This is a genomic window from Cystobacter fuscus (assembly GCF_002305875.1).
GTDB classification, from domain to species: Bacteria; Myxococcota; Myxococcia; order Myxococcales; family Myxococcaceae; genus Cystobacter; species Cystobacter fuscus_A.
Genome location: NZ_CP022098.1, coordinates 11,682,712 through 11,737,161, shown reverse-complemented (window position 1 = coordinate 11,737,161; position 54,450 = coordinate 11,682,712). Strand labels below are relative to the sequence as shown.

Below are 54,450 nucleotides of genomic sequence, written 5' to 3'. Positions count from 1 at the left end.
AGCGCCGCTGCGTCGCCGGATCCGGCTCCACCGGCATCTTCTCGAGCAGCTTCTCGTACAGTGCCTTGTCGCCCTCGCGCGCCACCATGCCCACCGCCACGTCGAGCAGGTTGGGCTCCAGCGCGCTCGTGTCCCCGTTGAGCGCCCGCTCCACCCGGGGCCGCGCCTCGGCGAGCGCCTTGCGGCTGCGCGCCACGCCGCCAATGGCCCGCACCAGCGCCGCGCGCCGCAGCTTCACCTGGTCCGTCTCTCCCGGCGCCGGCTCCCACCCGAGCTTCTCGAGCCCCGCGCCGAGCAGCTTCTCCACCCAGCGGCGGAAGCGCTCCTGGTCCTCGCCGTCCACCAGCCGGTTCTCCACGTACGCGAGCCGGCCCACCAGCTCGTCCAGCACCGCGTCGTCCTCCTCGTGGCCGAAGCGGCCCGCCAGGTCCAGGAACGCCGCCAGCGTCGCCTGGCCGCTGCGCGCCAGCGCCCACTGGTCCGCGAGCAACGAGATGCGCTCGCTGGGCTCCAGCGCGTCCACGCTCGCCGACAGCCGCTCCAGCGCCCGCGCGTCGTACTGCACCCGGTAGAAGCCCGTGGAGCTCGCGTTGGCGACGAGCCACTTCACCTCGCCCGTGCCCTCCAGCTTCACCTCGGCGTGGGACTCGCGCAGCAGCACCCGCTGCTCGCGCACCCCGCCCGCGTCCGCGTAGCGCAGCACCATGGGCACCGGCCAGTGCTCGTTGCTCTTCACCCCGGGCTCCGAGTAGTAGCGCTGCTGGGCCAGCTTCACCGTGCGGCCCTCCAGCGACACGCTCACCAGCGGGTAGCCGTTCTGTCCAATCCACGCGTTGGCCAGCTCCAGCACCGGCTGCGACGAGGCGTTGGCGAGCGCCCGCCACAGGTCATCCGCCACCGCGTTGGAGCGCGCGTGCTTGCGCATGTACTGGCGCATGCCCTCGCGGAAGGCGTCCTCGCCGAGGAAGCCCTCGATCATCCGCAGCACCGCGCCGCCCTTCTCGTAGGTGATGAGGTCGAAGCTCTCACCGGCCTCGTGCGCGTTGCGCACCTCCCCGCGGATGGGGTGCGTGGAGCGCAGCGCGTCCAGGTGCAGCGCCGCCGCCTTGCCCGCGTCGAAGTCCAGCCACACCCGCCACTCGGGCTTCCACGAGTCGACGATCTTGTACGCCATCCACGTGGCGAAGGCCTCGTTGAGCCAGAGGTCGTCCCACCACACCATCGTCACCCAGTTGCCGAACCACTGGTGCGCCAGCTCGTGCGTCACCACCTCGGCCACGCGCTTCTGCACCGACAGGGGCGCGGTGGCCGGGTCGAGCAGGAGGGCGATCTCCCGGTAGGTGATGAGGCCCGCGTTCTCCATGGCGCCGGCCTCGAAGTCGGGGATGCCGACCTGGTCCACCTTGCCGAAGGCGTAGGGCAGGCCGAAGTACGCCTGGAGCCGGGGCAGGGCCGCGAGCGCCGCGTCCTGGCCGAAGCGCGTGAGGTGCGCCTTCTCCGGCAGCGCCCAGGTGCGCACCGGAATCCCCTCCACCGTCTCCTCGATGGTGCCCACCAGCGGGCCCACCACGAGCGCCACCAGGTACGAGCTGAGCACCTCCGTCTCCTGGAAGTACAGCTTGCGCACGTGGCCGTCGGACTCCTCGCGCTCGAGCCGGCCGTTGCTCAGCGCCGTGAGCCCCGTGGGCACCTGCACCGTGAGCGCCCAGCGCGCCTTGAAGGCCGGCTCGTCGAAGCACGGGAAGAGCCGCCGCGCATCCGCCGCCTCGAACTGCGTGGCCGCCACCTTGCCCGCCATGTACAGGCCCCGCAGGCCCTCGGTGAAGCGGCCCGTCCACGCCACGTCCAGCGCTCCGGCTCCCGCGGGCAGTTGCTCGGGGAAGCGCAGCACCACCGTCTCGCTCTCCGGCACCACGCGCACGTCGTTGCACACGCAGATGCGGCCATCCTGTGTGCGGAACAGCACCTCGCCAATCTTCAGCGCGATGGCGTGCAGGATGATTTCGTCCGTGGGCTTCTCCAGCTCCAGTTCGATCGTCTGCACGCCCGTGAACGCGCGGGCATCCAGGTCGAGCGTCAGGGTCGCCGCGTACCGGTGCGGGCGAACGGAGAGGGGAAGCCGGAAGTTCTTGTCTTCGGTCAGGTGAGCCATAGGCGCCGGCACTCTACCGGGAGCGCGAGCGCTTGCCGGGCCGGACACGCATGCCTTTTCCCTCGGGCGTCCACCGGGTAACGGCTCCCCGCGCCACTGCCTCCCGGCCCTTCGTTTCCCCTCCCGCCAGGGGGGTGTATGCTAAGGGACTACATTGTTCGAGCCGGGGCGGCGTGAGGTCATCGGCCGCGGCGCGCGAGGGACGACGATGAGACGATGGGGACCCACGGACTACCGCGACATGCCCTGGAAGAACGGGGGCGGCGTCACCCGGGAGCTGCTGAAGCTGCCGCACCCGAGGGCGCCGGAGCGCTTCCTCATGCGCCTGTCGATCGCCACGGTGGCCTCGTCGGGGCCGTTCTCCCTGTTCCCGGGGGTGGATCGGACGCTGCTCTTCCTCGAGGGCGAGGGCATGGCGCTGCGCCGGGAGGGAGCCCCCGAGGTGGTCCTCGAGCGGGGCAGTGCGCCGTTCCGCTTTCCGGGCGAGGTGCCCTTCGAGAGCCGGCTGCTCGGAGGGCCGGTGCGCGACTTCAACCTCATGGTGGACCGGGAGCTCGCCGAGGCCCGGCTCGACGTGGTGGAGCTGGCGGCGGGCGGCGAGCACCCCATCGAGGGGGCGGGGAGCGTGTGGCTGTACGGGCTGGCGGGACGGGCGGAGGTGTCGGGCGAGCCACTGGCCGAGCAGGAGCTGCTCGGCTGGGAGGCTCCTGGGAGTCTCCGGGTGCGTGGGGTGGGAGAAGCCCGCGTGGTGGTCGTTCATCTTACCTCGCGAGGAGGGTGAGCCGCGAGCGGGGCCCTGCCCGCCCGGCTGGGGATGGCTGGCGAGGAGGGGCGGGATTGCGTTAGAGCCCTCGGACCTCATGCCTTCGTCCGACACTCCCGAGCCCAGACCCTCCGTCTTCCGTCATCGTGACTTCCGCCTGTTCCAACTGGCCCGCCTGTGCGCGGTGCTGGCGATGCAGGTCGAGTCGGTGGCCATCGGGTGGCAGGTGTACGAGCTGACGGGCAGCGCGCTGGCGTTGGGCTACACGGGCCTCGCGCAGTTCCTGCCCTTCGTGGCCTTCGCGCTGGTGGGCGGACAGGTGGCGGACCGCGTGGACCGGCGCGCCATCCTCGTGGTGTGCCAGAGCGTCATGTTGCTGTGCAGCCTGCTGCTCCTGTCCTTCACGTTGGGCCACATCCGGGACGTGCGCTTCGTCTACGGCGTGCTGGTGCTCTTCGGGACGGCGCGGGCCTTCTACTCGCCCGCGAGCGCGGCACTCGTGCCCCGCATGGTTCCCGCCGAGGATCTCCCCCGCGCGGTGGCCATCAACTCGACGACGTGGCAGGTGGCCACCATCGCGGGTCCCGCCGTGGGCGGCGTCCTCTACGGCTGGGCGGGCGCCATGGGGGCCTACGTGGGCTCCGCCTCGCTGTGCGCGCTCACCGTGGTGTGGATGCTCCTGTTGAAGGTCCGCACGGGCCGCTCCTCGAGCGAGCCCTTCTCGATGAAGACGCTGCTGGCGGGCTTCCACTTCGTGCGCCGTCAGCGGCTGCTGCTCGGCAGCATCACCCTGGACCTGTTCGCGGTGTTGCTGGGCGGCGCGGTGGCCCTGCTGCCCATCTACGCTCAGGACGTGCTGCACACGGGGCCCTGGGGCCTGGGGTTGTTGCGCAGCGCGCCCGCGGTGGGCGCGGCGGTGGTGGCGCTCCTGCTGGCCTCGCGTCCGCTGGGCGGCCGGGCGGGATGGAAGATGTTCATCGCGGTGGCCATCTTCGGCGTGGCGACGCTCGTCTTCGGCGTGAGCCGCTCGCTGCCCCTGTCCGTGGTGGCCCTGGCGGTGGCGGGGGCGGCGGACATGGTGAGCGTGGTGGTGCGCGGCACGGTCGAGATGCTGGCCACGCCGGACGAGATGCGCGGACGCGTGGGCGCGGTGAACATGATCTGCATCGGCGCCTCCAACGAGCTGGGCGAGTTCCGCGCCGGCTCCTTCGCCGAGCACATGGGCGCGGAGAAGGCGGTGATCTCCGGAGCGGTGGGCACGCTGGTGGTGGTGGTGCTGTGGGCCTGGGGCTTCCCCGAGCTACGGCGGGTGGACCACCTGGAGACGGCGGCGCGCGAGCCCCTGCCGCCCGAGCCCGAGCCCCTGGCGGCGCAGTCGGCTCACTGAGCCGGAGGCCGCGGCGTCTGGGAGGGTGAAGCGGGCTGCTTCGTGGGCTCGCGGCGCAGGCCGTGCCACAGCTCCAGGAAGACGCCGTTGGTCCAGCCGAAGCCGATGACGTTGTGCGCGTAGCCCGCGGTGACCTGCACCTCGGTGGTGCGCTTCACCACGTTGTACTTCTCGCGCAGGTTGCCCTCGCGGTGGAAGTTGTCGGCGACCATGTCGAGGAACTTCCGGGACAGGCGGTCCGCGTCGGCGTCATGGCCATGGCGGCGCAGGCCCTCGACGGCGAGGAGCTGGAGGGGTGCCCAGCCGTAGGGCAGATCCCACTGGGCGGACGTCTCCTGGCGGCTCATCGCGAGTCCCCCGGCCCGCTCGAAGTCCGGGAGGTGGGCGGCCACGGCGCGCGCCTGCTCGGGCGAGGCCAGTCCCGCCCAGAGCGGGTAGAAGGTCGTCGCGTACTCGTAGGTGGAGCGCTGTCGCTTCTCGACGTCGTAGTCGAAGTACATGCCCCGCTCGGCGTCCCACAGGTAGCGGTCCACCAGGGCCCGGCGCTTCGTGGCGCGCTCGCGCCAGGCACGGGCCTCGGCGTCGCGGCCGAGCAGCGTGCTGATGCGCTCCAGGTCCGTCTCCGCCTTGTACAGCAGGCTGTTGAGGTCCACCGCGGCGAAGTGGTGCGTGCGCGCGCTGAAGGGCCCGAAGCGGAAGGAGATGTCGAAGCCGGACTCGCGCATGGCGCGATCGCCCCGGTAGAAGTCCTCGGTGAGGGTGACGGCGCCCTGGGTGGTGCAGGTCGTGGTGCCGGGGTCGCGCTGGCACACCTGGGTGAGGAACACGGGGGCCGTGGCGCTCGGGGAGATGGCGTCCCGGTCCACCTCGCGCAGGAAGGGCCGGCCCTCCTCGGAGTGGCGCGTGAAGTAGCTCACCACGTCGCGGTAGTAGCGGGCCTGGTCCACCGCCAGTTCGGGCACCGGCCCCTCGTTGAAGTCGAAGTAGCGCGACAGGCCCGTGTCGCCCGCCAGGTGCTCCTCCCGCACCCACAGACCATGGTCGCGCACGAGGAAGGGCCAGGCCTCGGTGAGCCAGGCGCGGCCCTCGTCCTCCGGCAGCGCCCGGTGGATCTCCATCACCATGGAGGTGAGGAAGGGCGGCTGGGAGCGGGACAGGTAGTAGGTGCGGTTGGCGTTGAGCAGCGCGCCGTAGTGTTGGATCTCGAAGAAGAAGTTGCGCACCATGCCCTGGGCCAGCTCCCGCCGTCCGTCGCGCAACAGCCCCCGGATGATGAAGTAGCTGTCCCAGCCATACATCTCGTTGAACATGCCGCCGGGCACCACGTAGGGGTGCTCGAGGTAGAGCAGTCCCTGGGTCTCCAACGCGCGCACGTCCACCTGTCCCGCCCCGGTGAGCTCCCTGGGCAGGCGGTGGAGCTCCACCTTCGGACACTTCTGGCGCAGCCGCTGGACGATGGCGGGCTCGGGCAGCTCCCGGGGCAGGTAGAGCACGGCGCGGCCCGCGACCTTGGGGTCCTCGAACACCTCACAGGACTCGAGTGAGCGCGTGAGTGCGTCCCAGGTGCGCGCGATGTAGCCGCGCACGTCGGCATGATTGGCGGAGGGCGCTGGAGCGGGAGCGGGTGCCGCGCTCGCGGTGAGGGCCAGCGTGACGAGCAGCCCCGTCATCCACGGAGCGCTCCTGGAGCGTCGAGCGGCTGCCATCGGTCCTCCCGGGCCCATGCATGACGGGCTGGCCAAGGGGGCAAAGCTCGTCATCCCCGCGCGGGCGCGCAACGGGACGGTGATAGAAGAACGTCCATGCCGCCCCCCGCGCCGCTCGTCTTCCTCCAGGACTCCGCCCTTCCCGAGGCCCACTTCCAGCGCCTGTGGCGGCGGGTGCGCGCGTTGGGCCGCGAGCGGCTACGTCAGACCTACCAGACGACCTTCTGGTTCGACCTGGGCGAGCCCACCAACCTCGTGGAGGAGGCCATCCTCGCGCTGCGCCCGCGCGTGCCGGTGCGCCGGGGGATCGCGGGGGTGGAGTGGTGGTTGTCGCGCATGTACACCACGGACGTGCAGGTGGACTTCCATCAGGACCGCGACGAGAAGCTCGCCTTGAAGGGAGGGCCGCTCGTGCATCCGCGCTTCACCTCGCTGCTCTTCATGAACCGGGTGCGGGGTGGGGCGCTCGCGGTGACGCGGGCGCTTCCGTGCGAGGACAACCCGTCGCTCGCGCCCGACACGGACGAGTTCGATCTGGTGATGCCCCGGCCCAACCGCTTCTCCTGCTTCCGGGGCAATCTCACCCATGGCGTGCTGGACGCCCGCAACCAGATTCCCGACGGGAAGCTGCCGGGGACGTCGCGCCTGCGGGTGACGCTGGTGATGAACTGGTGGCACCAGCGTCCCACGGACTTGCCGACCTTCGCCGAGTCGCGTGCGTACCGCTCGCTCGCGCTGCCCGCCAGGCGTCCGGCGGGAGCGCGGTGAGAGCCGGGTTCTAGAGACCGGTGATGCCCAGCGCGCCCTCGAGGCCGCTGAAGTTCTTCTCCACGACGACGTGGAGGATGGCGTTCTCCAGGCGGATCTCCACGGGCAGGCCGCCGGTGCCGGGAGTCGCATTGGAGATGGTGTTGGCCACGATGAACCAGATGCGCGGCTGGCGCACGGCCTTGAGGAACGTCTCCGAGCTGGGGATGGTGGCTTCCGTGCGCGAGGCGGGTCCGAAGTTGGCCGACAGCAGCTCCTGGGATTTGGCGTAGTACGGGGGCAGGTTGCGCGGGGTGTAGATGATGGGCTGATCCGGCGTGGCGGTGCCCTCGAGGGACAGGCGCGCGGACGCGTTCAGCGTGAAGACGGTCGAGGGGTTGACCACGGTCAGGGTGGCGGTCACTTCCTTCACGAGGACCGCGAGGTCCTGCGTGTCCGCGGGCAGGTCGATGGCCACCTCGGCATAGGTGGGCTCGAAGATGGAGGTGACCGGAACCGTCGTGGAGATGGGATCCGAGTCGATGGCCACCTCGGCGGAGCACGCGGTGACCAGCAGGGAGCAGAGCAGGGCGGGAGCGAGGCGGTTCATTAGAAGGTCAGGGACAGGTCGAAGGCGGGGAGGAAGGGAACGCGGCCCTCGTTGTAGGGCAGCAGGGGCTCGGTGACGTCGACGTACGCGAGGCCGAGGGACACACCGAGCGTCGGGCCGCCGTAGCGCAGACCGAACGCGCCGCGCAGGGGCATGCCCTCGGAGAAGCGCACCCCGAGCTCGCCGACGGCGGACAGGTTGCCGATGATGTTGAACACCACCGCGCCGGTCGCCGTGGTGACGGTGTTCTGGTAGATGTAGTGGCGCACCTCGCCCTGCACCAGGAAGCGCCCGAGCACGATGCCGTAGAGCGCATAGACGCTGGGCCCGCTGAAGTTCACGTCGACGCGCTGGATTTCGGGCACCTGCTCGCTGAGGGCGTTGGACAGCGTCTCCCCGCCGAGGAACCACGTGTAGCGCCCGCCGATGACGAAGCGGTGGATGCCCCACTCGGCGCCCCAGCGCACGCCCACGTTGGCGGCGGTGGCGATGTCCGCCAGCAGCGAGGTGTCCACGGCGATGCCCAGGGCCAGGGGGATCGCGGTGCGCTGCAGGCCGATGGTCAGATGCTTGATGGGCGCGGCCTCATCGCTGGACAACAGGCGCGCGTTGCCGGCGTGGGGGAAGAGGCGCGTGTCCTCCTCCACCTCATCGGCGCGGGCCGCGCTCAGGGGAATGAGCGCGGTGAGCGCCCAGAGCGCGAGCCCGGCTGCCAGCGGGCGGTGCGGGGCGGAGAATACATGTCGAGGTGTCAACCCAACTCACTCCTTGCAGGGATGGGAGGGGATTTATCTACCGCGCCGCTCCTCGCCGTGTCACTTCCAGGTGGAGCCGAGTGGGTGTTCGCCGACAGGGGCGCGCTCGGACCTGGACCCACACGCGAGCACGGCATGGCCATGAACGGGGATGGTGCGGAGAAGTCGCGAGTCCTGGAGCTGTTGCGGCGTCACGGTTGGAACACCACGTCCTTCCAGGTGCTGGAGCCCGGGTACGCGTACTGGTTCGACGGGGACGACGCGTGCGTGGCCTACGTGGACACGGGAAGCGCGTGGGTGGTGGCGGGGGCGCCCATCGCCTCGACGGAGCGGCTCGCCGAGGTGGCCGAGCGCTTCGCGGCGCATGCGGCCACACAGGGCCGGCGGGTGTGTTTCTTCGCCATCGAGACACGGCTGTTACACGCCACGCCGCTGGAGTCCCTGCTCATCGGCGAGCAGCCGGTGTGGGACCCGCGGCGGTGGGAGGAGTGCCTGCGCGACAGCCGCCACCTGCGCGAGCAGCTGCGCCGCGCGAGGGCCAAGGGCGTGCGCGTACGGGCGGTGGACGTGGCGGAGGTGCGTGAGCCCACGAGCCCGGTGCGCGAGGGGATGGAGCGGTTGATGGCTCGCTGGCTGGAGTCGCGGCGGATGGCTCCCATGGGCTTCCTGGTGCAGCTGTCGCCCTTCGATCGGCCCGAGGCGCGGCGCTGCTTCGTGGCGGAGCGGGACGGGGAGGTGGTGGCCTTCCTGTCGGCCATCCCCGTGTACGCGCGCGAGGGCTGGTTCGTGCAGCACCTGCTGCGCGACAAGCGGGCGCCCAATGGCACCGTGGAGTTGTTGGTGGATGGGCTGATGCGCGCCGCGGCGGCCGAGGACCGGAGCTTCCTGACGCTGGGCCTGGCGCCGCTGTCGGGTGAGGTGGCCGGGGTGCTGAGGCTGGCACGCCGGCTGGGCAAGCCCCTCTATGACTTCGAGGGCCTGCGGGCCTTCAAGGCCCGGTTGCGCCCCCATTCGTGGGATCCCGTCTTCCTGGCATGGCCCCGGACGCGGGGTCCCGTGCTCGCGGTGTACGACTCCCTCAAGGCCTTCGCCCAGGGCAGCCTGCTGCGCTTCGGCGCGAGGAGCCTGCTGGAGCATCCCCTGCTGCTCATCTGGCTGACCGCGGTGCTGCTGGTGCCGTGGACGGTGCTGCTCGCGCTGCCCATCACCACCAGCCACTTCCCCTCCTGGCACATCCAGGCCGCCTGGGTGCTCTTCGACGTGGGGCTCACGGTGGCGCTCTTCTCGCTCGTGCGGCGCTGGCGCCGGGGGCTCGCCACCCTGCTGGCCTGGGTCATCACCGGCGACGCGAGCCTCACCCTGCTCGAGGCCCTGCTCTACAACCTGCCGCGCGCCGAGGGCTGGGGCGACTGGCTGGTCATGATCGTGGCGGTGTTGGCTCCGTCGCTGGCGGCGGCCCTGCTCTTCTGGGCGCGCGGACACCGGACACTTCAGGCTCCGTGAGGGGTCTCACGCCCGGCGGGGCGGAGGCTCTTCCTCGGGGGGCAGCGGGGGATGCGTCGGCGTGAGGTAGATGTCCGCGCCCTGGACTCGCGCGACACGGTGGAACTGCACCGCGTATTCCCGGCGGGCGGGCGAGCCCTGTCCGAGCTCGAAGTGGGTGGTCCCCACGTTCTCCACCGTCCCGAGCTTGCGCCCGGTCCCGTCGCGCACCGTCATTCCCTCGTGGATTTCTCCAGGGTCGATCATCCTCCGCTCCTCTCTTGGGTTGTGTGGCATTGCCCAATGAGATGAACACCGCGGAGTCCACCCACCCATGGCGCCTGCCCGTCCGCCTGGTGCTGGAGGGCAGGGGGAGCGGCCTAGCCCGGCTGGCAGACCTGCCGGAGGATATCGAGCGTCTCCAGCGCCTTGCCCGCGCCCATCACCACCGCGGACAGCGGATCCTCGGCGAGGAACACCGGCAGACCCGTCTCCTCGCGCAGGAGCGTGTCGAGGTTCTTGAGCAGCGCGCCACCCCCGGCGAGCACGATGCCGCGGTCGGCGATGTCGCCGGCGAGCTCCGGCGGGGTGCGCTCGAGCGTGAGCTTCACCGCCTCGACGATGCCATTGACGGGCTCGGCGAGCGCGTCACGCACCTCGTCGCTGCTCACCGTGAGCGTGCGCGGCACGCCGGCCACCAGGTCGCGACCCTTGATCTCCATGGTCATGACCTCCTCGGTGGGGTACGCGGTGCCGATGCCCATCTTGATGAGCTCCGCGGTGCGCTCGCCGATGAGCAGGTTGTACTTGCGCTTGACGTACTGGATGATCGCCTCGTCCAGCTTGTCGCCGCCGATGCGCACGCTCTTGGCGAACACGATGCCGGCCAGGCTGATGACGGCCACGTCGGAGGTGCCACCGCCGATGTCGACGATCATGTTGCCGCTGGGCTCGGTGACCGGCAGGCCCGCGCCGATGGCGGCCGCCATGGGCTGCTCGATGAGGTACACCTCGCGGGCGCCGGCGTTGGCGGCGGCCTCGCGCACCGCGCGGCGCTCCACCTCGGTGATGCCCGAGGGAATGCCGATGACGATGCGCGGGGAGACGAGCGACTTGCGGTTGTGCGCCGTCTGGATGAAGTAGCGCAGCATCGCCGCGGTGATCTCGAAGTCGGCGATGACGCCGTCCTTCATCGGGCGGATGGCCACGATATTGCCCGGGGTCCGACCGAGCATCTCCTTGGCCTCCTTGCCCACGGCGAGCACCTTCTTGCCGCCGCGCGCGTCCTGCTGGACGGCCACCACGGAGGGCTCGTTGGACACGATGCCCTGGCCGCGGATGTAGATGAGCGTGTTGGCCGTGCCCAGGTCGATGGCGAGGTCACGCGAGAAGAGAGTGTGGAGCCAGTCGAACATACGGGGGCGGGAACTTTCCGGACTACGTCGTCAATTCCCACGGAACAGTGGGATCGCGCGGCAACCTACTACGCAGCCCCCGTTGCAGAAAGAAAAGGCAACGTCAAGCCCGGGGCCCGGCCGCAGAGCGTCCAACCCCGGAACCTTTTACCCAAGTTTTCCTTATCTGTCGGTTTTTTTACGGATTCACGCAGGCAGGGGCCTCGAGTGCGGGAGGGGCGCCGGGCGCGTGGCGCAGGGCCTCGCGGGTGACGAGCAGGAAGGCCTCGTGCATGGGCTCGAAGAGCAGGGCGGTGGCGTACCAGAAGGGGGCGTAGTCCAGGCGGATGAGTCCCTTCACGCTCCATCCCTTGTCGTCGTAGTCCCAGGGGCAGCGGCCGAGCGCCTTGCGCAGGAGCCAGCCACTGAGGAACTCCGCGCCGAAGATGACGACGGTGTAGGCGAGCGCCCGCAGGGGCCGGGGCAGGAAGCGCAGCCGCTCCTGGAGGGACTCCAGGCTCAGGGCCGTTGAGCCGTAGATGGGGTGCATCCACAGGTAGGTCTTCGCCGTGCCGGTCCGGTCCCCCTTCAGGGCGTTCTCCATGCCGGTGAAGCACACCTCCAGCACCCAACCCGCGCAGCCATAGAGGACGTATCGAGGTAACACGCCCCGAAGTTGGGGATGCGCGTCGTGCCGGGCACTGGGACCGGCGGAACGGGCCGCCGTGAAGCCCGTGGCTCCAGGGGGTGGCTCAGCGCTTGAGGGCGTACTTCCCGATGACGTAGAGCGCCCGCACGCCATCCTTCCAGCCGATCTTCTTGCCCTCCTCGTAGGTGCGCCCGTGGTAGCTGATGGGCACCTCGAAGACGCGCCAGCCGCCGCGAGCCACCTTGGCGGTGATCTCCGGCTCGAAACCGAAGCGGTCCTCCTCCACGGTGACGGAGCGGATGACCTCGGTGCGGAAGGCCTTGTAGCAGGTCTCCATGTCGGTGAGGTTGAGGTTGCTCGTCATGTTGCTCAACGTGGTGAGCATGTTGTTGAGCACCGAGTGCCAGAAGTAGAGGACGCGCCGGGGCGTGCCGGTGAAGCGGCTGCCGAAGACGACGTCCGCCTCGCCATCGATGATGGGCTGGAGCACGCGGGGGATGTCGCGCGGGTCGTACTCGAGGTCCGCGTCCTGCACGATGATGATGTCCCCGGTGGACTCGGCGAAGCCGCGCCGCAGGGCCGCGCCCTTGCCCTGGTTCTTCTCCTGCAGGAACACGCGCACTTCGTTGCGGTTCTTCGGGGTGCCGCCCACGACCGAGAGGCCCTCGGTGGTCAGGCGCTGGAGCAGCTCGCGGCTGCCGTCGCGCGAGCAGTCGTCCACGAGGACGAGTTCCTTCGGGAAGTCCACCGCGGTGATACGGCGGATGATTTCGGCGAGCGTGGAGATCTCGTTGTAGACCGGGATGACGACGGAGACGAGCATGGCGAGTGGCGCTCTAGCCGATTTCCAGGCTCCGCGCGACTCTTACCGAGGATGCCGGCCGCATTGAATTGGGTCAGACCCATCAAGAACGTTTAGACAGAATAAACGGGAAGGACGGACGTCAGGGGCGCGCCACCCCGACGGGGTGGAGTCGCGTTCCTCGAGAGAGCCTCATGCCCCCCCTTCCCCTGGTTTCCAACCCCTCCCTCTTCTCTGGTCGCCGCCTGGGCGCGTTGCCCCTGCTCGGGGCGTTGCTGCTGGCTCCGGGCTGCGCTCCGGAGTCCGTCGAGTCGCCACGACTCCAGCAGGTTGAACAATCCGTCGTCACCCTGCCCATCCGCATCAACGTGGGCGGGGAGGCCTACACGGACTCCACCGGCAAGGTATGGGACGCCGATTGGGGCTTCAGTGGCGGCAGCCCCGTGGTGATGACCCAGCCCATCTCCGGCACCGAGGAGGATCCGCTCTACCAGAGCGCGCGGACGAACGGCCAGTTCAGCTACACCCTTCCGGTGCCCGGGCCCGGCGTCTACCGCGTCGACCTCCACTTCGCCGACGAGCTGGGGCCCGGCTTCCACACTTTCGACATCTCCGCCGAGGAAGGCATGTACGTCGAAGGCTTCGACCTCGGAAAGGAGGCGGGGACCTTCAACGCGTACACGGTCAGCCTCGATGTGATGGTCGATGACGATCAGCTGGTCCTGGGGTTCGGCTATCCCGACGGGTACGCCACCCTCTCCGCCCTCGAGGTGAAGCGCTCGTCCTGGCAGGCCCTGGGGGGACTGCTGGCGGGCGGCACGCGCCCCTCCTCGCCTCGGGAGCCCGTGATGGCCGTGGACTCCCTGAGCCGTCCCACGGTCGCCTGGGTCGAGAATGTCTACCCGGAGAGCGGGTCGGGTTTCGTCACCACCCAGCTCCTCGTGCGGCGTTGGAGCGGCAGCCAGTGGCTCCCGGTGGGGGGAGGGCTCGGCTCGCCGGAGGCCGGAGACGTGACATCGCCCTCGCTGGTGCTGGATGCGAGTGGAAGGCCCCTGGTGGCCTTCATGCAGTCGTACGCGGACTCCATCTCCGTTGTCCGGTGGAATGGCACGCTCTGGCAGGAGATGCCCCCTGTGATCGTGCCGGACAGGGAGGTGCCCCAGGGCGTCTCGCTGGCCCTCACCCCCTCCGGCTACCCCGTGGTGGCCATCGCGATGAAGAGCTACTTCAGTTGGTCGAGCTACGACACCCAGCCCCGCGTCTACGTCTACCAATGGAACGGGTTGGCCTGGACACAGCTGGGAGCCGCCATGGAGTCCGGGACCGGGTTGGGAGCCGCGCGCAATCCCTCTCTGGCCATCGACCGGTACGGCCGTGCCGTCGTCGCGTGGGACGCGTACGATGATTCCAATCCCTACCTCTCGCGCGGCACCGTCCATGTCTTCCGCTACGAGGCCGGCCAGTGGGTGCGTCTGGGCGGCGTCTTGAACCACACCCCGGAGAACGAATACGCGGTCGCCGAGAACCCCTCGCTGGTGGTCGACCCTATCGAGGGCACTCCATCCGTGGCCTGGATCGATGAGTCGCGGGTGAGCGTCGAACGCAGGATCTTCGTGGCCCGCTGGTCCGCCGCCAACGGGGCATGGAGTCAGCTCACGGACAATGGGCTCGATGGTTGGTCACGCTCCTCGACGGAGGCGTACGGACCGGCACTCGCGGCGGGGCGGGACGGGAGCCTCGTGGCAACCTGGAATGAGCGCGCGCGATACCTTACCAGTACCCCGCATTTCCTCCGCAAGTGGAGTGGGGGGCAGTGGTCGGCCATCGCCTCGAATCCCCACGCCATGATGTCGAGCAACTACTACGTGGACTCCGCGCTCGCCCTGGATGCCAGCAACCAGCCCCTGTTGATGTCGCCGATCAGCACCTGGTCGCCCTGGCGGGAAGGCTTCTACGTGCGCCAGTTCGTCCCGTAGAGTCGCGGGACTTTCTCGTCAGTCCATGGAGGGTGGAAGATGGACCCGAGCGACTTCGAATCCCGGATGCGTGAGGGCGAGTTCTTCCACTCCCTGCGGCTGTTGCGTGGGGCGTGGTGCGTGCTGCGAGTGGATGGCCGGGGGTTCTCGCGCTTCACGGAGACGCACTACGACAAGCCCTTCGACGTCCGGATGCACGAGCAGATGGTGCGCACGGCCTCGGCGTTGATGGAGGAGTTGCAGGGCCTCTACGCCTATACGGAGAGCGATGAGATCTCCATCCTCTTCCGGCCGGAGTGGTCGCTCTACGACCGGGAGGTGGAGAAGCTGGTGTCGCTCAGCGCGGGCCTGGCCAGCGCCACCTTCACGCACGCGGCGGGGGTGCCGGCCGTGTTCGACAGCCGGGTGTGGCTGGGCGTGAACGAGGACGCGGTGCTGGACTACTTCCGCTGGCGTCAGTCGGATGCGACCCGGTGCGCGCTCAATGGCTGGTGCTACTGGACGCTGCGCAAGGAGGGCCAGAGCGCGGCACAGGCCTCGCGGGTCCTGCACGGCCAGTCCGTGGGCTTCAAGAACGAGCTGCTCTTCCAGCGCGGCATCAACTTCAACGAGCTGCCGCTCTGGCAGCGGCGTGGCTCGGGCGTGGTGTGGGAGCAGTACGAGAAGGAAGGGGTGAATCCCGTCACCGGCCAGACGGTGCGCTCCACGCGCCGCAGGCTGCGCGTGGACCAGGATCTTCCGATGAAAGAGGCTTACGATGCCTATGTCCGCGAGCGGATGCGCTCCGGGCCCTGACCCCTTCCGAGGTGATGACCATGCGAAAGCAATACTTTGTCGCTCTCCTGCTCTTGTGGGTGAGCCCCGCGCTCCAGGGCTGTTGCTCCCAGGAACCCCGAGATGCCTTGTCCACCGCCCCTGATCGTGAGTGCCAGACAGGCGTGGAGGATGGCATGGACATCGCCGTCTGGAAGTGCGTCGGGCAGGAGCACGTCGTCGCACATCGGAGATCGAGCGCGTTCCTGGGTTGTTCAGCGCTCGAGGTGGAGCGGGTCCCCTGCGGCCAGCTCACCCCCTTCGAGCAGGAGCGCGAGGGGGACGCCTGCCTGAACGCGAACGATGTTCATGCTCCCTGAGTCCCCGGGACTGGTCTCTATCCACATAGCTCCACCCCCCAGCGGTATCATGACGGGGGTGGACAGACTCTTGGTACACGGAGGCTTGGGAGCGCTCTCCTACTGTTACTGTAGAGGCAGTTTCCCCTGAGGCGTTGCCGAACTGCCCACCTCGATGATCCGCTTAAGGAACGACTCGCGCTGGGTTGGGTCATCCACGTTGATGACCAGGTCCGCGGCCTTCGAGAGAACTTGGTGAGCTGCGCCGACGGCAGCCATATGCCCGCGTGTCATCACGTAGGCGATGAAGATGGGCTGCTTGTTCATGTTCGCGGTGCGGAAGAGTTCGCGGAACGCGAGGAACTCCTGGCTGATAGCTTGGAGGTCATCTTCCAGGTGCACGCGAGTGCCGACGATCGGCTCCATCAGTAAGAGTTCCTGCCGTCCGTCGACGAACTGCGAGACCTTCGCGGCTGCCTTCGGATGGGTGCGTGGAAGGAAGCTCGGTGCGTACCGTCGCTGGACGAACTGGTCTACCTGCCACTGCTCGAAGAAGCGCTGCCCGACCGTGTCCCGATGCGGACCACGGGGCGCGACCTCTTTAGCGTCCTGGTCACTTGAGGGCTTCTGCGGCAGCAAGTACTTCTCCAGCCACACCCGAGGATTCGTCACCTCGGCGGGGACGCGGAGTTCGTCGCCTAGTCGCGCCAAGGGGCTCACCTCACCCGAGGGCATGTCAAAGCGCGACGGGCTGGCCAGGGCATCCAGGATGGCGTGCATGGCGAAGTAAGATTTGCGGCCCCCAATACACCCAGGCCCAGGAAGCCAGGAGGCGCGCGCGAACTCCACGTGGCCGCCGCTCTCCACGAGCGCACCAATAGTGACCTTCGACCCTGCGAAGGGGTCCGGCACGTATTGTACGAGGCGGAACCGGGCGGTCACTTGATTGCTCCAACGACCTTGATGTAGCGGTCGACCAGGTCGGTTGCTTGCTCCATGCGGTTGGACAGAGCCGAGAACAGTAGGTCGCTTCCCTCCTCCCCGACAAGCATGCAGCTCTGTTTGACGTAATGCTGTAGGAGCGCGGAACCCGCGAGCTCGGTGGCCCGCTTGGCTGCCTTGTAGGCGCCCGCCTCCATCAGCCCTACAGGCAACCCGCGCGCCAGGTTCGGCTTTTCTGGGATGGCGAGACCGGCATCGATGAAGTCTCCTGGAAAGCCAACGAGGGCAGCACCGTTGTCGATGGCCCAGGCAAGCACATCTGGCTCTTCGCCCGTCGAGGTCAGGAGGATGTTCTTCGCGTGCCGGTCGTGGTTGTGTGGATGAGCGCGTCGAGCGTGAGCATGGCGCCAAGCCCATCGATGTTCTGGACGAAGTGGGCGTGCGACCCGTGCCAGTGGACTGGTGACTCAATCGCCGCGCTGAGCCAGCCCACCTCTGCCCCATCGCCCTTGAAGAACGCGCCCTCTGGCTGAGGCACCCCGAGCTCCTTTCCAAGGAGCCAGCCGATAAGTTCGGCGAGCAGCTCCTGCCAGCCCAAATTGACCTTCCGGACCCAAGGGCGGCCGAGCAAGTCCTTGAAGTAGTCGGCGGCGCTGGTGTGCTCCACCTCGACATCAGCGACGTGCATACCGCCGGTGACCGTCTCGATGCACGGTTCAATGTCCAGGTCATCGAGTAGTTCTTTCGGCTCGCTCATCGACCCCGCCAGATGGGACGAGACGATAGCGGTGATGTCCGGGTTGGGCGAGGCTTCTCTGGCTGAACAAGCCGCAGGGCGGACGACGGCTAAGCCCTGGACCATGTCCAGGGGTCTGCTCAGGCGGCCAGCTCCCGCTCGATCCACTCGGTGACCGAGCCATGCGTGGGCTTCCAGCCGAGCTCGGCCCTCGCCTTGTCCGCGCGGACGCGGCTGTTGGAGCCGAGCGCGAACACCGCCAGCTCTCGGCCCCACTTCGCTATCGCCTCGCTGGCCGGCAGGGCTTGCGCCGGTCCAAGACCGAGACGGCGGGCGATCGCGCGGGCGATGTCTTCGAACGAGGCCTCGCCATTCTCGACGTAGTAGAAGCTGCCGGCGGGCGCCTTCTCCAGCGCGAGCAGGTACAGCTCCGCCATGTCGGCGATGTGGACGTTGGACCAGATGTTCAGCCCACGCCCGATGTAGCGGGCGATCCGCGTCTCCTTCGCCTCGCGCACGAGTGGGGGAAGCTGGACGCTCTGGGCGGGCGGGCCCAGCGTGTGGCCGTAGATGAGGCTGTTGCAGAGGATGACTGTGTGGACGCCGGGTGCGGCCTCGAGGATCCGCTTGTTGAGGGCGACGCGGTGCTCCTTGTCCGGCTCGGGCTTCACGGGCGTCTCCTCGGTGAAGGTGCGCTCGGAGGGCTCACCCATCGCCTCGTCACCGACGATGCTGGAGCCACTCGTGTGGAGGAAGCGCTTGCCCGAGCCCGCGAGCCCGGCGAGCAGTGCCTGCACCGCGCCCAGATGATCGCTGTCGGCGGCGTTGATCACCGCGTCGGCCGCCCGCGCCTCCGCCTCCAGCAGCGCCGCGTCGTCCAGTGAGCCCATCACCGGCTCGATGCCCTGGGCGCGCACGCCCTCGGCCTTGTCCGGGTTGCGCACGAGGCCGCGCACCTGATGGCCCTTCTTCACCAGCAAGGCGGCAACGGAACCGCCGATATAGCCGCTTGCTCCCGTCACGAAGATCTTCATGCCGCGCTCCTTTCTTCCGCGTAGGTGAGGTAGTCCGTGTAGCCGTGCGCGTCGCCCCCGTAGTGGAGCGAGCGGTCCGCGGGCCTGAGCGGCCAGCCCTGGCGCAGGCGCTCGACCAGATCGGGATTGGAGATGAAGGGCTCGCCAAAGGCGGCGATGTCGATCAGCCCCGCGTGGATCATCTCCTCCGCGCGCTCGCGGGTCATGCCTCCCGCCAGGATGAGCGTGCCGGAGTAGGCCTCGCGGAACTTCTGGAGGAACCCCGCCGGAATCGCCGCGCTGCCTCGCGATTTCTGGTCCATCAGGTGCACGTAGGCGATGCCACGCGCCGACAGCTCGCGCGCGATGTGCAGGTAGGTCTCCTCGACCTCCGCATAAGCCGGCATGTCGAACAGGCCGCCATAGGGCGACAGGCGGATCGCCGTGCGGGACGCACCGATGCGCGCCACCACGGCATCGACCGTCTCCAGGAGGAAGCGGACGCGGTTCTCCAGCCGCTGCGCGCCGTACTCATCGCCGCGGTCGTTGACCCACGGGTTGAGGAACTGCTCGAAGAGATAGCCATTGGCGCCGTGCAGCTCGACGCCATCGAAGCCGGCGGCGATCGCGTTCCCGGCGGCCTTCACGAAGTCCTGGCTCGTCTCGCGCACCTGCTGGGTGGTCAGGGCGCGGGGCGGAGAGACATCGACGGGGCCGGGCGTACCGTCCGCGCGCAGGCCCCAGGCCTGGGAGTTGTGCGCGGTCCGCGTGGTGGAGCTCACGGGCGAGACGCCACCGGGCTGGATGGACACATGGCTCACCCGGCCGACATGCCAGAGCTGGGTGAAGAGGGTGCCACCCGCCTCATGCACGGCGGTCGTCACCTTGCGCCAGCCGGCCACCTGCTCCGGCTTGTAGAGGCCGGGGATGTAGAGGAAGCCCTCGGCCGCGGGGGAGATCGGCGTGCCTTCCGTGACGATCAATCCGGCGCTCGCGCGCTGGCGGTAATAGAGCGCGTTCGACTCGTTGGGAATCCCGTCCGGACTGCGGGCGCGGGTCATCGGCGCCATCGCGATGCGGTTGGAGAGCGTACGGCCGCCGAGCGCGACCGGTTCGAAGAGTTTGCTCATGACGAAAGTCCAGCGTTGCGGCGGTGGCCCGCCCTTGTGCCGCACAAGATGCAGGTGCACGCCGCGCTTGATAATCCGGCACGGCACCACATGATCTGTGAAGGCGGTTCACAGATGGGAATGTGGAATGGACAATCGTGCGGGTGAGATGCAGGTGTTCGTGCGCGTCGTGGAGGCGGGAAGCTTCTCCGAGGCGGCGCGGCAGATGATGATGACCCCCTCCACCGTCAGCAAGCTCATTGGCCGCATCGAGACACGGCTGGGGGTGCGGCTCATCGAGCGCTCCACGCGCCGTCTCTCCCTCACCAACGAGGGGCAGGTCTACTACGAGCGCAGCACGTCGCTGCTCACCGAACTCGACGACATCGAGAGAGACCTCTCCCACGGGGCGCAACATGCGAGCGGGACGGTGCGGGTCAACGCCTCGGTCGCCTTTGGCGCGCGCGGGGTGGAGCCGCTGTTGCCCGCCTTCTGGGCGGCGCATCCCCATATCCGCGTCGACCTGTCGCTCTCCGATGAGATCGTCGACCTCTATCTCGACCGCACCGACGTGGCCTTTCGCGTGGGCGCACTGGATTCCTCCAGCCTGATCGCGCTCAGGATTGGCACCGCACGGCGCAAGATCGTGGCCTCACCCGCCTATCTCGAGCGGCACGGGGTGCCCCGCACGATCGAGGAGCTCGATCGCCACAACTGCCTGGGCTTCAACTTCCGCCGGTCCGCGCCCGTCTGGCCACTCAGGCAGGGCGGGCGCATCGTCGACCGGATCGTCGGGGGCAGCCTGCTCGCCAACAACGGCGAGACGGTCCGGCGGATGGCCATCGCGGGGGTCGGGCTCGCCCGGCTCGGTGATTACCATGTGGCGGCGGACCTCGCCGCCGGCCGGCTGGTCGAGGTGCTGGCCGGAGATGGCACGGGCGACGCGGAGGAAGTCCACGCGCTCCATCTCGGAGGTCAGCGCGTGCCTCGGCGGGTACGCGCCTTCCTCGACTTCATGGTCCCCCGCCTCCAGGCCTTCATGAAGGTGCGCTGACCAGGGTCACCAGGTGAGGCGTGCTAGGAAGGGCGCATGACCCTCCTCTTCCGCGCCGCGGACCTCATCGCCGAGCGTGTGGCCGACGCCGACGTGGAGTGCTTGCAACCGTTGCTCGAGCAGTGCGAGGACTACCACCAGCTCGTCTATGGTCGGCCCGCCACCGGGGACGAAGCCCGCCGGATGCCCTCCGAGCGTCCTCCGGGCCTGACGCCGGAGCAGCCACACCTGCTGGCCCTGCGCGATGCGCACGGGCGGAGCGTCGGAGTTCTCGAGGGACTGAGGGACTACCCTTCGCCTGGGGAATGGTACCTGGGGTTGCTGTTGCTCGCGCCCGAGGTTCGTGGCCAGGGACGTGGCGAGGCCGTGCTCCGGGCCTATGCGGATTGGGGGCGGGCCGAAGGCGGCCGGCTGCTCAGGCTGGCGGCGGTGGAGCAGAATGAAGCGGGCCGCCGCTTCTGGGCGCGCATGGGCTTCCGGGAGGAGAAATGGGTGGGTCCCCTGGAGCAGGGGCTGCGCATGAACCGGCTGGTGCGCATGACGATGGCGCTGGACTGAGGGTCAGCACGCCCGCGCGGGGTTCCCGCCCACGGTGAAATAGACGGGGAGCACGAAGGTGATGTCCAGGTCCACGCCGGGCACCTCGCTGGAGAGCTTGAGCTCCCAGTAGCAACGGCGCGAGGCATGGAGCGCCGTCGAGTGCTCGGGCCCGCCCTCGGGCAGCTCGAGGGTCAGGGCGAGATCCCTGCCCTCGCGCAGGGCCGCCGCGTCCACGGTGTACGCATGCGAGTGCTCGATGTGGGTCACCAGTTGGGTGCTCCGCTCGTCGCCGGAGCCCGTCGTCTCCGCCCACTCCCGCACGCGTCGCAGCTCGACCTTCACGTCCGACAGGTGGGCGAGGCTCGGCTGGGCCTCCAGGTGCACCTGGCAGTGGGTGCCGAGCTCCAGGGGGACTCCTGGCAGGTGCAGGCGCATCCGGCCCAAGCGCAGCAGGGCGAGGGTGCCGAGCACCGTGGGCCGGAACACATTCATGAAGATGGTGGCGTCGAAGAGGAGCAGGACGAGGGCCAGCAAGGCTCCGGGCAACACATGTCCCTGGCTGAAGGCTTCTCGGTAGATCAGCCAATGCAGGACGGAGAGGAACGCCAGGAGGAAGAGGCTGATGGGCCATGCGACCAGGAACTGGCCCAGCTTCTGGTCGTGCAGCTCGCGCCGCCAGGTCTGCTCCCAGAGCCAGGGCTCATACGGATGCTTCTTGGAGAGCATGAGCCGGAGGCCCCAACGGCTCAGCGAGAAGAGGGCGCACAGGAAGACGAGCACGCCGAGCACCGAGACGGGAGCGCTGGTGCCACGGAACAGCCGGGCGAGGCCTTCGGCGTCCAGGCCCAGGTTGTAGCTCACGGCCAGGGGCAACCACACCGCGGCGCCCGCCCATCGGGGAAAGGGAGCCAGTCGTGCCTCGGTGAGCACCGGGGCGGAGGCTTCCGGTGAGATGGCGGACAGCGGAGGGCTCATGGCGGGCAGCTTAATGTCCGGGCCGGGAAGGGAGCCAGCGCACCCCCCCGCTGAAGAGGGTGGAGGTTCACACTCCCGCCATGAGCCCGCCGTCCACCGTCATCACACAGCCATTCACGTACGAGGCCTCCTCCGACAGCAGCCAGGTGATGGCCCTGCCGCACTCCTCGGGCGCTCCCAATCGCCCCATGGGAATCCTCGCCAGGTAGTACTGCTCCTCCGCCTTCCTCGGGTCTCCCGGAGACAGCTTCTCCATCACTCCCTCCAGCATGGGGGTGCGGTGCGCTCCAGGGCACACCACGTTCACCCGGATGCCCTGCCGCGCGAACTCCATGGCCGCCGTCTTGCTCAGCCCATGCATCCCGTGCTTCGCCGCCGTGTACGCCGATCCCATCGGTGATCCTGTCAGCCCGTTGATGGACGACACGTTGACGATCGCCCCGCCTCCCGCTCGCAACATCTCGGGGATCTCGTACTTCATGCACAGCCACACGCCCTTGAGGTCCACCCCGACGATTCGATCGAACTCCTCCTCCGGCAGCTCCGTCAGCGGCACCAGCATCATGTCCCCCAGCGCCGCGTTGTTCACCGCCACATCCAGCCGCCCCCACTTCTCCACCACCGTGCCCACCATCCGCCGGATGTCCTCGCTCCGCCCCATGTCCGCTGGCACGTAGAACGCCTCCAGCCCTTCCTCCCGCAGGGCCCGCTCCGCCGCCTCGCCCCGCTCCTTGCCCCTGCTCACCAGCGCCACCTTGGCCCCGGCCCGTCCCAGCTCCCTCGCCGTCGCCAGCCCGATCCCCGAGCTTCCCCCCGTCACCAGTGCCACCTTGCCCGTGAGTCCCTTCATCGGAATGCCTCCTCGTTCCTGCTTGGGTGCGCTTCCACCCTAGCCGCCCCACCACCGGCCGCGGCGCATGGCGAGGAGGTAGGGATGGATACGCAACGGAGGCTCAGCGCCCTTGCTCGCGCGCGGGCTCCGGCGCGGGCGCGGTGCGCTGGCGGTTGAGCTCCCAGATGGCGCGCCAGCGCTCCCGGGTGAAGAGCGGCCCGCGCACCACGAGGAGTAGCTTGTCCAGGTACTCGGCGAGCGCGGGATCCTTCATGACGTTGTGCCCGGTGCTCAGCGTCTCCAGATAGCCGTCGGGCACGTCGCGATCGAAGTGGCCGATGCGCCAGTCGCGCCGCGGACGCACCGTGCGCGCGAGCAGTGGATCCGCCAGGGCGTAGATGTCCACGTAATGGAGGGCGGGCCCGGCGCAGAAGCCCTTCATGCCGATGCTGTAGGCCGGGAGCACCGCGCCCTCGGGGTGGCTGGCGCGGTCCGCGCGTCCCTCGTCGCAGAAGTAGTAGGCGGGCCACGGTCGTCCCGGGCGCCAGTGGCGGAGGCCGGCGCCTTCCGCGTAGACGGCGCGCTCGTCGGTGATGCCCTGGGGCTCGCTCTGCCGCGTGTTGTACCAGCGCAGGGGCTTCACGCCCGCCGCCTCGGCCACGGCGGCACCGAGCGGACCGGGCACCTGCGCCAGCACCAGCACGACGAGCGCCTGCCGCACTCCACGGGCGGACAGCGTGGGCCGAGCGAGCAGCCCCAGCATCACCGACGCGTAGAGGGGCGCGGTGAAGAAGCGGCCCGCCATGAAGTCTCCGCCCACGCGCACCACGTAGAGCAGGTACAGGGCGACCCCCACCGCGCCCGCCACCAGCACCGGCCGGCGCGATCGCACCGCCGTCACGCAGCCCGCCAGCAGCGCCACCGAGGTGAGCGGATCATAGCGGGTGGAGATGTCCAGGTAGTGCAGTCCCTGGATCGCGATCTCCCCCGAGGGCACTCCGGTGTTGAGCTTGGCGTAGGCCGTGTTGGGGAAGGGGAAGCCGTAATAGACGAGCGAGAAGACCTCCCACGCGAGGAAGGGCACCTGGCCCAGCACCAGCAGCCCCGCGGTGCGCCAGCTCCGCGCGTGCCACGCCTCCCAGAGCAGCGCCGGCCCCACCACCAGCCCCAGGTCCATCCGGTTGGTGATCAGCAGGGACGCCAGCAGCGACAGCAGCCCCATCCGGTACGAGCCCCCGGCTTCCGGCCGCGCCAACACGAGCAGGAAGGCGCCCAGCAGCAGGTGCGACAGCGGGTTCTCGAGACCGGAGGTGGCGTAGTCCACGAAGGCCCGCGAGCCGGTGAGCGCCAGCACCGCGAGCAGGGCGTGGGTGCGCGAGGGCGCCGCGCGCAGGCACAGGGCGAGCGCCCCCAGGGTCACCGCGACGGAGAGGGCCAGGGTGGTGAAGAACTCCTCGCGCGTGAGGGCGTAGACGGCGGTGACGAGCAGCGTCCACAGCGGGCAGGTGAAGGCTTGTACCCGCTCGGCGATGTTCCAGCGCGGACCGAACCCACGCACCGTGTGGTCCACCGAGCGCAGCAGGATGTAGGCGTCGTCACTGAGCCATGCGTGCCACAGCACCACGCCGAGGAACAGCGCGCAGGTGGCCAGGAGCAGGGAGCGCGGAGGGAGACGGGGCTCCGCCGTGGGCAGTGTGTCGGAGGTCATGGTGGGGGGCTGTCGCGGGCCTCCATAGCACAGACGTGCCGCGCGCTCGCGTGTCATGCCGGGAGGCGATGGGGGCGCGGTGGCTGTGGTAAGTACCCGCGCCCTCCGCCCATGGTCCTCCCGACTTCCTCGCGCAAAGTCCTTCTCGTCCTCCTGGCCCTGGTCGCGCTCGGCCTGAGTCTGCGTCTGCCCTACTACGGTGGACCCAACCTCTACGGGCTACAGGCCCAGAGCTGGTTGGCGGGGCGGCTGGATGTGCCGGGTCCCATGGAGGACCTGAGCCTGTACGGAGACCGCTACTACGTGGCCTTTCCTCCGTTCCCCACCCTGGTGGTGTTGCCGGTGGTGGCGCTCACGGGGCACGAGCACGTGCCCTACCGGGCCGTGGCGCTGGTGCTCGCGGGCTTCGTGGCGTGGCTCGCCTGGCGGGTGCTGCGGCGGTTGGACATCCCCGAGGCGGATCGCCCCTGGCTGGTGGCGGCGCTGCTGGCGGGGACGGCCTTCTGGTTCTGCGTGGTGCAGAGCGAGGGCGTGTGGTTCCTCGCGCACGTGGTGGCGGTGACGTGCTCGCTGCTGGCCCTGGAGGAGGCGCTGGGACCGGCGCGGGGCGCTCGGGCAGGGCTGTGGGCGGGACTGGCCTTCCTGTCGCGCCAGCTGTGCGTCTATTTGATTCCCTTCATCCTGTGGGTGGTGTGGTGGCGTCACGCGGAGGAGGGCCGCCGGCGGCAGGTGCGCGAGGGAGCGTTGGCGGTCGTGCTGGTGGGCGTTTGTGGCGGCGTGTACCTGCTGCTCAATGCCCTGCGCTTCGGCGACCCCTTCAACACGGGCTACGCGGGAATGCCCCTGGAGGATTTCCTGGCCGCGCGTGTGGAGCGCTACGGCCTGTTCCATCCCGCGTACGTGCCCTTCAATTTCTTCCACATGTTCCTGGAGGGGCCCCACTTCAACTTCGGTGGGACAAGGATGCTGGCGCCCGTGGGAATCGATGGCATGGGCACGTCGCTCACCCTGGCCAGTCCCTTCCTCTTCGTGGCGCTGGCGGCGCGGCCGGAGCGCCGCTTCCGGTGGGCGGCCTGGACCATGGTGGGCCTGTGCCTCGTCCACATGCTGAACTACTACAACAACGGCTGGGTGCAGTTGAACGCGCAGCGCTTCAGCCTGGATTTCCTGCCGGTGTTGTGGGTGCTGATGGCGCTGGGCACCCGGCATGTGGAAGCTCGGTGGTGGAAGGCATTGGTGGCCTGGTCCATCGGGCTCAACGTGTTCGTCCTGGCGCTCTTGCCCGTGCTCGGCCGCGCCCTGCGCAAGTTATGAGCGGCCTTCCTCGCCGAGGTTGGCTCAAGGCACGGGACGCTTGTAGCAAGCGAGCAGGTTGCCAATCGTTATATTGGTGGACGTCACGCCCACCAACTCCCATCCCTTTTGTCCCGCCCTGTTCGCGGTTTCATTGACTTCCCTGTCGTTGACATTTCTCTCGCAGAAATACTCCCACTTCTGGAGGGGAGGTGAGGACGGCGCGGGAGTGGGTGCTGGGGTGCCCTGCGCCAGTGCGCGCGAGTCCATCGACATTCCCGCCGCGCATCCCACGATGAAGACAATCAAGAAGAGAAGCATGTTCCGGTTCATACCGGTCTTCTACCATGCATTTTCATGGTCTCCCGCTGGCTCCGCCCTCCATCCTGGCGGGTGAAGCCTGACTCTTCGACGGACTCCGAGTAGACTCCCGAGCCCAGCAGCCCGGCTCCAGCGAAGGGAGCGGAGGAGGCACCATGAAGTGGAACATGCTGTGGCGCGCGGTGCAGAGCGCGAGGGCGGGCCGGATCGGCGATGCGGCGGCCCTGAAAGGCGCGGCGACGGGTGGCAGGGCCTATCCCGAACTCGATGCGAAGCTGGAGAGGCTCGAGGAGCCCTTTCCGTCGATCGACCTCGATGCGCTGCGACGGCTTCCCGAGGGAACCTTCGGGCGTGAGTATGTGCGCTTCATGGATGACCAGGGATTGAAGCCCTTCATCGTCTCGCGGGAAGTGGCGATGGAGTTGGCGAGGACCTCTCGCCTGGAAGTCCGCTACCCCCTGCTTCACGACGCCTTCCATGTGCTGCTCGGCTTCGACACCAGCCTCGTGGGTGAACTCGGCGTCTGGTCCTTCGTGTCCGCCCAGCACTACAGCCCCGATTACGATCGCGCGGCCCGGTGGGGCCGACGGCTCTACCCCCTCGTCCGCCCGGGGCAGGGCGCCGCATTGCGCGAGGCCTCCGCGCGCGGCGAGGCCCTGGCCCGGCGAGCCCGGTGCCTCATCGCCGAGCCTCTGGAGCAGCTCTTCACGCTTTCATTGGCGGAGGCGCGCACCCGCCTGGGCATCGTGCTCGAATAGCGGGTCCGTGATTCAACCGTAGGCGAAGGAGTTGAACATCCTGCGGCGCCTGCTCGCGGAGCACGGACGTGACCCGGTTGCTGACGATAGGAGTCTGCGCTGCCCCGGCAAACTCGACGAGCGTCCACGATGTAGACTTCGCCCTGAAGAGCGATCGCTCTGGCCAGCGGGGGACGTGGCAGTCACGCCTCCCGTTGCAGCGCCAGTGGCTTGACGGCCCCACACCCGCCTTCATAAGTTGCCCGGACAATGCGACTTCCCAGGACGGCTCTGCAACTCATCTGGTTCGTGCTCCTCATGGCGTCGACGGCCCGGGCGGATGGGAGCGAGAAGCCCGTCGTTCGTTCCCTCCTGCTCTCCGAGCACCCGGGCCATACCACCCACCGTGTCTACGTGAAGGCGCAGGTCGTCACCACGCTCCGGTTCGAGAAGGCGGTGGATCCGGACAAGACGAAGATGCTCGGCTGGGAGGGTCGGCTCGAGCCGCTGGCGGTGGTCCGCAACAAGGTCATTGCGAAGTAGGAGCGGAGCCATGATTTCTCCCAAGCTTGTGCGCTCGTGCTGCTCCGTCCTGCTCCTGTCGTTGGCCGGATGTGTGACCCCCGCGGGAGGAGTCTCCCTTCGTCCGGATGGAACTCCAGGGCCGGAGGCGTGCCCGGAAGAGGCGCGCAAGGCGATGAACTATCTGCGCATGTTCGTCGGCGAGGCGACTCTGGTTCAGGTCGACGCGAATCAATCGGCCAGTCCCATCACGCTGTACGATGGGCCCATCGAGAGCATGTTGGAGGACAATCTGGGCCTCTTGGATGCGCCTTCGCGGCTCTATGGACGCGTCTGGACCAGCGGTTCACAGGCTGTCATCCGCTACTACGAGGCCCAGCCGATGAATGGCGGCAACAAGATCCCCGTGTGTGCTGTCGCGCGCCTCGGTCTGGGACAGTTGCGCAAGCGGCCCGACTCCCAGCCGGGAACCGCCGTCCTCGATCACACTCACGCTGGGGTCTTCATCGTGGATTCATTCCGCTAGCCCTCACGCCGCCCGGCGCAGGGCCTCCAGCAGGGCTTCCAGGTCCGCGTCCGTGGTGAGCGGGTTGATGAGCGTGGTGCGCAGCCACACCTTCCCGCCCAGCGTCGTCTGCACGAGGTAGAAGTCCCCGCTCCGCACGAGCGACTCGCGCAGGCGCACCTGGAGCGCATCCAACTCGCCCGGGGGCACCCCCTCCGGCGTGTGCCGGAAGCAGACGATGTTGCAGTCCGGGGATACGGCCAGCTCGAAGTCCCCGGCGGCCTCCAGCCGCTCGGCGAAGCGCCGCGCCAGATCGAAGCTCGCCGTGACGGCGTCCGCGAAAATCCGCGTGCCCAGCACCTTCAGGCACGTGTACAGCTTGAGCGCCATCATCTCCTTGGTGCACTCGAGCGTGCGCATCGCCACGTCGTGCCACGAGCGCGTGTCCTGCCCCGTGAAGAGGTAGCTGGCCTCCTGCGCGAAGGCGTCGAAGGAGCGCTGTCCCTCGCGGAAGAGCACGGCGGTGATGAGCGCCGGCATCATCATCATCTTGTGCGCGTCCCACACCACCGAGTCCGCGCGCTCGATGCCCTTCACCAGGTGGCGATAGCGTGGACTGAGCGCCGTCGACGCCCCATGGGCTCCATCCACGTGGAACCACAGCCCGTGCTTCGCGCAGAAGTCCGCCACGGCCTCGAGTGGATCGAAGGCGCCCGTGGCGGTGGAGCCGGCGCTGGCCACCACGGCGATGGGATGGCGGCCGGCGCGCCGGGCCGTGGCGAGCGCGTCCTCCAGCGCCTCCGGACGCAGGCGGTAGCGCGCGTCCACCGGAACGGGGGTGACGCCCCCGCTGCCCCAGCCCATCACCCGCGTGGCGCGCGCCAGGCAGTAGTGGGCCGTCTCGGGGACGAGCACGGTGAGCGGCGGTCCGGCCGTGGCGCCTCCATTCCACGCATCGAAGCCGGCCTTCGCCTGGCGCGCGGCGAGCAGCGCGGTGAGGTTGCCCGCCGAGCCTCCCGAGGTGAGCACGCCCCTCGCTCCCTTGGGCAGGCCGAGCGTCCCCGCCATCCAGCCGAGCACGTTGTGCTCCATGGCGGTGACGATGGGCCCCATGTCGTACACGGCCATGCCGTTGTTGAGGAACGAGGAGACGAAGTCACACAGGGCGGCCAGGGGCAGGGGCGCCGAGACCTGATGGCCCACGTAGTGGGGATGGTGCAGGTGGTGCGAGCCCTCCACCACGCGGGCGAGCAGGGCCGGGACGTCCCCCGTGGGCTCCTCGGGGAAGTCCGCGGGGAAGTTCGCGATGTGGACCTCGGGCGGTGCCCAGGGCAGCACCGGGCCCTCGCGGCGCGTGGTGCGGGCGAGGTGGTCGGCGAGCTGATCCACGAGCTGGTGCCCGAGCTGGCGGAAGTGCTCGGCGTCGTAGGCGGTGGCGAGGGGAGGACGGGGAGGAGCCATGGGAAGGGGTGCATGGCGCCAGTTGGCCTGGGCGTCAATCCTCTGGAGCCTCGTCGCTCGCAGGGGCCCCCGCCACCCGGGGAGGCAGGCCCCGTCCGTGCCTGCCTCCGGGTGGTTTGCCTGTCCGGGTGACCTGCCTTCGTGAGCAGCCAGGGAATCGGCGCGGAGGGGGACTCCCCTCCGGACGGCCCCGGCCCCACATTGTCGGTTCGAGGTTGGGTCCAGGGAGGTGGAGCCATGAACGCGGATTGGTTGAATTCCCCCTTCGAGCGGCGCTCGATCCAGCACGCGATGAAGGTGTGGGACGAAGACGGGACGCTGCTGGGGCGCGTGAAGGCGATTGGTCAGACGGTGTTGTTCGTCCATCGGCGCCCCTCGAAGGCGCTGTGGGCGGTGCCCCTGTCGCACGTCCAGGGAGTGTCGGGACGAGGGGTGATCGTGTCGGGCAGGGGGCATGCGGCGCTGGAGCCCGCGGGAGACCGGTGGCGCACGGAGATCGTCACGGCCATCCACCCCCTGGCCGAGTCCTCGCAGGCTCCGGCTTGAGGCAGGAGGATGGTGCGTCCCCGGGCGTTTCGTGCTTGAAGAAGTGACCATGTCCTCCATCGAAGAGCTGTCCCAGAAGGTGTCCGCGGCATTCGCGGACCGGGCGAAGTTGAAGGAATCCGGGTACGCCGAGGCGGTGCGCGAGACGCTGGCGCTGCTGGACTCGGGGGCCCTGCGGGTCGCGGAGAAGGGCGCCGGGGGCTGGAAGGTGAATGCCTGGGTGAAGGAGGCCATCCTCCTCTTCTTCGGCATCTCCGACATGAAGGTGATGGAGGTGGGGCCCTTCGAGTTCTTCGACAAGATTCCGTTGAAGAAGGGGCTGGAGGCGGCGGGCGTGCGGGTGGTGCCGCCCGGCGTGGTGCGCTACGGGGCGCACGTGGAGCGGGGCGCGGTGGTGATGCCCGGCTATGTGAACATCGGCGCGCGCGTGGGCGCGGGAACGATGGTGGACACCTGGGCCACGGTGGGCAGCTGTGCCCAGGTGGGCCGGGACGTGCACCTGTCCGGAGGCGTGGGGCTCGGGGGCGTGCTCGAGCCGCCCACCGCCTCGCCCGTCATCATCGAGGACGGCGCCTTCATCGGTAGCCGCTGCATCGTCGTGGAGGGCGTGGTGGTGGAAGAGGAGGCGGTGCTCGGGGCCAACGTGGTGCTCACCGCCTCCACGCCCATCATCGACGTCTCCGGCCCCGAGGAGAAGGTCTACAAGGGCCGCGTGCCGGCGCGCAGCGTGGTCATCCCCGGCATGAAGGAGAAGCAGTTCCCGGCGGGCCGCTACATGGTGCCCTGCGCGCTCATCATCGGGCAGCGCAAGGAGAGCACCGACAAGAAGACGAGCCTCAACTCGGCGCTGCGCGACTTCTCCGTCTCCGTCTAGGGCCGCCGGTAGCGGGTTTCAGGGGGTGGCGTGGCCACCCCGGGAAGGGATGCGATGATTGTTGGCAAGACGCCGTCCTGGCGCATCGTGCTCAAGTACACGGGCCGTCCGGTCGCGTTGCACGTCCTGGTCGCCACCGCGGTGGTCATCGCGTACAGCGAGTTCGAGCTCACCTTCCTGGCGGTGCCAGCGCTGCCCGTGACGGTGCTCGCCGCGACCGTCGGCATCCTGCTCACCTTCCGCAACAACTCCGCCTATGACCGGTGGTGGGAGGCGCGCACGCTGTGGGGCTCGCTGGTGAACACGTCGCGCACGTTCGCCCGTCAGGTACTCACCTTCCTGCCCGGCTCCCTGTCCAACGAGTCCTCCTCCGTCTCCAGCGTGCCGCGGGCCGCCTCGCGCCTCTTGCGCACGGCGGTGGAGACGTCTCCCCATGGTGGCACGCTGGGGGTGAGCGATGGCGCCGTGCGCGACCGCTTCGGCAAGGCGCGGGGCGCGTTCATTGCTCCCCACGTGCCCGTGGACCCGGCCACCCTCGGTGTGCTCCAGGCCTCGCCGGATGGACGCGCCGACATCCCGGTGAGCTTCGAGTCCATCACCGCGGACGCGCGCGAGCTGGTGTACGCGCAGATCGGCTTCGTGAACGCGCTGCGCTGTCACCTGCGGCGCCAGGATCCCTTCCCCGCCATCCAGCCCTTCTTCCACCCGTCCGTGATGGACGCGCTGCGCGAGGAGCAGAACGTGCCCACGGCCATCGTCGTGTGGATGTCGGCGCGGCTGCGCCGCGTCCTCGGCGAGGTCCCGGGCGTCGAGTCCATGCTCCGCTTGACCATCCTCAACAACTCGCTCACCGACCTGATGAACATCCTCGGGGCCTGCGAGCGCATCAAGAACACCCCCATCCCGCGCCAGTACGACGTGCTGCCCCACGCCATGGTGCGCGCCTACCTCGCCCTGCTCCCGCTCGGCGTGGTGGCCGATCTCGGCATTCTCACGCCCTTCGTGACCGCCATCATCGCCTTCCTCTTCATCGCCATGGATGCCGTGGGCCGCGACGTCGAGACCCCCTTCGAGAACAGCTACAGCGACACGCCCATGACGGCGCTCAGCCGCACCATCGAGATCAACCTGCGGCAGATGCTCGGCGAGACGGAGCTGCCTCCCCCCTTGCAGCCCGAGGATGGACTGCTCTACTGACGGCCCTCCGGGAGCCTCCTTGTCCATGACCGACCTCGCCACCCGCCTCGCGCAGTCCACCCTGGCCCTGTGCCGCATCCCCAGCCCCATTGGCGAGGAGCGGGCACTCGCCGATCACGTGGAGCACTGGGCCCGCTCGCATCTGCCCGCGAGCGAGGTGTTCCGCCTGGGCCACTCGCTGGTGCTGGGCCACCTCCAGGACGAGCGGCCCACGGTGGCGCTCGTGGGCCACCTGGACACCGTGCCCGCGCACCCGGAGGACCGGCCGGCGCGCATCGAGGGCGAGCGGGTGTTCGGCCTGGGCGCCTCGGACATGAAGGGCGGGCTGGCGGTGATGATGGCGCTCGCCGAGGATCTGCCCCGTGAGCGGCTGCCGGTGAACCTGGTGTGGGTGCTCTACGAGCGCGAGGAAGGCCCCTACCTGGAGAGTGGCTTGGGGCCGCTGTTCGACGCGCGTCCGGAGCTCAAGCGGGTGAAGTTCGGCATCGCCATGGAGCCCACGGACGGGGTGGTGCAGGTGGGGTGCGTGGGCACGATGCACGTGACGTTGCGCTTCAAGGGCCGCAGCGCGCACTCGGCGAGGCCCTGGCAGGGGGAGAACGCCATCCACAAGGCGGGGCCGCTGCTCGCGCACCTGCTCACCCGGCCCCGGCGCGAGGTGGTGCAGGATGGCTTCACCTTCCACGAGGTGATGAGCATCACCAAGGCCGCGGGTGGGCGCGCGCGCAACGTGGTGCCGGAGTCCTTCGAGCTCAACCTCAACTACCGCTTCGCGCCGGGCAAGTCGGTGGCCCGGGCGCAGGAGGACGTGCGCGAGCTGGTGGGCGACGCGGCGGAGCTGGAGTTCATCGACCTGGCGCCGAGCGGTCGGGTGTGCGCGGACAACGTGCTCTTCCAGCGGTTGATGGCGCTCACGGGCCTGCCGGCGGCGTCGAAGCAGGCGTGGACGGACGTGGCGCGCTTCTCCGAGCTGGGCGTGGACGCGGTGAACTTCGGGCCGGGCGAGACGGCCCAGGCCCACCAGGCCAACGAGAGCGCCCCCATTCCCGCGCTGGCGGTGGCCTACGAGAAACTGGCGCTGTTCCTGAAGCAGGCGGGCTGAGATCTTCCCCGGCGGTTGTTGGGAGGCTGATGACTCCACATCCACTCTTCCAGGAATCCGCGTCCCTGCGGCGCACGGTGGTGATGATGGTGTTGATCGCCATCCTGCTCTTCAACTGGCAGCCGGATCCCCGGCTGCTCGGTGCTCCCCCGCTCCGGCGGGAGGAGGATCGGCCGCTGCCCGAGGATGCCAATGGCGTCGAGACCCACGCGGCGCGGCCCCTGCGCTCCGCCCACCTGGAAGACGCGGGACGGCAGTTGCCCGGAGGCCGTCAGGCCGCGAGGCGTCGTCCAGGCCGCCGGGGTTGAGCCCTCGAGCCCGGAATGGGCTCAGCGCCAGAAGCCCACGGAGATGCCGAAGTCGGAATAGCGCCGGGACAGGTCGAAGGAGGCCGTCACCGCCCAGTCATCCAGATAGCGGAAGAGGAACAGCTCGAAGCCTCCGGTGAGGTGCGGTCGGGGCGAGCGGCCCTCGAAGGGCGAGGGCTCGATGAACGCCCCCATCCGCAGGCGCAGCCGTCCGAGGAATGGCTCGTACTCCACCCCCGCGCGTGGTTGCACCAGGGCGGATGAACCCACGCGCTCGGCGGGGGTGAGCGCCGTGAAGGAGTGCACCGACACCGCGTTCTCCACCGGGGAGAGCAGGTCCGCCTGCACGCTGAAGAGCCATCGTCCCTCGACGGCCCGGCTGTCGAGCTCGGGGGGCACCTCGGCGAAGTAGTCGCCCTCCAGCATCTGCTGACGCGCGGCGGGCGAGAGCCGGTTGTACAGCTCGGCTCCCTCGCCCATGCGCCAGCTCAGGCCCAGGGACACCGTCGAGGGGGACACCACGGCCGAGTAGATCTGCCGGCCCGCGATGAAGGGCTCCTGCCCCTCCTGGCGCTTCCAGGCTCCCCGCAGCTCCGGCCGCACCGACAGGCCCAGCCGGTAGGGCCGTCCGAGGGGCCGGTAGAGCAGATCCAACGCGACGCCCGTGTTGCCGTAGAACCAGTCACCCTCGCCCTTGTGATTGAAGATGGCCTGTGCGCTGTAGATGCCGAAGCCGAGGATGAAGTCGTCCCGGCCCAGCGCCACCGCGCCCGCCAGCGAGGCGTGGAGCTGCGACACGCGGATGAGATCATCCCGGTCGCACGCGGGCGTGTTGCAGTAGCCCACACTGTAGTTGCGCAGCGAGAAGCCCAGACCCACGTTGTGGTACTGCAACATGACGGCACCGAAGAGCTGCAACGTCTCCGGGGCGTCGTCGGGCGCGCCGTCGTTGTCCAGATCCTTGCCGCGCGCCTCCGCCAGCGGCAGGTCCATCCAGGACAGGGTGACGCCCACGTCCCATTCCTTGTCCAGGCGGGGGGAGCGGTGCGCGAGCGCCGCCAGGTTGCTCGCGAAGCCCACCGCGCCCTCGGCGATGCCCACGTAGGCTCCGCCCAGCCCCACCTCTCGCGAGGAGCCCATGAGCACCCCCGAGTTGAGGTACAGCCGCTCGGGCCGGGTGCTCGTGGGCACGTCGTCCTGGGCCCACGCCCCCGGCGCCGCCAGCACCACCCCCGCGAGGAGCAGTCCCGCGCGCATCAGCTCGCGGACGCCACCTGGGCGAACAGGGTGTCCGCCTCGGCCGCCAGCTTCGTGTCGCGCCAGGTGAGCCCGCCCGCGTCGTGCGTCACCAGCGCCAGCGTCACCTTGCGCCACCGGATGTCGATGTCCGGGTGATGGTCCGCCGCCTCGGCCGCCTTCGCCACCCGGGTCACGAACTCGATGCCCGCCAGGAAGCTCGGCGCCTCGTAGGTGCGCCGCAGCATCCCTCCCTCCTGCTTCCACGCGGTGTGCTCGGCGAGGAAACGCTCGAGTTCCGCGGCGCTCAACTGCGTCTTGTCGTAGGCCATGGTGTTCTCTCTCCTCTCAGGCGCGCTCCACCGCGCGCCGCCACTTGGTCAGGTACTTCTCGCGCACCTCGGGCTTCATCTTCGGCTTGAAGACCTTGCCCACCTTCCACGCCTGGCGGATGGCGTCCGTGCTGCTCCACACTCCCGCGCCCAGGCCCGCGAGGAACGCCGCTCCGAGCGTCGTCGTCTGCAGGTCCTTGGGGCGCACCACCTCGGTGCCCAGCATGTCCGCCTGGAACTGCATCATCAGGTTGTTGGCCGACGCGCCCCCGTCCACCTTGAAGGCGGGAATCTGCCGGCCGCTGTCCTGGCGCATCGCCTCGGCCAGGTCATGAATCTGCATCGCCACGCCCTCGAGTGCCGCGCGCGCCAGGTGCGCCACCGTGGTGGAGCGGTCCATGCCCGCGAACAGGCCGCGCGCCTCGGGCCGCCAGTGCGGCGCTCCCAGGCCCGCCAGCGCCGGGACGAACACCACGTCGCCACTCTCCTTCACGCTCGAGGCGAGCGCCTCCACGTCCGAGGACTTCTTGATGACCTTGAGCCCGTCGCGCAGCCACTGCACCGCGGCCCCGGCGATGAAGGAGCTGCCCTCGAGCGCGTACGTCGTCTGGTCTCCAATCTTCCACGCCACCGTGGTGAGCAGCCCCGCCTTCGACGTCACCGGCGTGTCGCCCGTGTTCATCAGCAGGAAGGCGCCCGTGCCGTAGGTGCACTTGGCCTCTCCGGGAGAGAAGCACGCCTGGCCGAAGAGCGCCGACTGCTGGTCGCCCGCCATGCCGGTGATGGGGATGCCGTCGGGCAGCGAGCGCATGCCGTGCGTGGTGCCATAGGACTCCGCCGAGCCGCGGATCTCCGGCAGGCACGCGGCCGGCACGCCGAAGAGGGCGCGCAGCGAGTCGTCCCATGCCAGGCGCTTCACGTCCATGAGCAGGGTGCGGCTGGCGTTGGTGACGTCCGTGACGTGCGACTGGCCCCCGGTCATCTTGTAGACGAGCCAGGTGTCGATGGTGCCAAAGCACGCGTCGCCCTTCTCGGCGCGCTTGCGCGCTCCCTTCACGTGCTCCAGCAGCCAGGAGAGCTTGGTGGCGGAGAAGTACGGGTCCAGCACGAGGCCCGTCGTCTCGCGCACGCGGGCCTCCTCGCCCTGCTCGCGCAGCCGGGCGCAGTGCTCGGACGTGCGCCGGTCCTGCCACACGATGGCGCGTGAGAGGGGCTTGCCGCTCGCGCGCTCCCAGAGGCCGGTCGTTTCCCGCTGGTTGGTGATGCCCACCGCGGCCATCTGCTTGCCCGACAGCCTGGCGTCCTTGAGGGCCGAGCGGATGCACTGCTCCACCGTGGCCCAGATTTCGTCCAGGTCGTGCTCCACCCACGAGGGCTTGGGGAAGTGCTGGGGGAACTCCCGGTAGGAGCTCCCCACCACCCGGAGTCTGTCATCGAGGATGGAGACATGGGTCCCGGTGGTCCCCTGGTCCACTGCCAGCACGTACTTCGCCTTCGCCATGAGTGCGCTCTCCTACGGCTGCCTGGAGGGTGTGGGGGTGCACCATACCCGAGCCAAGGCTCTTGGCACGCGCGGCGCGCGCGCCTAGCGTGGCGCGCCATGCCCTCGGTGAAGGAATTACGGGCGCGGGCCCGGGTGGAGGTGGAGACGTTCGTGGCCGAACACGGCCCCGTGGCGCTCATCCAGCAGCCGCCCTCGCTCGTGTTCCAGATGGTGGCCCAGCAGATGGGTGGCTCGCGCACGGTGTTCATGGCGCACCGCTCGCGGTTGACGGACCGGCTGCTGGCCATGTTGCAGGGCTTCGAGCACCTGCAGGTGCTCTTCCTTCGCCCCAAGCAGGATGGCGAGGTCTTCGCCGTGGGCCGGCTGGAGGCGAGCTGCTCCGTCGTGGTGCATGACCCGTCCGTGTCGAAGGTGCACGCCATGCTGCGCTGGAGCGAGGCGGATGGGGGCTGCACCCTGCGCGACGCGGGCTCGATGAACGGCACCTATGTCAACTCGGTGCAGCTCGGTGGCGAGGAGCAGGCGCTGCTCGATGGAGACGGGCTGGCCTTCGGGGACGCGCAGTTCCTGTATGTCAGCACCCAGACACTTCACGCGCACCTGAACGCGGCCGTGCCCACCGCCGCCCGCTGATGCCCGCCCCGGAGCGTCGACTTCCGAGCGTCTGGGGGGTCCGGGACGCCACTGGACCTCGCCGGGGCCTGGACCGTGGCTAGCTTGACGCGGGTACCACTCGCGGCACGACGGGGGTTGGGGTGAAGGGGCTCATCTTCGAGGAGCTGAACGGCGGGGCCAGTTGTCGCACGTATCTCATCGCCAGCGCGTGGACGCGCGAGGCGATCATCGTGGATCCGGTGCTGGAGCTCGTGCCGGGCTATCTGCGGCGGTTGGGCAAGGATCGGCTGCAGTTGATCGCCGTGGTGGACACCCATACCCATGCGGACCATCTGTCCGGGGGGCGGGAGCTCGCGCGGATGATGAACGCGGTGCACATGGGGGCGCCCGCGCACGCGGTGCAACGGCCGCTCGGCGAGGGGGACGTGCTCGCGGTGGGCGACGTGCGCGTGAAGGTCTGGGCGAGCCCGGGTCACACGGCCGATGGGCTCGTGCTGGTGCTGGACGACCGGGTGCTGACGGGCGACACGCTGCTCATCGGCGCCACGGGCCGCACGGACCTGCCCACGGGCGACCCCGAGGCCGAGTACGAGAGCCTGGAGCGCCTGCTGTCGCTGCCCGACGACACGCTCGTGTTTCCCGCGCATGACTATGGCGGGCGCACGTTCAGCACGATTGGCCATGAGCGCGTCACCAACCCGCGTCTGCGCCTGGACCGCGAGGCCTTCCTCCAGTTGATGAGGACGCCGCGCGCGGAGAAGCCCGAGCGTCTGGCCGAGTCGCTCGCCTACAACTCGCGGCCGTGGGACGCGCGCGACGCGCCTCCCGAGCAGGTGTTCACGCTGTAGATTGTCTTTTCGCCAGACGTGCTTGTCCCTATCCCTTCGCGCCACGCTTCTTGGCGACGAGGTCCTTCCAGAGCCCCGAATACTTCTTGCGGTACTTCGGGTCTTCTTCGGTTTCAATCAGCGCCAGGGCATGCTGTTTGAGCTGCTCGTCTTGCACCCTGTCGTAGATCTTCCGGAAGACCTCCAGGATGTCATGGCGGATGAGCGTCCCGTTCTTCTCGCTGGTGCAGTCCCGGAAGCGCTGGCTCAAGCGGTCCACCACTTTCTTCTGGAGGGCTGGGCTGGCGATCCCCACCCGCCAGAGCGATTGAAGGGAATGCCGGGCCGTGACGAACCTTTCATCCTTCGTCACGGCCATGAGTTGATCGAGATCCTTCAACATCCGCTGCTGGGGGTCGCTCCTGGCCAGGCCGCTGAGCAATTGCACCCCGATGGCCCGCTGGTGGTTGTCGCCCTCTCGCACGAGCTTCAGCAACTCATCCCAGACTTCATACGCCCAATCCACCGGCTGTTGTGTGAGCTCCAGCAGGTGCTGGAAGGAGGCCGCACGGGACTCGACGTCCGTGCCGTGCAGGTGGGTGAAGTGCTCGCGCGTGCTCTGGTCCATGGGCTGGAATCTTCCATGGCTCGACGAGCGGATGGGTGAGGAAACGTCTGGACGTCCCTGGTGTCGCGCGCGGGCCAACTGGTTGTGTGCCTGGCATTCGAGCCGATGAGCAGAAGCCTCGGGGAAGTCACACTGTTGAACAGTGGGGTCATGGCGGAAGGTACCGCCAGACGGCCAGCCTCTGGCGAGCCATCTCGCCCGGGCAATCCCCTCCCCGCGACTCCTCGCCTGACCTGCTTCACCACTCCCATGTCTCTGCCGTCCCCGCCTGACTTCCAGCTGCTCTTCGAGAAGAGCCCGAGTCCCTTCCTGGTGGTCATCCCAGACGCGGACTTCACCCCCGTGGCGGTGAACGATGCCTACCTGCGTGCCACCTTGACGACTCGCGAGGGCATCCTCGGCCGTCCCTTGTTCGAGGTGTTTCCCGACAACCCGGCCGATTCGGACGCCACAGGGGGGCGCAACCTGCGCGCCTCGCTCGAGCGGGCCATGACCACCCGCGCGCCAGACACCATGGCCGTGCAGAAGTACGACATCCGGCGTCCCGAGGAGGAGGGGGGTGGTTTCGAGGAGCGGTACTGGAGCCCCATCAACACCCCCGTCCTCTCTCCCGAGGGCGAGGTGCTCTACCTCATCCTCCGGGTGGAGGACGTGACGGACTCCGTGCGCCTGTCTCGCCTCCGCGAGGAGGAAAGGGAGCGCACGGCGGTCCTCCAGAGCCGGAATCTGGAGATGGAGGTGGAACTGCTCCACCGAAGCCAGGGTCTCCAGGAGGCCAACCAGGAACTGCACCAGGTGGTGCGCGAGCGCGACGAGTCCCTGACCCAGACGGCCCAGGCCCGCACGCAAGCCGAGCTTCGGAGGGAGTGGCTCCATTCGTTGTTCATGCATGCGCCCACCGCCATCGCCATCTTCCGGGGGCCCCACCACATCATCGAATTGGCCAATCCCCTGGTGTGCGGCCTCTGGGGCCGCCGCCCCGAGCAGGTGCTGGGCAGGCCCCTGTTCGAGGCCCTGCCCGAGGTCGCGGGCCAGGGCCTCGAGGAGCGTCTGGAGGGGGTGCTCGCCACCGGTGTGTCCCACGTCGCGACGGAACTGCCCGTCAAGCAGGCGCGCCTGGAAGGCGGAGCCCTCGAGGAAGGGTACTTCAACTTCGTCTACGAACCTCTGCGCGATGCCCAGGGCCAGGTGGAAGCCGTCATCGTCGTTGCCTCGGACGCGACGGAGTTGGTGCGGTCGCGCCGGCGGATGGAGACGCTCGCCGCCGAGAAGGTGCGCGTCGCCGAGGAGCGGCTCCGTCTGGCGGCGGAGGCCATGGGGCTGTGTATCTGGGACATGGACCTCACCACGGGCGCGTTGGTGTGGGACGAGCGCTTGCGCTCCCTCTTCGGGATTTCAGCGGATACTCCCGTGGATTACTTCACCTTCCTCTCGTGCGTGCATCCCGAAGACCGTGTCCAGGTGCAACATGACGTGCGGGAGGCCCTCACTCCAGGCGGCGCGGGGAGCTGCGCCATGGAGTACCGTATCCTGACCGTCGGGAACCAGGAGGAGCGCTGGCTGAGTGCACAAGGCCGGGTCTACCACGATGCCTCGGGGCAGCCCATCCGCTTCCTGGGCACGGTCCTGGACATCACCGAGCGCAAGTATGCCGCGCAGGAACTGGCGCGCAACGCGGCCATCCTCGAGGCCGTCATCCAGAGCATTCCGGATGCCCTGTACGTGGGTGATGCCTCCGGTATCAGGCTGGCCAACACCCCGGCACTGCAGATGCTGGGCTTCGAATCACTGGAAGAGCTCAATCAGCACGTCGCCGTCCTGGGGCAGCGACTGCAGAACCGCTCCGCCGAGGACGGCCATCGGCTCACGCCGGAAGAGGAGCCCTTCATGCGGGCCATCCGGGGGCAGCCGACCACTCGGGAGGTCCTTGCCCGCCATCTGATGACGGGCAGGGACGTGGTGGTGCGCTGTGCCGCCGCTCCCGTTCGCATGGGGAAAGACATCGTGGGCGCGGTCGCCGTCAACACCGATGTCACCGATCACAAGCGCGCCGAGACGGAGCTGCGGCAGGCGGCGGAGTTCCGCGAGCGCTTCATTGGCATTGTCTCCCATGATCTGCGCAATCCGCTCAACGCCATCCTCCTGTCCGTCAACGCGATGATGCGCTCGGATTGCGCGACCCAGCACCACCAGAAAGCCGTGCGCCGTATCGCCATCAGCGCCGAGCGCATGGGGCGGATGATTGGCGACCTGCTCGACTTCACTCGCGGGCGGTTGGGGGGCGGTATTCCCATCAGCCCCCGCCCGGCCAATCTCCTCGCCATCTGCCGGCAGGTGATGGAGGAACTCGAGGTCGGCAATCCCCAGCGGAAGCTCCGGCTGATCACGGCGGGGAACTTCCAGGGCGAGTGGGACCCGGACCGGCTCGCGCAACTGCTCGGCAACCTGGGCAAGAACGCGCTGGACTACAGCCCCGATGACATCCCCGTGGACTTCATGTTGCGCGAGGACGGGGACACCGTGTGCGTGGAGGTCCGCAATGGGGGCCCACCCATTCCGGTGGAGCTGCTCCCGCGCATCTTCGAGCCCTTCCGGCGGGCGTCGGACTCCGGATGTTCGTCGTCCGGCCTGGGTCTGGGTCTTTTCATCGTCCAGCAGATCGCCCGCTCGCACGGGGGCCGCGTCGAGGTGCGCTCCAGTGAGGAGGAGGGGACCACGTTCGCCGTGTGGCTGCCGCGCTCCGCCTCTTGCGCTGTCACGCCGCGGAAGGTGTCAGAGGATTCGTCCGCCGCGGAAGGTGTCAGAGGAGTCGTCTCCGCCGCGGAAGGTGTCAGAGGATTCGTCTAGCGCCTCGGGGAGCCTCGGGGAGCGTCGCCTCGAATCCTCTGACACCTGGACCGAGGACCGGTGGCCTACCTGGCGGTGGCCTTCTTCCTCACGATGAGCGAGGCGGTCTTGTCGTTCCAGCCCGCGCCCACCAGACAACTGTTGGTGCCGGTGGTGAGGGAGGCCTGATCGAAACGGCCGCCGTCGTACAGCACCGCTTCGTACCCGTCGGCCACCTGGAGGGAAGAGATGACATCAGGGCTCAGGCCCAGGGTCCTCATGGTGTCTTCGTCGTAGCTGCCCACGGGGAGGTTGATTCCCGGGCTGGTGAAGTTGCAGTCATTGTGGACCACGACGGTGGGCGACACCGCTTCGACGACCATCGAGTTGACACGGTCATTCCACCCCGCGCCGACGAGGCAGCCGTCATCCGCGGTCTTGACGAGTGAGGCGCCTGAGAAGTTGTCATTCTCGTAGAAGGTCACCTTGTAGCCGGGTTGGACCCTCACGGAGGAGATGTCCTTGCCCGTGATTCCGTGGAACTGGAGATCGCTCAACTTGTAGCGGCCAATCCAGAAGCCCGCGCCCCAGACACCCGTGTAGTTGCAGTCCTTGAAGACCGCGACGGGATCCCTCTGCTTGGCCGTGCCCCCGCGGGTGTTCCCCATCCTGGCGAAAGCGCGAGCGGCGGAGGCCTGGTACAACAGGACGGGATTGCCGGGCTGCCCCACGGCATTCCACCACTCGGGGTACCTGCCATTCGCGTCCTTGCCATGGTCGCGCACGAACTGGAGGTAGCCCGCGACGATGTTCAGCCAGTTGATGTCGCCATCCGTCTCGTAGAGGTCCACATAGGCATTGGTCATGTCGTGACCGCCCCACTGCCCGGTCTCCCTCAGCGCGCGGGTCTGCCAGTCGATGTACGTCGACTCCATGGCGAAGCCGAGGTGGCGCGCGTCATCCAGATAGGTGTAGTTGCCCGTGATCTTGAACAGCAGGAGGGCCGCCTGGGTCATCACGGCGTTCTCGTACCCCCGGTAGCCGGGGCCGTAGCCGAACTGATTGGCCTTCACCCAGTTGTAGAGCCTCGAGCCGTCGGTCAGGTACTGCTGGATTCCGGTGGCCCGGTAGATCATCAGGTTGGTCACCGCGGTGGGCGCCGTGGCGCACAGGCAGTGGCCGCCGGTGTCCCCCTCATGCCAACGAATGCCTCCGTTCGGGCTGCTTCCCGCGGTGTTCTCTCCACTCATGCTGAACGCCAGGACCTCCCGGGCCCTGTTCAGGTAGGTGGCGTTGTTGGTCTTCTGGTACAGCTCCATCAAGCCCTTGGCGATCCAGGCGTTGTCGTCGTAGTAACGATCTCCGCAGCCATAGGCCACGGCGTTGTACGCCCAGCGGTTCTTCGTGTAGCACCAGTAGGCTTGGTGCATTTCGTTCGCGAAGGCTTCGGCCTGCTGGATTCTCCCGCCAGCGATCAAGGCATGAAGCTGAACGCCCGCGTCCCAGTTGAAGGCGGTCGCCTGGCGATCCGTGCCCTCGTAGTAGAGGTTGCTGCCGGGCCTCCTGAAGTCCTGCTCTATCCTGGAGAGGGTTTCGTCTCCCCAGGCCTTGAAGTCACTGCTGGCCTGGCTGATTGCCTTCCAGCTCGAGTCCTCGTTGAAGCTGGCCGCCGCATCACTGGGCAGCGGGCCGCCTGGCTGCGAGAGCCACACCTCCGCGTTGATGTGGCGCATGTAGCGGCCGGGGAGGTTGTACGACTCGAGGCTGACGCCCTGTCCCGACAAGCCAGGGCGTGTGCACCACGTGGCGTCCTCGTCGAACACACGGGTGTTGTCGCGGCTGTCGAGGCGAACCCGTGAGTTGGAATGCCGCAGGTATCTCCCCGGATGGTTCTGCGACTCCAGCGAGTAACAATCCTTGTCGGCCAGGCCGGCCACGACGCGGAAGCTCGAGTCGGCCTTCTCGGTCGCGGAAGTCCCGATGACGTCCGTGCGCGCCAGGCTGTCGTAGTGCCGCAGGACGCGGTTGGTATAGTTCGGCGTCGTGACACCGAAGGTGTAGTAGACGTTCAGCCTCAGCGGTACCCAGGACAAGACGGCTTGGACCGTGGTGGCCCGCGCGCCAGGGGCACTCACCGTGTCGTTGTTCGCTGGGTCCGCGTTGTCTGTCTCCCGTGCACCGCCGCAGCCCACCAGCACGGTGGATGCAAGCAGCGTGGTGAGGCGCAGCCTGGCTCCCCTCATTCTCTTCCCCTCATGCATTTTCCTGCCCATGATGGGGAGACTTGTATAACCTATTATTTGTTTAAATCAAGTAAAACAGGAAGACGTGGGAGATGACTGCCAGGGCCGAGGTTCGTCGCTGGATGAAGAAAGTTCGGGCGCGGGCGGACTGTTGGTCGGAGGACTTCGCCACGGGGAGTCTGGCCGGGGCAGGCGATGCCGGGTACCGGTCATCCGAGGTCCGGGGAGAGCCGTCATCGCCTCGAATCCGTGCATGCGGTCGTTCGGGAGCCGACGTCCGGAGCCGGGCCTGCTTCCACCCGGGGCCGTCCTCCAGGTGTCCTTGTGCATGAGGGGGCGCACCATGGAGCACTTCAAGATTCTGTCGCTGGATGGAGGAGGCACCTGGGCACTCATCGAGGTCCGGGCGCTCATCGAGCTCTTCGGTCCCGAGACGCGTGGCCACGAGGTGCTTCGGAGATTCCAGCTCGTCGTGGCCAATTCGGGAGGGAGCATCGTCGCCGCGGGTCTGGCGGCGGACTTCACCCTGGGGCAACTGCTGCAACTCTTCCGCGAAGAGACGAGGCGCCGGAGCATCTTCGTCGAGCGGCCGTGGTACCAGCGCATGCTGGCGGCCATTCCAGCGCTCCAGGACCTGGAGGCGCGCTACGCGGCGCGCAAGAAGCTGGAGGGGCTCGAGCGGGCCTTCTCGGAGTCGAAGCTGGAGGGCTTCGCCCGGCTGACGATGGAGGAGTGGAAGGCGCGGGCCGGTCAGGGGCTGGCGGACATCGTCATCACCGCGTTCGACTACGACCGCCGGCGGGCCATCTTCTTCCGGACCCGGCCACGGAGCCCGGCGGCCTCGCGCTCGCCCGCGAGGAATCCGACCTTCGCCCAGGCGGTGCATGCCTCGAGCAACGCGCCCATCACGTTCTTCGATGAGCCCGCCGCCTTCCTGGACCGGCGCTTCTGGGACGGGGCCATGGGCGGCTACAACAACCCCACGATGGCCGGGGTGGTGGAGGTCTTGAGCCACACGGGTGACGGCACGGCGCGCGTGGATCCCGCCGCCATTCGCGTGCTCAGCCTGGGCACGGGCATGGTGCTGTCCCTCCCGCCCGATGCCACCGGAGAGGTGGAGGACAAGCGGCTGTTGCACATCCCCGAGGAGCCGGGCCTCGTCAGTGACATCCGCAAGGCGGCGCTCTGCATCGTCGATGACCCACCCGATGCCGCCAGCTTCGTCGCGCACGTCACCCTGGGACACCGGCTGCCCCGGGACGAGCGTGACGTCGTCCAGGATGGGCCGGTCATCCGGCTGAGTCCCGTCCTGCGTCCCGTCAAACGCAACGGCCGCTGGATGTACCCGGAGAAGGTGGATCCCGGCTTCTACCAGCGGGTTTCGGAGCTCGGCATGGACGCCGTGAAGAAGGAGCACGTGCTGCTCATCGACTCCTTCTGCGACGCGTGGATCCAGGGCCGGATTCCCAACCAGTCCTTGCGCGCCAACCAGGATCTCGAGCCGGAGGTGGGCCATGCACGCTTCAGCGACGCGCTCGCGCAACTGCGGACGTGGCTCGACGGAGAGCTCAACCCGCCTTCCATGGCGGCGACACGTTGAAGTCGCCGGTTCGGGGGCCCGGCACTTCATGGAAGCGCACCCAAGGCGCTAGGCTTCGCCTGGATGCTGAATATTCCTGGCTACTCCCTGCTCGGGGCGTTCAAGACGACGGGCACGAGCCTGCTGTTTCGCGCGGTGCGTGGTTCCGATGGTCTGCGGCTCATCCTCAAGACGCCGCGGGTTTCAGCTCCCGGCCCTCGTGAGCGCGAGAGCTACCTTCGCGAGTTCGGCATCCTGCAGCGGCTCCGGGACGTGCGCGGCGTCATCCGGGCCCACGCATGTGAGCAGCTCCAGGGCCGGCCCGTGCTCCTCCTGGAAGACGTGGACGGCACGCCCCTGTCCGAGTCCACCGGCGAGCCGCTCGAGGTGACCCGGGCGGTGGACCTGGCCATCGCCGTGGCCTCGACGGTCGCGGAGCTGCATCGCCGCGGCATCGTCCACAAGGACATCAAGCCCTCGAACATCATCCTCACGCCCTCGGGGGAGACGCGCCTCATCGACTTCGGCATCGCCAGCCTCCAGCTCGTCGAGCACGTGGACGTGACGCAAGCCTCCCTGGTCGAAGGCACGCTGGCCTACATGTCCCCGGAGCAGACCGGGCGGATGAATCGCTCGGTGGACTACCGCACGGACCTCTACTCCCTGGGAATCACCCTCTACGAGCTGCTGGCGGGCCAGCGCCCCTTCCAGGGTCGCGACGCGCTCGAGTGGTTCCACGCCCACATGGCGCAGGCCCCGCGGCCCCTGACGGCACGGGTGCAGGGGCTGCCCCCCGCCCTGTCCGCCATCGTGATGAAGCTGCTGGCCAAGGTCGCCGAGGAGCGCTACCAGAGCGCCGAGGGACTCAAGGCCGATCTCGAGCGATGCCGGGAGGGGCTGAGCCGGGGGGTGCTCGAGGACTTCGTGCCGGGCCGGCACGACTACCCCAGCCGCTTCCAGCTCCCCCAGCGGCTCTATGGGCGCGACAGCCACGCGAAGGTCCTGCTCCAGGCCTTCGAGCGCGTCGCCGAGCGCGGCCGCCCGGAGCTCGTCCTGGTCAGCGGCTATTCGGGGATCGGCAAGTCCTCGGTGGTCAACGAGCTGCACAAGCCCGTGGTGCGGCAGCGCTCCTTCCTGCTCAGTGGCAAGTTCGACCAGTTCCAGCAGGACATCCCCTACGCCACCGTGGCCAAGGCCCTTCAGGGGCTGGTGCGGCAGTTGCTCGGCGGCACCGACGAGGAGCTGGCGCGGTGGCGTCAGGGCCTGAGTGACGCCTGGGAGGGCCAGGGCCAGGTCCTGGTGGACCTCGTCCCACAGCTCGAGCTCGTCGCGGGCAGACAGCCCCCCGTCCAGGAGCTGCCGCCTTCCCAGCTCCAGAAGCGCTTCCATCGGGTGCTCTGCCGGTTCTTCGGCGTCTTCGCCACGTTGGGACACCCGCTGGTGATCTTCATGGATGATCTCCAGTGGGCCGACCTGGCCAGCTTCCAGCTGCTGCTGCATCTGCTGACCCACCCGGAGACACCGCCGCTGCTGCTGATCGCCGCCTATCGCGACAACGAGGTCCACTCCTCCCACCCGCTGACGCAGACGCTGGAGCAGCTGCGCCAGGCGGGCGCGCGGATGTCCCACGTCCAGCTCGAGCCGCTGAGCCTCGAGGATGTCCGGCGGCTCGTCATGGACACGCTCCCCGGCGCGAGCGCGGAGCTCGTCGGGCCGCTGGCGGCGCTGGCCCGTGAGAAGACCGGAGGCAACCCCTTCTTCCTCCTGCGCTTCCTGCAGACGCTCCACCAGGACGGGCTGCTGGTGCGCACGCCCGAGGGCTCCTGGCGCTGGGATGAGCAGGGCGCCCGGCAGAAGGGCTACTCCGACAACGTCGTCGACTTCATGGTGGCCAAGCTGCGCCAGTTCCCCCCCCGGACGCAGCACCTGCTGCGGCTGGCGGCCTGCGTGGGAAACACCTTCTCGCTGCACACCCTGCTGCTCATCTCGGGAATGGAGGAGCCGGGCGAGGTGGAGCAGGGCCTCGAGCTGGCGCTCCAGGAGGGCGTGCTGGCCACCACCGGCCCGGAGCAGTACCGCTTCCTCCACGACCGCATCCACCAGGCGGCCCACACCCTCATCCCCGAGGCGCAGCGAAAGGCCGTCCACCTGCGCGTGGGCCGCCTGCTGCTGGCGAGTCTGTCGCCGGAGGAGGTGCGCAAGAACCTCTTCGAGGTGGTGGGGCAGCTCAATACCGGAGCGGAGTTGCTCACCGAGCCCGAGGAGCGCCACCGCGTCGCGCGCCTGAACGCCGAGGCCGGCACGAGGGCCAAGGCGTCGACGGCCTACCGCTCGGCCATTACCTATCTGGCGATGGCCTTCCAGCTCCTCCCCGGAGACCCCTGGGTGGTGGATCACGCGCTGGCCTTCAAGCTCCGGTTGGATCTCGCGAGCTGCGAGTTCATGAGCGGCAACGCCGCCCAGGCGCGCCGCATGGTGGAGGAGCTCCGCGGCCGCCCGCGCACTCCGGCGGAGATGGCCGCGCTCTACCGGCTCAAGTGCGACCTGCACGTGGCCGCCGGCGAGAACCAGGTGGCCGTCGACAGCCTCCTGGAGGGCCTGGCGATGATGGGGATGCCGCTCTCACCGCACCCCTCCTGGGAGGAGGTGGTGGCCGCCCAGGAGGAGGTGGGGGCCCTGCTCGGGGAGCGGTCCATCGCCAGCCTCGTCGAGCTGCCCCGCCTGAGTGATCCGGTGAAGGAGGCGACGATGAGCCTCCTGGTGGCACTCAACACGTCGGCGCTCAACACGGACCGGCACCTGTACCTGCTCCACCTCTGCAAGCTGGTCTGCTTCAGCATCCGGCATGGCAACACGCCGGCCTCCGTCCACGGGTACTCCACGTATGGGATGGTGCTGGGGTTGGCCTTCAATCGCTACCAGGAGAGCCTGGCCTTCGGTCAGCTCGCGTGCGCGCTCGCCGAGCGCTACGACGTGGCCGTGCTCCGGGGCAGGGCGCTCTTCGGCATGGGGATGCTCAGCCACTGGCTCCAGCCCATCCCCGAGTCCCTGAACAGCCTGCGCGCCGCCTTCCAGTACGCGCTCCAGGCCAGCGATTTCCAGATCGCCGGCTTCTGCTGCACGCACATCGTCTCGCAGCGGCTCACGCTGGGGCATGCCCTGGAGGAGGTCTACCAGGAGTCGGTCGCGCGGCTGGACTTCGCGCGGACGAGCGGCTTCGTGGATGTGCGGGACGTCGTCCTCATCTACCAGCGGCTCACCCAGCAGCTCCGAGGACGCACCGCCTCGTTCCAGTCGCTCGACGGAGAGGACTTCACCGAGGAGGCCTTCGAAGCCCGGCTGACTCCGGAGCGCACGGCCATCGCCCGGTGCATGTACTGGCTCGTCAAGATGCAGTCGCGCTACCTGGGCGGGGCGTACGACGAGGCGCGGAAGGCGGCGGACCGGGCCGCCCAGCTGAGCTGGTCATTGCTGGGCCGCGTCCAACTCCTGCAGTTCCACTTCTTCCATGCCCTGACCCTGGCCGCCTGCTTCGGGAAGATGACACCGGAGGAGCGGGGGCCGGCCCTCGAGGAGATCCGCGGGCACCAGGCGCGGCTCGCGGAGTGGACGCGCCATTGTCCCGAGAACTTCCGCGCGCTCGAGCGCATGGTGTCCGCGGAGCTGGCGCGCCTCTTGGGCCACGAGGCCGAGGCCCTGCGCGCCTACGAGGAGTCCATCCAGGCCGCGCGCGAGCAGGGGCGCATCCATGACCTGGCCCTGGCCAGCGAGCTGGCGTCGCGCTTCTGGTCCGAGCGCGCGGTGTCCACCATCGCCGAGGCCTACGCCCACAAGGCGAGGGAGGCCTGGCTGCGCTGGGGCGCCCTGGGCAAGGTCCAGCACCTGGATGCCCAATGGGTGAACCCGCGCTCCCTCCCGTCCGCGGAGGATACCAGCACGGACACGAGCTCCACGCACCTCGACGCGCTCACCCTGGTGAAGGCCCAGCAAGCCATCTCCGGGGAGATCGTCCTGGACAGGCTGGGGGACACGCTGCTGCGGGTGGCCATCGAGAACGCCGGTGCCCAGCGCGGCGCCCTGTTGTTCCCACAGGGCGACAAGCTCTCGGTGGTGGCCCTCGCGGATCCCGCGCTGGAGGGGCCCGCCGCCGGCCCTCGGGACGAGCGCCTGCCGTGGACCCTTCTCTCCTACGTCCGGCGCACCCGGGAGCACGTGCTCATCGGAGATGCCTCCCAGCCCCACCCGTTCACGGCCGATGCGTGGCTGCAGCGCGGCGAGGCCCGCTCGGTGCTGTGCCTGCCCCTGGTTCGCCAGGAAGAGTTCCGGGGGGTGCTCTACCTGGAGAACTGCCTGGCCAGCAACGCCTTCTCTCCCGCGCGCATCTCCCTGCTCGGCCACCTCGCCTCCCAGGCCTCCATCTCCCTCGAGAACGCGCGGCTGTACACGGAACTCCAGCAGGCCGAGGTCGCCCTGCGCCGCGCCAACGACGAGCTGGAGAAGCGGGTGGAGGAGCGCACACGCGAGCTCCGGCACGCCCAGGCCCAACTGGTGGACACGGCGCGCGCGGCGGGGATGGCCGAGGTGGCCACCAACGTGCTCCACAACGTGGGCAACGTTCTCACCAGTGCCGTCATCAACGCCCAGGTGCTGACCCAGACGGTGAGCACCTCGCGCATGCTCCGGGTGAAGCAGGTCTCCTCGATGTTCGAAGAGCACGAGGGCGCCCTGGCGGACTTCCTCACCCGCGACCCCCTCGGCACCCAGCTGCCCAACTATCTCTCGAGCCTCGCCGAGGAGCTGCTCCGCGAGCACGCGACGCTGCAGGAGGGCCTGGAGGCGATGAACAAGCACATCGAGCACGTGCGGGCCATCGTCCAGGTGCAGCAGACCTACGCCCGCAGCACGCTCCTCACCGAGGAGTGCGATCTGTCGCGCCTCGTCGAGGACGCCTTGAGCATCCAGCTGCCCGCGCTCAAGCGCCAGGACGTCCGCATCGTCCAGTCGCTGTCCTCACTCCCCCTGGTGTGGGTGGACAAGCACAAGGTGTTGCAGATCCTGATCAACCTCATCAGCAACGCCAAGAACGCGATGACCGCGCTTCCCACCAGCCAGCGCCAGCTGCACGTGCGGCTCGACGCGGCGGACAACATGGCGCGCATCCAGGTGGTGGACAGTGGCGTGGGCATCGCGCCGGAGTTCCACGAGCGGCTCTTCACCCAGGGCTTCACCACCCGCGAGGGGGGACATGGCCTGGGTTTGCACTCGAGCGCACTGGCGGCGCGGATGCTGGGCGGGCAGCTCTCGCTGGAGAGCGAAGGGCCGGGCAGGGGAGCCACGGCCACACTGCTGTTGCCGTTGGTGTAGCGGTGTGGCGCGGTCCCCGGGGATGTGCCGCCCGTGGGACGGCGCTGCCATCATGGCACGGGAACAGCCGGGGTTGGCGCGCCCGCTCGCGCGTGGAGCTTCGCCGCGCTTCGGTAGTGCTTGGGTGCACGGCCCGTGACGCGCTTGAAGGCGTTGCTGAACGCGCTCTCCGACGTGTAGCCCAATGATCGCGCGAGCTCGGCGACCGAGGCGTCCTCGTCTCGCAATTCCCGCTGGGCCAGACGCATCCGCCATGCGGTCAGGTAGGCCAGCGGCGAGACCCCGGCGACCGATTTGAAGTGCACGGCGAAGTGGGTCCGGGACATCGCGGACGCCTTGGCGAGTTCCTCGAGCCGCCAGGGATGACCTGGCTCGCGATGCATCAACCGGAGCGCCGGAGCGATTCGCTGATCTCCCATGGCCCGGAGCCACCCGGCCGGCAGGGTGCTGGCTGTCGCGAGATGCGCGCGCAAGGTCTGCACGAGCATGAGCTGGACGAGCAGCTCCGACGCGAGGCTGACCCCCGAGAGGTTCGTCTCGTGCTCGTGAACGAGCCGGTCGATGAGCCAGTTCAACATCGTCGCTTGCGGCGAAGCGGCTCGAACATGCATCAGCGGGGGCAGCAGTTCCTCCAGAAGGCCGCTGCTCGCCGCGTCGATGCGCACATGTCCGCCGAGCAGGAAGAAGTCTTCGCCTTGGCCCAGCTTCGGGAACCGGGTGGTGCTCGTGGCGAAGACACGCATCCCGTCCTTTGGGATGGCCCGTGGATCGCTCGAGAGAACGAAGGAGCGTTGCGCCGAAATGAAGACCACATCTCCCTCGTCGACTCGCACGGGGGCCCCGTCGCCATCGATGCGAAGCTGGCATTCACCCTTCACGATCGCGAAGAACTTGATGTTCTCGGGCGCCGGAACGCGGATCGCCCATGAACCTCCAGCCGTGAAGCCGCCCGACAAGACCGAGCGGGCATTCGCGAGCCGGAGGACGTCGGAGAAAGGATCATCGCTCATCTTCGAACGATCACGCATGTTTTCAGTACGTTCAAGCATTAAAAATTCGGAGGCACGGGGATATCTCTCGCCCATGCCTACTCCCCAAATTCCAATCGAGTCTGGCTTCGGTGCCGCATCCACGGCGGCCGAGGTCATCCGCGGCCGGGACCTGACCGGCAAGATCGCCATTGTCACGGGAGGCGATTCTGGCCTCGGTCTGGAGACCGCGCGGGTATTGGGTTCCGCGGGCGCCAGGGTCATCGTCCCGGCTCTGAATCCCAACAATGCCCGGGCCGCGCTCGAGGGTCTCGCCAACGTCGAGCACGAAGTGATGGACCTGCTCGACCCCGCCTCGATCGACGCCTTCGCCGGGAGGTTCCTGGCGACGGGCCGGCCACTGCACCTCCTGGTGAACAACGCGGGAATCATGGCGTGTCCCCTGGCGCGCGATGCACGGGGATATGAGTCACAGTTCTCGACGAACTACCTGGGTCATTTCCAGCTCGTGGCGAGGCTCTGGCCCGCCCTGCGCCAGGCGAACGGGGCGCGAGTGATCTCGGTATCCTCCTGGGGCCATCACTACTCTCCGGTCGTGTTCGAGGACCCCCACTTCGAGCGGCGGACCTATGACCGTTGGGCGGCCTATGGGCAATCGAAGACAGCCAACATCCTTTTCTCGCTCGAGTTGGACGCGCGTGGCGAGTCGTCTGGGGTGCGTGCCTTTGCCGTCCACCCGGGCAGCATCGTGGCCACGGGTCTCGGCAAACATCTCTCGCGCGAGGAACTCCAGGCGGTGGGCGTCCTCGACGCGCACGGCGAGCCCATTGTCGACCCATCGAGGAACATCAAGACGGTCGCGCAGGGAGCCGCGACCAGCGTCTGGTGCGCGACGAGCCCGCGGCTCGACGGTCTGGGAGGCGTCTACTGCGAGAACTGCGACATCGCCCGGGTGGAAGATGAGAAGGCCACGGCTCGTGGGGATCTCGAGGGCTCGGCGCGGGAGACCGGCGTGATGCCCTATGCCGTCGACCCCGAAGCGGCCCGGCGCCTCTGGAGCCTGGGCGAACGCCTTTCAGGCACGACCCTCTCGGAGCGGTGACTCATACCCACTGAAGCCACTGTCTTATGACAGACGCGAAGGCGGAACCCTTCGCGTCGATGTCTTTCATGTCACGAAACCGCACCGACGCCCGGTCCGTGGCCAGCCACTCCAGCAACGCCTCCGGGTCGGAGAGCTTGACCCCCGAGCCCAGGTCGTCCCGCTTCTTCGCCCCCAGGTGCAGGATGACCTGCACACCGTCCTTCGCTCGAAGATGAAAGGTCGCGAAGTACTCCGCCGTCCGGAAGCTCGGCGCATTCCACTTGATGCCCTCGGCGATCCGTGGGTCGGCGCCGAGGATGATTTGCCTGAGGGCGAGGATCTCCTGCTTGAACGGGTGCTCGAGCGACGCGAGAAAGTCCTCGACGGACTCAGGTGCGGATGCGCCACGCTTCGCTGCCTTCGTACGGGGGGCTTTCGCGGCCACGATGTGCTCCTCGGGGTCGATCAGTCGTTCAACGCGAGCGTAGGGGCGCGCGAGGGATGGCGCCATGAAATACCGCCCATGGACCCGCCATCACAGGACGGTCACGGGTCGCTGTGGGCCCTGTTCTTCTGCCCGCTGCCTCCGGTCGGGCGGCTGCTTTCCTGGGAAGACGTGAACGGCGATGGCCGCGCCGATGTCCTCGGTGAAGCGAAGGAGGGCCAGGGCCTCTGGGTGGGGCTGGGCTCCAGTCAGGGCAAGTGGCGCCCGAGACTCTATGCGCTGGGTGGCGTGGGCGCGTGCGGTGGATGGACTCGAACGCGTGGAGCGATGATTTACCGGTATTGCGTGTTTGTCGACTTCTCAACCAACACGGAGATTTGACACTCGGCTCATGTTCCAGGGCGTATAGATGACGCGCCGTATTGATCCTGTGTTCCTGTTTGATCTTGGAATTCAAGAAGGAGCAAACATGAAGCGAATGTCGATTGGCGTGGGAGTCCTTGGCGCGTTGATGGTGATGGGTTGTGGCGTCGAGCAGTCTGGAGAGGAGTTGGAGCCCTCCAGCCCCCAGACCCAGATGTTGGCGACGGGAACGATTGCGTTCTACGAGGGCAATGGGGGAACCCAGACCCTGCTGGGCACCATCTCCGACGATCCCGGTCAGGCCTACAACCTGACGAAGAGCAATCCGACGGGCATCCCCAACGACGAGGCCCGCTCCCTGGTGCTCTACAACGTTCGGGCCGGTGCGGAGATCCGGGTCTATGACAGCTCGAGCGGCGCCACGGATGACGACTATGCGATCATCACCGTGAAGGCGGCGGGCTTGAACGGGTACGTCGTCCAGACCTTCCAGCAGACCTACGAGGATGCCTCGGTGCGGGTCTCCTATATCCGTGACAACGGGTTGGACGGGAAGGTCTCCCGCATCGTGGTCAACTGACCCGCGGCGAGCGAGAACACGGCTCGTGTGATGGGCCTGGGTGCCTCCACCAGGTGGCAGGTGGAGGAACTCCTCCTTCCCCTACTCCGCGTGACCGTTCATGTCGGACCTTCCGTGAATAATCCGTCCTCGCCGCATCTCGAGGACTTGAAGGTCCTAGGAACGAAACCATGCGCATCGAATGTCGCGGTGTCCTGTTCGTTGGTCTCATGTGGAGTTTGGCCGTGGGCTGCGGCCGCACGGAGGGAACCGGAGATCCACCCCCCCTCGAATCCCAGGTGGCGAGCGCCGTCACGCTGCCTGGAACGGAGCTCAAGGACGGCATCCCCATCACGCTCAGCGGAGCCACCGGCTCGCTGACCTACTTCTACGTCAACCTTCCCGCCGGTCTTTCGGAAGTCTCCTTCGCGCTGATGGGTGGCACCGGCAACGCGAACCTGGCCGTCAAGCGCGGTGAGATTCCCACCAACATTCTCTACGACTGCAGCTCACGCGGGAGCGACAACGAGGAGCGGTGCAACGTGC

At 68.4% G+C, this 54,450-nt stretch carries 52 protein-coding genes (2 of these 52 cut by a window edge); 27 read left to right on the top strand and 25 right to left on the bottom strand.

Going from position 1 to position 54,450, the window contains the following annotated elements:
- A protein-coding gene (locus tag CYFUS_RS47545) for a M1 family metallopeptidase (protein WP_095991262.1) crosses the window boundary here: on the bottom strand, positions 1–2,152 show its 5' portion. Its footprint begins 404 nt before the window's first position; only the first 2,152 of its 2,556 coding nucleotides appear in the window; its start codon is at positions 2,150–2,152; its stop codon lies beyond the left edge, outside the window.
- Between the two features lie 208 nt (positions 2,153–2,360).
- Between CYFUS_RS47545 and CYFUS_RS47540 the strand changes: the two genes are divergently transcribed.
- Both CYFUS_RS47540 and CYFUS_RS47535 read left to right on the top strand, forming a co-directional pair.
- Positions 2,361–2,933: a HutD family protein gene (locus CYFUS_RS47540; RefSeq protein ID WP_095991261.1), complete on the top strand. Its 573-nt coding sequence runs from the start codon at positions 2,361–2,363 to the stop codon at positions 2,931–2,933.
- A gap of 79 nt (positions 2,934–3,012) precedes the next feature.
- Complete coding sequence (locus CYFUS_RS47535) at positions 3,013–4,302, top strand: MFS transporter (RefSeq protein ID WP_095991260.1); 1,290 nt, start codon at positions 3,013–3,015, stop codon at positions 4,300–4,302.
- Here CYFUS_RS47535 and CYFUS_RS47530 read toward each other — a convergent pair.
- The gene (locus tag CYFUS_RS47530; RefSeq protein ID WP_198316379.1) at positions 4,296–6,008 is read right to left on the bottom strand and encodes a trehalase family glycosidase; all 1,713 of its coding nucleotides are present in this window, start codon (positions 6,006–6,008) and stop codon (positions 4,296–4,298) included. The genes CYFUS_RS47535 and CYFUS_RS47530 overlap by 7 nt on opposite strands.
- Before the next feature lie 96 nt (positions 6,009–6,104).
- Between CYFUS_RS47530 and CYFUS_RS47525 the strand changes: the two genes are divergently transcribed.
- Complete coding sequence (locus tag CYFUS_RS47525) at positions 6,105–6,776, top strand: hypothetical protein (RefSeq protein ID WP_095991258.1); 672 nt, start codon at positions 6,105–6,107, stop codon at positions 6,774–6,776.
- Positions 6,777–6,786: 10 nt separating this feature from the next.
- Here CYFUS_RS47525 and CYFUS_RS47520 read toward each other — a convergent pair whose 3' ends face one another.
- Positions 6,787–7,365, bottom strand: a complete 579-nt coding sequence (locus tag CYFUS_RS47520) for a hypothetical protein (protein WP_095991257.1) — start codon at positions 7,363–7,365, stop codon at positions 6,787–6,789.
- Positions 7,365–8,120: a hypothetical protein gene (locus tag CYFUS_RS47515; protein ID WP_095991256.1), complete on the bottom strand. Its 756-nt coding sequence runs from the start codon at positions 8,118–8,120 to the stop codon at positions 7,365–7,367. The genes CYFUS_RS47520 and CYFUS_RS47515 overlap by 1 nt, the downstream gene beginning before the upstream one ends.
- Before the next feature lie 84 nt (positions 8,121–8,204).
- On the opposite strand from CYFUS_RS47515, the gene CYFUS_RS47510 reads away from it, so the two are divergent.
- Positions 8,205–9,623, top strand: a complete 1,419-nt coding sequence (locus tag CYFUS_RS47510; RefSeq protein ID WP_095991255.1) for a bifunctional lysylphosphatidylglycerol flippase/synthetase MprF — start codon at positions 8,205–8,207, stop codon at positions 9,621–9,623.
- 6 nt (positions 9,624–9,629) lie between these two features.
- Here the strand turns inward: CYFUS_RS47510 and CYFUS_RS47505 are convergent, their stop codons facing one another.
- From CYFUS_RS47505 to CYFUS_RS47490, 4 genes are all read right to left on the bottom strand, one after another.
- On the bottom strand, positions 9,630–9,869 hold the full coding sequence (locus CYFUS_RS47505; protein WP_002621976.1) for a DUF2171 domain-containing protein: 240 nt from the start codon (positions 9,867–9,869) through the stop codon (positions 9,630–9,632).
- Between the two features lie 113 nt (positions 9,870–9,982).
- On the bottom strand, positions 9,983–11,017 hold the full coding sequence (locus CYFUS_RS47500; RefSeq protein WP_002621977.1) for a rod shape-determining protein: 1,035 nt from the start codon (positions 11,015–11,017) through the stop codon (positions 9,983–9,985).
- 178 nt (positions 11,018–11,195) lie between these two features.
- Positions 11,196–11,798: a putative ABC transporter permease gene (locus CYFUS_RS47495; protein ID WP_269770187.1), complete on the bottom strand. Its 603-nt coding sequence runs from the start codon at positions 11,796–11,798 to the stop codon at positions 11,196–11,198.
- Positions 11,749–12,468 carry a glycosyltransferase family 2 protein gene (locus CYFUS_RS47490; RefSeq protein ID WP_095991254.1) on the bottom strand — a complete coding sequence of 240 codons (720 nt, stop codon included), beginning with the start codon at positions 12,466–12,468 and terminating at the stop codon, positions 11,749–11,751. Before CYFUS_RS47490 ends, CYFUS_RS47495 begins: the two co-directional genes overlap by 50 nt.
- Before the next feature lie 173 nt (positions 12,469–12,641).
- Here CYFUS_RS47490 and CYFUS_RS47485 point away from each other — a divergent pair, with 173 nt between their 5' ends.
- From CYFUS_RS47485 to CYFUS_RS51480, 3 genes are all read left to right on the top strand, one after another.
- A complete protein-coding gene (locus tag CYFUS_RS47485; RefSeq protein ID WP_095991253.1) occupies positions 12,642–14,423 on the top strand; it encodes a malectin domain-containing carbohydrate-binding protein in 1,782 nt (593 codons plus the stop codon).
- 39 nt (positions 14,424–14,462) lie between these two features.
- Positions 14,463–15,218, top strand: a complete 756-nt coding sequence (locus CYFUS_RS47480) for a tRNA(His) guanylyltransferase Thg1 family protein (protein ID WP_095991252.1) — start codon at positions 14,463–14,465, stop codon at positions 15,216–15,218.
- A 155-nt stretch (positions 15,219–15,373) separates the two neighbouring features.
- Complete coding sequence (locus CYFUS_RS51480) at positions 15,374–15,556, top strand: hypothetical protein (protein ID WP_157759072.1); 183 nt, start codon at positions 15,374–15,376, stop codon at positions 15,554–15,556.
- Positions 15,557–15,661: 105 nt separating this feature from the next.
- On the opposite strand, the gene CYFUS_RS47470 is transcribed toward CYFUS_RS51480, so the two are convergent.
- From CYFUS_RS47470 to CYFUS_RS47450, 5 genes are all read right to left on the bottom strand, one after another.
- A complete protein-coding gene (locus CYFUS_RS47470) occupies positions 15,662–16,477 on the bottom strand; it encodes a hypothetical protein (protein WP_095991250.1) in 816 nt (271 codons plus the stop codon).
- Positions 16,474–16,794, bottom strand: a complete 321-nt coding sequence (locus CYFUS_RS47465) for a hypothetical protein (protein ID WP_095991249.1) — start codon at positions 16,792–16,794, stop codon at positions 16,474–16,476. The genes CYFUS_RS47470 and CYFUS_RS47465 overlap by 4 nt, the downstream gene beginning before the upstream one ends.
- A 23-nt stretch (positions 16,795–16,817) precedes the next feature.
- Positions 16,818–17,234: a hypothetical protein gene (locus CYFUS_RS47460; protein ID WP_157759071.1), complete on the bottom strand. Its 417-nt coding sequence runs from the start codon at positions 17,232–17,234 to the stop codon at positions 16,818–16,820.
- A 119-nt stretch (positions 17,235–17,353) separates the two neighbouring features.
- Positions 17,354–18,247 carry an NAD-dependent epimerase/dehydratase family protein gene (locus CYFUS_RS47455; protein ID WP_095991247.1) on the bottom strand — a complete coding sequence of 298 codons (894 nt, stop codon included), beginning with the start codon at positions 18,245–18,247 and terminating at the stop codon, positions 17,354–17,356.
- The gene (locus tag CYFUS_RS47450) at positions 18,244–19,356 is read right to left on the bottom strand and encodes an alkene reductase (protein WP_095991246.1); all 1,113 of its coding nucleotides are present in this window, start codon (positions 19,354–19,356) and stop codon (positions 18,244–18,246) included. The genes CYFUS_RS47455 and CYFUS_RS47450 overlap by 4 nt, the downstream gene beginning before the upstream one ends.
- 127 nt (positions 19,357–19,483) lie before the next feature.
- Between CYFUS_RS47450 and CYFUS_RS47445 the strand changes: the two genes are divergently transcribed.
- Together CYFUS_RS47445 and CYFUS_RS47440 are read left to right on the top strand one after the other, a co-directional pair.
- Entirely contained in the window at positions 19,484–20,389 is a 906-nt protein-coding gene (locus CYFUS_RS47445; protein WP_095991245.1) for a LysR family transcriptional regulator, read from the top strand.
- A 36-nt stretch (positions 20,390–20,425) separates the two neighbouring features.
- A complete protein-coding gene (locus tag CYFUS_RS47440) occupies positions 20,426–20,947 on the top strand; it encodes a GNAT family N-acetyltransferase (RefSeq protein ID WP_095991244.1) in 522 nt (173 codons plus the stop codon).
- Positions 20,948–20,950: 3 nt separating this feature from the next.
- Here CYFUS_RS47440 and CYFUS_RS47435 read toward each other — a convergent pair whose 3' ends face one another.
- From CYFUS_RS47435 to CYFUS_RS47425, 3 genes are all read right to left on the bottom strand, one after another.
- On the bottom strand, positions 20,951–21,904 hold the full coding sequence (locus tag CYFUS_RS47435) for a hypothetical protein (RefSeq protein ID WP_095991243.1): 954 nt from the start codon (positions 21,902–21,904) through the stop codon (positions 20,951–20,953).
- A gap of 67 nt (positions 21,905–21,971) precedes the next feature.
- Positions 21,972–22,754 carry an SDR family NAD(P)-dependent oxidoreductase gene (locus CYFUS_RS47430; protein WP_095991242.1) on the bottom strand — a complete coding sequence of 261 codons (783 nt, stop codon included), beginning with the start codon at positions 22,752–22,754 and terminating at the stop codon, positions 21,972–21,974.
- A 103-nt stretch (positions 22,755–22,857) separates the two neighbouring features.
- Positions 22,858–24,444 carry a hypothetical protein gene (locus CYFUS_RS47425; RefSeq protein WP_095991241.1) on the bottom strand — a complete coding sequence of 529 codons (1,587 nt, stop codon included), beginning with the start codon at positions 24,442–24,444 and terminating at the stop codon, positions 22,858–22,860.
- Positions 24,445–24,555: 111 nt separating this feature from the next.
- On the opposite strand from CYFUS_RS47425, the gene CYFUS_RS47420 reads away from it, so the two are divergent.
- Positions 24,556–25,758, top strand: coding sequence for a glycosyltransferase family 39 protein (locus tag CYFUS_RS47420; RefSeq protein ID WP_095991240.1), 1,203 nt, complete (start codon positions 24,556–24,558; stop codon positions 25,756–25,758).
- Positions 25,759–25,782: 24 nt separating this feature from the next.
- Here CYFUS_RS47420 and CYFUS_RS47415 read toward each other — a convergent pair whose 3' ends face one another.
- Positions 25,783–26,070, bottom strand: coding sequence for a hypothetical protein (locus tag CYFUS_RS47415; RefSeq protein WP_095991239.1), 288 nt, complete (start codon positions 26,068–26,070; stop codon positions 25,783–25,785).
- A gap of 143 nt (positions 26,071–26,213) precedes the next feature.
- Between CYFUS_RS47415 and CYFUS_RS47410 the strand changes: the two genes are divergently transcribed.
- The 3 genes from CYFUS_RS47410 (at position 26,214) to CYFUS_RS47400 (ending at position 27,843) form a co-directional block, all read left to right on the top strand.
- A complete protein-coding gene (locus tag CYFUS_RS47410; RefSeq protein WP_095991238.1) occupies positions 26,214–26,816 on the top strand; it encodes a Coq4 family protein in 603 nt (200 codons plus the stop codon).
- Positions 26,817–27,065: 249 nt separating this feature from the next.
- Positions 27,066–27,338 (top strand): DUF2381 family protein, encoded by a 273-nt coding sequence (locus CYFUS_RS47405; protein WP_232537222.1) that lies wholly within the window; start codon positions 27,066–27,068, stop codon positions 27,336–27,338.
- A 10-nt stretch (positions 27,339–27,348) separates the two neighbouring features.
- Positions 27,349–27,843, top strand: a complete 495-nt coding sequence (locus CYFUS_RS47400; protein ID WP_095991237.1) for a hypothetical protein — start codon at positions 27,349–27,351, stop codon at positions 27,841–27,843.
- Between the two features lie 3 nt (positions 27,844–27,846).
- On the opposite strand, the gene CYFUS_RS47395 is transcribed toward CYFUS_RS47400, so the two are convergent.
- The gene (locus CYFUS_RS47395; RefSeq protein ID WP_095991236.1) at positions 27,847–29,283 is read right to left on the bottom strand and encodes a pyridoxal phosphate-dependent decarboxylase family protein; all 1,437 of its coding nucleotides are present in this window, start codon (positions 29,281–29,283) and stop codon (positions 27,847–27,849) included.
- A gap of 237 nt (positions 29,284–29,520) precedes the next feature.
- Here CYFUS_RS47395 and CYFUS_RS47390 point away from each other — a divergent pair, with 237 nt between their 5' ends.
- Genes CYFUS_RS47390 through CYFUS_RS47370 form a run of 5 tightly spaced genes read left to right on the top strand, consistent with a single transcriptional unit; the run spans position 29,521 to position 33,310 of the window.
- Complete coding sequence (locus CYFUS_RS47390) at positions 29,521–29,829, top strand: hypothetical protein (protein ID WP_095991235.1); 309 nt, start codon at positions 29,521–29,523, stop codon at positions 29,827–29,829.
- Positions 29,830–29,878: 49 nt separating this feature from the next.
- Entirely contained in the window at positions 29,879–30,703 is an 825-nt protein-coding gene (locus CYFUS_RS47385; RefSeq protein ID WP_198316378.1) for a 2,3,4,5-tetrahydropyridine-2,6-dicarboxylate N-succinyltransferase, read from the top strand.
- A 54-nt stretch (positions 30,704–30,757) separates the two neighbouring features.
- Positions 30,758–31,900 carry a bestrophin family protein gene (locus CYFUS_RS47380; protein ID WP_095991234.1) on the top strand — a complete coding sequence of 381 codons (1,143 nt, stop codon included), beginning with the start codon at positions 30,758–30,760 and terminating at the stop codon, positions 31,898–31,900.
- 25 nt (positions 31,901–31,925) lie between these two features.
- Positions 31,926–33,002 (top strand): succinyl-diaminopimelate desuccinylase, encoded by a 1,077-nt coding sequence (dapE, locus tag CYFUS_RS47375; protein ID WP_095991233.1) that lies wholly within the window; start codon positions 31,926–31,928, stop codon positions 33,000–33,002.
- A gap of 29 nt (positions 33,003–33,031) precedes the next feature.
- Positions 33,032–33,310 (top strand): hypothetical protein, encoded by a 279-nt coding sequence (locus CYFUS_RS47370; protein WP_095991232.1) that lies wholly within the window; start codon positions 33,032–33,034, stop codon positions 33,308–33,310.
- Between the two features lie 21 nt (positions 33,311–33,331).
- On the opposite strand, the gene CYFUS_RS47365 is transcribed toward CYFUS_RS47370, so the two are convergent.
- From CYFUS_RS47365 to glpK, 3 genes are read right to left on the bottom strand one after another with little or no spacing between them, the layout of a single operon-like run.
- A complete protein-coding gene (locus CYFUS_RS47365; RefSeq protein ID WP_095991231.1) occupies positions 33,332–34,567 on the bottom strand; it encodes a hypothetical protein in 1,236 nt (411 codons plus the stop codon).
- The gene (locus CYFUS_RS47360) at positions 34,567–34,878 is read right to left on the bottom strand and encodes a 4a-hydroxytetrahydrobiopterin dehydratase (RefSeq protein ID WP_095991230.1); all 312 of its coding nucleotides are present in this window, start codon (positions 34,876–34,878) and stop codon (positions 34,567–34,569) included. The genes CYFUS_RS47365 and CYFUS_RS47360 overlap by 1 nt, the downstream gene beginning before the upstream one ends.
- A 16-nt stretch (positions 34,879–34,894) precedes the next feature.
- Entirely contained in the window at positions 34,895–36,379 is a 1,485-nt protein-coding gene (gene glpK / locus CYFUS_RS47355) for a glycerol kinase GlpK (protein WP_095991229.1), read from the bottom strand.
- A 99-nt stretch (positions 36,380–36,478) separates the two neighbouring features.
- Between glpK and CYFUS_RS47350 the strand changes: the two genes are divergently transcribed.
- Both CYFUS_RS47350 and CYFUS_RS47345 read left to right on the top strand, forming a co-directional pair.
- Entirely contained in the window at positions 36,479–37,015 is a 537-nt protein-coding gene (locus tag CYFUS_RS47350) for an FHA domain-containing protein (protein ID WP_095991228.1), read from the top strand.
- Between the two features lie 122 nt (positions 37,016–37,137).
- Entirely contained in the window at positions 37,138–37,845 is a 708-nt protein-coding gene (locus CYFUS_RS47345; RefSeq protein WP_095991227.1) for an MBL fold metallo-hydrolase, read from the top strand.
- A gap of 28 nt (positions 37,846–37,873) precedes the next feature.
- Here the strand turns inward: CYFUS_RS47345 and CYFUS_RS47340 are convergent, their stop codons facing one another.
- A complete protein-coding gene (locus CYFUS_RS47340) occupies positions 37,874–38,452 on the bottom strand; it encodes a hypothetical protein (protein WP_095991226.1) in 579 nt (192 codons plus the stop codon).
- Between the two features lie 249 nt (positions 38,453–38,701).
- Here CYFUS_RS47340 and CYFUS_RS47335 point away from each other — a divergent pair, with 249 nt between their 5' ends.
- Positions 38,702–41,299, top strand: a complete 2,598-nt coding sequence (locus CYFUS_RS47335; protein WP_198316377.1) for a PAS domain-containing protein — start codon at positions 38,702–38,704, stop codon at positions 41,297–41,299.
- Positions 41,300–41,364: 65 nt separating this feature from the next.
- Here the strand turns inward: CYFUS_RS47335 and CYFUS_RS47330 are convergent, their stop codons facing one another.
- Complete coding sequence (locus CYFUS_RS47330) at positions 41,365–43,521, bottom strand: AbfB domain-containing protein (RefSeq protein ID WP_095991224.1); 2,157 nt, start codon at positions 43,519–43,521, stop codon at positions 41,365–41,367.
- A 343-nt stretch (positions 43,522–43,864) separates the two neighbouring features.
- Between CYFUS_RS47330 and CYFUS_RS47325 the strand changes: the two genes are divergently transcribed.
- A complete protein-coding gene (locus CYFUS_RS47325) occupies positions 43,865–45,121 on the top strand; it encodes a patatin-like phospholipase family protein (RefSeq protein WP_157759069.1) in 1,257 nt (418 codons plus the stop codon).
- 63 nt (positions 45,122–45,184) lie between these two features.
- Positions 45,185–50,464, top strand: coding sequence for a trifunctional serine/threonine-protein kinase/ATP-binding protein/sensor histidine kinase (locus CYFUS_RS47320; RefSeq protein WP_095991222.1), 5,280 nt, complete (start codon positions 45,185–45,187; stop codon positions 50,462–50,464).
- Between the two features lie 50 nt (positions 50,465–50,514).
- On the opposite strand, the gene CYFUS_RS47315 is transcribed toward CYFUS_RS47320, so the two are convergent.
- Positions 50,515–51,549 (bottom strand): AraC family transcriptional regulator, encoded by a 1,035-nt coding sequence (locus tag CYFUS_RS47315; protein ID WP_232537221.1) that lies wholly within the window; start codon positions 51,547–51,549, stop codon positions 50,515–50,517.
- Between CYFUS_RS47315 and CYFUS_RS47310 the strand changes: the two genes are divergently transcribed.
- Positions 51,548–52,555 (top strand): oxidoreductase, encoded by a 1,008-nt coding sequence (locus CYFUS_RS47310; protein ID WP_095991220.1) that lies wholly within the window; start codon positions 51,548–51,550, stop codon positions 52,553–52,555. The two genes, CYFUS_RS47315 and CYFUS_RS47310, sit on opposite strands and share 2 nt — an antisense overlap.
- A gap of 1 nt (position 52,556) precedes the next feature.
- Here the strand turns inward: CYFUS_RS47310 and CYFUS_RS47305 are convergent, their stop codons facing one another.
- Positions 52,557–53,048, bottom strand: a complete 492-nt coding sequence (locus tag CYFUS_RS47305) for a DUF1801 domain-containing protein (RefSeq protein WP_232537220.1) — start codon at positions 53,046–53,048, stop codon at positions 52,557–52,559.
- 12 nt (positions 53,049–53,060) lie between these two features.
- On the opposite strand from CYFUS_RS47305, the gene CYFUS_RS47300 reads away from it, so the two are divergent.
- The 3 genes from CYFUS_RS47300 to CYFUS_RS47290 form a co-directional block, all read left to right on the top strand.
- Positions 53,061–53,363, top strand: a complete 303-nt coding sequence (locus tag CYFUS_RS47300) for a hypothetical protein (RefSeq protein WP_095991219.1) — start codon at positions 53,061–53,063, stop codon at positions 53,361–53,363.
- An 88-nt stretch (positions 53,364–53,451) separates the two neighbouring features.
- A complete protein-coding gene (locus tag CYFUS_RS47295; RefSeq protein ID WP_157759068.1) occupies positions 53,452–53,925 on the top strand; it encodes a hypothetical protein in 474 nt (157 codons plus the stop codon).
- Between the two features lie 170 nt (positions 53,926–54,095).
- Positions 54,096–54,450 carry the 5' portion of a PPC domain-containing protein gene (locus tag CYFUS_RS47290; protein ID WP_095991217.1) on the top strand. Its footprint extends 2,897 nt past the window's final position, so only the first 355 of its 3,252 coding nucleotides appear in the window; it begins with the start codon at positions 54,096–54,098; its stop codon lies beyond the right edge, outside the window.

Excerpts from the sequence above, each read along its gene's own strand:
- CYFUS_RS47315 (WP_232537221.1), bottom strand. The coding sequence starts at position 51,549 with ATGGGCGAGAGATATCCCCGTGCCTCCGAATTTTTAATGCTTGAACGT.
- CYFUS_RS47485 (WP_095991253.1), top strand. The coding sequence starts at position 12,642 with ATGCCCCCCCTTCCCCTGGTTTCCAACCCCTCCCTCTTCTCTGGTCGC.
- CYFUS_RS47330 (WP_095991224.1), bottom strand. The coding sequence starts at position 43,521 with ATGAGGGGAGCCAGGCTGCGCCTCACCACGCTGCTTGCATCCACCGTG.
- CYFUS_RS47500 (WP_002621977.1), bottom strand. The coding sequence starts at position 11,017 with ATGTTCGACTGGCTCCACACTCTCTTCTCGCGTGACCTCGCCATCGAC.
- CYFUS_RS47495 (WP_269770187.1), bottom strand. The coding sequence starts at position 11,798 with ATGGCGTGCGGGCGCTCTACGTCATCGGGAAGTACGCCCTCAAGCGCT.
- CYFUS_RS47450 (WP_095991246.1), bottom strand. The coding sequence starts at position 19,356 with ATGAGCAAACTCTTCGAACCGGTCGCGCTCGGCGGCCGTACGCTCTCC.
- CYFUS_RS47365 (WP_095991231.1), bottom strand. The coding sequence starts at position 34,567 with ATGCGCGCGGGACTGCTCCTCGCGGGGGTGGTGCTGGCGGCGCCGGGG.
- CYFUS_RS47415 (WP_095991239.1), bottom strand. The coding sequence starts at position 26,070 with ATGAACCGGAACATGCTTCTCTTCTTGATTGTCTTCATCGTGGGATGC.
- CYFUS_RS47385 (WP_198316378.1), top strand. The coding sequence starts at position 29,879 with ATGTCCTCCATCGAAGAGCTGTCCCAGAAGGTGTCCGCGGCATTCGCG.
- CYFUS_RS47405 (WP_232537222.1), top strand. The coding sequence starts at position 27,066 with ATGCGACTTCCCAGGACGGCTCTGCAACTCATCTGGTTCGTGCTCCTC.
- CYFUS_RS47435 (WP_095991243.1), bottom strand. The coding sequence starts at position 21,904 with ATGAGCCCTCCGCTGTCCGCCATCTCACCGGAAGCCTCCGCCCCGGTG.
- CYFUS_RS47425 (WP_095991241.1), bottom strand. The coding sequence starts at position 24,444 with ATGACCTCCGACACACTGCCCACGGCGGAGCCCCGTCTCCCTCCGCGC.
- CYFUS_RS47350 (WP_095991228.1), top strand. The coding sequence starts at position 36,479 with ATGCCCTCGGTGAAGGAATTACGGGCGCGGGCCCGGGTGGAGGTGGAG.
- CYFUS_RS47540 (WP_095991261.1), top strand. The coding sequence starts at position 2,361 with ATGAGACGATGGGGACCCACGGACTACCGCGACATGCCCTGGAAGAAC.
- CYFUS_RS47295 (WP_157759068.1), top strand. The coding sequence starts at position 53,452 with ATGAAGCGAATGTCGATTGGCGTGGGAGTCCTTGGCGCGTTGATGGTG.
- glpK (WP_095991229.1), bottom strand. The coding sequence starts at position 36,379 with ATGGCGAAGGCGAAGTACGTGCTGGCAGTGGACCAGGGGACCACCGGG.
- CYFUS_RS47410 (WP_095991238.1), top strand. The coding sequence starts at position 26,214 with ATGAAGTGGAACATGCTGTGGCGCGCGGTGCAGAGCGCGAGGGCGGGC.
- CYFUS_RS47340 (WP_095991226.1), bottom strand. The coding sequence starts at position 38,452 with ATGGACCAGAGCACGCGCGAGCACTTCACCCACCTGCACGGCACGGAC.
- CYFUS_RS47480 (WP_095991252.1), top strand. The coding sequence starts at position 14,463 with ATGGACCCGAGCGACTTCGAATCCCGGATGCGTGAGGGCGAGTTCTTC.
- CYFUS_RS47305 (WP_232537220.1), bottom strand. The coding sequence starts at position 53,048 with ATGGCGCCATCCCTCGCGCGCCCCTACGCTCGCGTTGAACGACTGATC.
- CYFUS_RS47300 (WP_095991219.1), top strand. The coding sequence starts at position 53,061 with ATGGACCCGCCATCACAGGACGGTCACGGGTCGCTGTGGGCCCTGTTC.
- CYFUS_RS47360 (WP_095991230.1), bottom strand. The coding sequence starts at position 34,878 with ATGGCCTACGACAAGACGCAGTTGAGCGCCGCGGAACTCGAGCGTTTC.
- CYFUS_RS51480 (WP_157759072.1), top strand. The coding sequence starts at position 15,374 with ATGGACATCGCCGTCTGGAAGTGCGTCGGGCAGGAGCACGTCGTCGCA.
- CYFUS_RS47400 (WP_095991237.1), top strand. The coding sequence starts at position 27,349 with ATGATTTCTCCCAAGCTTGTGCGCTCGTGCTGCTCCGTCCTGCTCCTG.
- CYFUS_RS47390 (WP_095991235.1), top strand. The coding sequence starts at position 29,521 with ATGAACGCGGATTGGTTGAATTCCCCCTTCGAGCGGCGCTCGATCCAG.
- CYFUS_RS47370 (WP_095991232.1), top strand. The coding sequence starts at position 33,032 with ATGACTCCACATCCACTCTTCCAGGAATCCGCGTCCCTGCGGCGCACG.
- CYFUS_RS47430 (WP_095991242.1), bottom strand. The coding sequence starts at position 22,754 with ATGAAGGGACTCACGGGCAAGGTGGCACTGGTGACGGGGGGAAGCTCG.
- CYFUS_RS47520 (WP_095991257.1), bottom strand. The coding sequence starts at position 7,365 with ATGAACCGCCTCGCTCCCGCCCTGCTCTGCTCCCTGCTGGTCACCGCG.
- CYFUS_RS47445 (WP_095991245.1), top strand. The coding sequence starts at position 19,484 with ATGGACAATCGTGCGGGTGAGATGCAGGTGTTCGTGCGCGTCGTGGAG.
- CYFUS_RS47310 (WP_095991220.1), top strand. The coding sequence starts at position 51,548 with ATGCCTACTCCCCAAATTCCAATCGAGTCTGGCTTCGGTGCCGCATCC.
- CYFUS_RS47395 (WP_095991236.1), bottom strand. The coding sequence starts at position 29,283 with ATGGCTCCTCCCCGTCCTCCCCTCGCCACCGCCTACGACGCCGAGCAC.
- CYFUS_RS47320 (WP_095991222.1), top strand. The coding sequence starts at position 45,185 with ATGCTGAATATTCCTGGCTACTCCCTGCTCGGGGCGTTCAAGACGACG.
- CYFUS_RS47525 (WP_095991258.1), top strand. The coding sequence starts at position 6,105 with ATGCCGCCCCCCGCGCCGCTCGTCTTCCTCCAGGACTCCGCCCTTCCC.
- CYFUS_RS47530 (WP_198316379.1), bottom strand. The coding sequence starts at position 6,008 with ATGGCAGCCGCTCGACGCTCCAGGAGCGCTCCGTGGATGACGGGGCTG.
- CYFUS_RS47455 (WP_095991247.1), bottom strand. The coding sequence starts at position 18,247 with ATGAAGATCTTCGTGACGGGAGCAAGCGGCTATATCGGCGGTTCCGTT.
- CYFUS_RS47460 (WP_157759071.1), bottom strand. The coding sequence starts at position 17,234 with ATGAGCGAGCCGAAAGAACTACTCGATGACCTGGACATTGAACCGTGC.
- CYFUS_RS47325 (WP_157759069.1), top strand. The coding sequence starts at position 43,865 with ATGGAGCACTTCAAGATTCTGTCGCTGGATGGAGGAGGCACCTGGGCA.
- CYFUS_RS47505 (WP_002621976.1), bottom strand. The coding sequence starts at position 9,869 with ATGATCGACCCTGGAGAAATCCACGAGGGAATGACGGTGCGCGACGGG.
- CYFUS_RS47335 (WP_198316377.1), top strand. The coding sequence starts at position 38,702 with ATGTCTCTGCCGTCCCCGCCTGACTTCCAGCTGCTCTTCGAGAAGAGC.
- CYFUS_RS47490 (WP_095991254.1), bottom strand. The coding sequence starts at position 12,468 with ATGCTCGTCTCCGTCGTCATCCCGGTCTACAACGAGATCTCCACGCTC.
- CYFUS_RS47420 (WP_095991240.1), top strand. The coding sequence starts at position 24,556 with ATGGTCCTCCCGACTTCCTCGCGCAAAGTCCTTCTCGTCCTCCTGGCC.
- CYFUS_RS47380 (WP_095991234.1), top strand. The coding sequence starts at position 30,758 with ATGATTGTTGGCAAGACGCCGTCCTGGCGCATCGTGCTCAAGTACACG.
- dapE (WP_095991233.1), top strand. The coding sequence starts at position 31,926 with ATGACCGACCTCGCCACCCGCCTCGCGCAGTCCACCCTGGCCCTGTGC.
- CYFUS_RS47440 (WP_095991244.1), top strand. The coding sequence starts at position 20,426 with ATGACCCTCCTCTTCCGCGCCGCGGACCTCATCGCCGAGCGTGTGGCC.
- CYFUS_RS47535 (WP_095991260.1), top strand. The coding sequence starts at position 3,013 with ATGCCTTCGTCCGACACTCCCGAGCCCAGACCCTCCGTCTTCCGTCAT.